Source organism: Gordonia malaquae NBRC 108250 (genome assembly GCF_000344135.1).
Classification (GTDB): domain Bacteria; phylum Actinomycetota; class Actinomycetes; order Mycobacteriales; family Mycobacteriaceae; genus Gordonia; species Gordonia malaquae.
The window spans coordinates 1-57,671 of the sequence record NZ_BAOP01000011.1 but is presented as its reverse complement, the minus strand read 5'-3'; the positions used below and the strand labels follow the sequence as shown (position 1 = coordinate 57,671).

At 67.6% G+C, this 57,671-nt stretch carries 52 protein-coding genes and 2 tRNA genes (1 of these 54 running past the window's edge); 34 read left to right on the top strand and 20 right to left on the bottom strand.

Annotation, left to right across the window (positions count from 1 at the left end; all coding sequences use genetic code 11):
• Window positions 1–729 carry the 5' portion of a THUMP-like domain-containing protein gene (locus GM1_RS08815; protein WP_008378156.1) on the bottom strand. The gene continues 486 nt to the left of window position 1, outside the view, so 729 of the gene's 1,215 nt are visible here — the first part of the coding sequence; its start codon is at window positions 727–729; its stop codon lies off the left edge, out of view.
• Window positions 730–733: 4 nt separating this feature from the next.
• Window positions 734–2,029, bottom strand: a complete 1,296-nt coding sequence (locus GM1_RS08810; protein ID WP_008378154.1) for an outer membrane protein assembly factor BamB family protein — start codon at window positions 2,027–2,029, stop codon at window positions 734–736.
• 123 nt (window positions 2,030–2,152) lie between these two features.
• Between GM1_RS08810 and GM1_RS08805 the strand changes: the two genes are divergently transcribed.
• The gene (locus tag GM1_RS08805; protein ID WP_040519749.1) at window positions 2,153–2,911 is read left to right on the top strand and encodes an acyltransferase; all 759 of its coding nucleotides are present in this window, start codon (window positions 2,153–2,155) and stop codon (window positions 2,909–2,911) included.
• 95 nt (window positions 2,912–3,006) lie between these two features.
• Here the strand turns inward: GM1_RS08805 and GM1_RS08800 are convergent, their stop codons facing one another.
• The 3 genes from GM1_RS08800 to GM1_RS08790 are packed head-to-tail and all read right to left on the bottom strand — an operon-like array spanning window position 3,007 to window position 6,607.
• On the bottom strand, window positions 3,007–4,251 hold the full coding sequence (locus tag GM1_RS08800) for a glycosyltransferase family 4 protein (RefSeq protein WP_040519772.1): 1,245 nt from the start codon (window positions 4,249–4,251) through the stop codon (window positions 3,007–3,009).
• Window positions 4,252–4,277: 26 nt separating this feature from the next.
• A complete protein-coding gene (locus GM1_RS08795) occupies window positions 4,278–5,810 on the bottom strand; it encodes a 1,4-alpha-glucan branching protein domain-containing protein (protein ID WP_008378149.1) in 1,533 nt (510 codons plus the stop codon).
• Window positions 5,811–5,824: 14 nt separating this feature from the next.
• Complete coding sequence (locus GM1_RS08790) at window positions 5,825–6,607, bottom strand: class I SAM-dependent methyltransferase (RefSeq protein WP_008378148.1); 783 nt, start codon at window positions 6,605–6,607, stop codon at window positions 5,825–5,827.
• 160 nt (window positions 6,608–6,767) lie between these two features.
• Here GM1_RS08790 and GM1_RS08785 point away from each other — a divergent pair, with 160 nt between their 5' ends.
• The 10 genes from GM1_RS08785 (at window position 6,768) to GM1_RS08740 (ending at window position 20,390) form a co-directional block, all read left to right on the top strand.
• Window positions 6,768–7,553 carry an electron transfer flavoprotein subunit beta/FixA family protein gene (locus GM1_RS08785; protein ID WP_008378147.1) on the top strand — a complete coding sequence of 262 codons (786 nt, stop codon included), beginning with the start codon at window positions 6,768–6,770 and terminating at the stop codon, window positions 7,551–7,553.
• 45 nt (window positions 7,554–7,598) lie between these two features.
• On the top strand, window positions 7,599–8,555 hold the full coding sequence (locus tag GM1_RS08780; protein WP_008378145.1) for an electron transfer flavoprotein subunit alpha/FixB family protein: 957 nt from the start codon (window positions 7,599–7,601) through the stop codon (window positions 8,553–8,555).
• Between the two features lie 208 nt (window positions 8,556–8,763).
• Complete coding sequence (locus GM1_RS08775) at window positions 8,764–9,585, top strand: GNAT family N-acetyltransferase (RefSeq protein WP_040519748.1); 822 nt, start codon at window positions 8,764–8,766, stop codon at window positions 9,583–9,585.
• 21 nt (window positions 9,586–9,606) lie between these two features.
• A complete protein-coding gene (locus GM1_RS08770; RefSeq protein WP_008378142.1) occupies window positions 9,607–10,479 on the top strand; it encodes a lysophospholipid acyltransferase family protein in 873 nt (290 codons plus the stop codon).
• A gap of 102 nt (window positions 10,480–10,581) precedes the next feature.
• Window positions 10,582–12,057, top strand: coding sequence for an MFS transporter (locus GM1_RS08765; protein WP_008378140.1), 1,476 nt, complete (start codon window positions 10,582–10,584; stop codon window positions 12,055–12,057).
• A gap of 8 nt (window positions 12,058–12,065) precedes the next feature.
• On the top strand, window positions 12,066–15,518 hold the full coding sequence (locus tag GM1_RS08760) for an ATP-binding protein (RefSeq protein WP_040519771.1): 3,453 nt from the start codon (window positions 12,066–12,068) through the stop codon (window positions 15,516–15,518).
• A gap of 103 nt (window positions 15,519–15,621) precedes the next feature.
• Window positions 15,622–17,001: an FAD-binding oxidoreductase gene (locus GM1_RS08755; RefSeq protein ID WP_040519770.1), complete on the top strand. Its 1,380-nt coding sequence runs from the start codon at window positions 15,622–15,624 to the stop codon at window positions 16,999–17,001.
• A gap of 40 nt (window positions 17,002–17,041) precedes the next feature.
• On the top strand, window positions 17,042–18,265 hold the full coding sequence (locus GM1_RS08750; RefSeq protein WP_008378137.1) for a cysteine desulfurase family protein: 1,224 nt from the start codon (window positions 17,042–17,044) through the stop codon (window positions 18,263–18,265).
• Window positions 18,265–19,368: a tRNA 2-thiouridine(34) synthase MnmA gene (mnmA, locus tag GM1_RS08745; protein WP_008378136.1), complete on the top strand. Its 1,104-nt coding sequence runs from the start codon at window positions 18,265–18,267 to the stop codon at window positions 19,366–19,368. Before GM1_RS08750 ends, mnmA begins: the two co-directional genes overlap by 1 nt.
• On the top strand, window positions 19,365–20,390 hold the full coding sequence (locus GM1_RS08740) for a uroporphyrinogen decarboxylase/cobalamine-independent methonine synthase family protein (protein WP_008378135.1): 1,026 nt from the start codon (window positions 19,365–19,367) through the stop codon (window positions 20,388–20,390). The genes mnmA and GM1_RS08740 overlap by 4 nt, the downstream gene beginning before the upstream one ends.
• 96 nt (window positions 20,391–20,486) lie before the next feature.
• On the opposite strand, the gene GM1_RS08735 is transcribed toward GM1_RS08740, so the two are convergent.
• Window positions 20,487–20,873, bottom strand: a complete 387-nt coding sequence (locus GM1_RS08735) for an MmcQ/YjbR family DNA-binding protein (protein ID WP_040519769.1) — start codon at window positions 20,871–20,873, stop codon at window positions 20,487–20,489.
• Between the two features lie 20 nt (window positions 20,874–20,893).
• Window positions 20,894–22,204, bottom strand: coding sequence for a hypothetical protein (locus tag GM1_RS08730; RefSeq protein ID WP_008378133.1), 1,311 nt, complete (start codon window positions 22,202–22,204; stop codon window positions 20,894–20,896).
• Between the two features lie 130 nt (window positions 22,205–22,334).
• Between GM1_RS08730 and ligA the strand changes: the two genes are divergently transcribed.
• Window positions 22,335–24,407: an NAD-dependent DNA ligase LigA gene (gene ligA / locus GM1_RS08725; RefSeq protein ID WP_008378132.1), complete on the top strand. Its 2,073-nt coding sequence runs from the start codon at window positions 22,335–22,337 to the stop codon at window positions 24,405–24,407.
• On the opposite strand, the gene GM1_RS08720 is transcribed toward ligA, so the two are convergent.
• Together GM1_RS08720 and GM1_RS08715 are read right to left on the bottom strand one after the other, a co-directional pair.
• Window positions 24,408–25,067, bottom strand: a complete 660-nt coding sequence (locus tag GM1_RS08720) for an ACT domain-containing protein (protein WP_008378130.1) — start codon at window positions 25,065–25,067, stop codon at window positions 24,408–24,410. It lies immediately after the preceding gene.
• A gap of 5 nt (window positions 25,068–25,072) precedes the next feature.
• Window positions 25,073–25,474 (bottom strand): YbjQ family protein, encoded by a 402-nt coding sequence (locus tag GM1_RS08715; protein ID WP_008378128.1) that lies wholly within the window; start codon window positions 25,472–25,474, stop codon window positions 25,073–25,075.
• Between the two features lie 198 nt (window positions 25,475–25,672).
• On the opposite strand from GM1_RS08715, the gene gatC reads away from it, so the two are divergent.
• Window positions 25,673–25,987, top strand: coding sequence for an Asp-tRNA(Asn)/Glu-tRNA(Gln) amidotransferase subunit GatC (gatC, locus tag GM1_RS08710; RefSeq protein WP_008378127.1), 315 nt, complete (start codon window positions 25,673–25,675; stop codon window positions 25,985–25,987).
• A complete protein-coding gene (gene gatA, locus GM1_RS08705) occupies window positions 25,984–27,483 on the top strand; it encodes an Asp-tRNA(Asn)/Glu-tRNA(Gln) amidotransferase subunit GatA (RefSeq protein WP_008378125.1) in 1,500 nt (499 codons plus the stop codon). Before gatC ends, gatA begins: the two co-directional genes overlap by 4 nt.
• Here gatA and GM1_RS08700 read toward each other — a convergent pair.
• Together GM1_RS08700 and GM1_RS08695 are read right to left on the bottom strand one after the other, a co-directional pair.
• A complete protein-coding gene (locus GM1_RS08700) occupies window positions 27,453–28,646 on the bottom strand; it encodes an alpha/beta-hydrolase family protein (protein ID WP_008378124.1) in 1,194 nt (397 codons plus the stop codon). The two genes, gatA and GM1_RS08700, sit on opposite strands and share 31 nt — an antisense overlap.
• Window positions 28,643–29,251: a hypothetical protein gene (locus GM1_RS08695; RefSeq protein WP_008378123.1), complete on the bottom strand. Its 609-nt coding sequence runs from the start codon at window positions 29,249–29,251 to the stop codon at window positions 28,643–28,645. The genes GM1_RS08700 and GM1_RS08695 overlap by 4 nt, the downstream gene beginning before the upstream one ends.
• Before the next feature lie 166 nt (window positions 29,252–29,417).
• On the opposite strand from GM1_RS08695, the gene GM1_RS08690 reads away from it, so the two are divergent.
• From GM1_RS08690 to GM1_RS08680, 3 genes are all read left to right on the top strand, one after another.
• Complete coding sequence (locus tag GM1_RS08690) at window positions 29,418–30,665, top strand: sensor histidine kinase (protein WP_008378121.1); 1,248 nt, start codon at window positions 29,418–29,420, stop codon at window positions 30,663–30,665.
• Between the two features lie 10 nt (window positions 30,666–30,675).
• Window positions 30,676–31,317: a LuxR C-terminal-related transcriptional regulator gene (locus GM1_RS08685; RefSeq protein WP_008378120.1), complete on the top strand. Its 642-nt coding sequence runs from the start codon at window positions 30,676–30,678 to the stop codon at window positions 31,315–31,317.
• A gap of 94 nt (window positions 31,318–31,411) precedes the next feature.
• Window positions 31,412–32,443 (top strand): 6-phosphofructokinase, encoded by a 1,032-nt coding sequence (locus GM1_RS08680; RefSeq protein WP_008378118.1) that lies wholly within the window; start codon window positions 31,412–31,414, stop codon window positions 32,441–32,443.
• 9 nt (window positions 32,444–32,452) lie between these two features.
• Here the strand turns inward: GM1_RS08680 and GM1_RS23120 are convergent, their stop codons facing one another.
• Window positions 32,453–32,689, bottom strand: coding sequence for a PspC domain-containing protein (locus GM1_RS23120; RefSeq protein WP_052005361.1), 237 nt, complete (start codon window positions 32,687–32,689; stop codon window positions 32,453–32,455).
• 202 nt (window positions 32,690–32,891) lie between these two features.
• Between GM1_RS23120 and gatB the strand changes: the two genes are divergently transcribed.
• Window positions 32,892–34,400, top strand: a complete 1,509-nt coding sequence (gatB, locus tag GM1_RS08670) for an Asp-tRNA(Asn)/Glu-tRNA(Gln) amidotransferase subunit GatB (protein ID WP_008378115.1) — start codon at window positions 32,892–32,894, stop codon at window positions 34,398–34,400.
• 470 nt (window positions 34,401–34,870) lie between these two features.
• Here gatB and GM1_RS08665 read toward each other — a convergent pair whose 3' ends face one another.
• Entirely contained in the window at window positions 34,871–36,007 is a 1,137-nt protein-coding gene (locus tag GM1_RS08665; RefSeq protein WP_052005360.1) for a PQQ-dependent sugar dehydrogenase, read from the bottom strand.
• Between the two features lie 85 nt (window positions 36,008–36,092).
• Between GM1_RS08665 and GM1_RS08660 the strand changes: the two genes are divergently transcribed.
• Window positions 36,093–37,208, top strand: coding sequence for a DoxX family protein (locus GM1_RS08660; RefSeq protein ID WP_008378113.1), 1,116 nt, complete (start codon window positions 36,093–36,095; stop codon window positions 37,206–37,208).
• 72 nt (window positions 37,209–37,280) lie between these two features.
• Here the strand turns inward: GM1_RS08660 and ilvD are convergent, their stop codons facing one another.
• Window positions 37,281–39,125, bottom strand: coding sequence for a dihydroxy-acid dehydratase (gene ilvD, locus GM1_RS08655; protein WP_008378112.1), 1,845 nt, complete (start codon window positions 39,123–39,125; stop codon window positions 37,281–37,283).
• 202 nt (window positions 39,126–39,327) lie between these two features.
• Between ilvD and GM1_RS08650 the strand changes: the two genes are divergently transcribed.
• From GM1_RS08650 to GM1_RS08640, 3 genes are read left to right on the top strand one after another with little or no spacing between them, the layout of a single operon-like run.
• On the top strand, window positions 39,328–39,576 hold the full coding sequence (locus GM1_RS08650; protein WP_008378111.1) for a hypothetical protein: 249 nt from the start codon (window positions 39,328–39,330) through the stop codon (window positions 39,574–39,576).
• Window positions 39,573–40,310: a hypothetical protein gene (locus GM1_RS08645; RefSeq protein WP_008378110.1), complete on the top strand. Its 738-nt coding sequence runs from the start codon at window positions 39,573–39,575 to the stop codon at window positions 40,308–40,310. Before GM1_RS08650 ends, GM1_RS08645 begins: the two co-directional genes overlap by 4 nt.
• A complete protein-coding gene (locus GM1_RS08640) occupies window positions 40,307–40,669 on the top strand; it encodes a GntR family transcriptional regulator (protein ID WP_008378109.1) in 363 nt (120 codons plus the stop codon). Before GM1_RS08645 ends, GM1_RS08640 begins: the two co-directional genes overlap by 4 nt.
• A 27-nt stretch (window positions 40,670–40,696) precedes the next feature.
• On the opposite strand, the gene mgtE is transcribed toward GM1_RS08640, so the two are convergent.
• Window positions 40,697–42,031: a magnesium transporter gene (mgtE, locus tag GM1_RS08635; RefSeq protein ID WP_008378108.1), complete on the bottom strand. Its 1,335-nt coding sequence runs from the start codon at window positions 42,029–42,031 to the stop codon at window positions 40,697–40,699.
• A 47-nt stretch (window positions 42,032–42,078) separates the two neighbouring features.
• Window positions 42,079–42,501, bottom strand: a complete 423-nt coding sequence (locus tag GM1_RS08630; protein WP_008378107.1) for a PH domain-containing protein — start codon at window positions 42,499–42,501, stop codon at window positions 42,079–42,081.
• Window positions 42,502–42,797: 296 nt separating this feature from the next.
• Here GM1_RS08630 and GM1_RS08625 point away from each other — a divergent pair, with 296 nt between their 5' ends.
• The 4 genes from GM1_RS08625 to GM1_RS08610 all read left to right on the top strand — a co-directional run bounded on the left by GM1_RS08625 (window position 42,798) and on the right by GM1_RS08610 (window position 46,817).
• Window positions 42,798–44,684, top strand: a complete 1,887-nt coding sequence (locus GM1_RS08625) for an acetolactate synthase large subunit (protein WP_085950662.1) — start codon at window positions 42,798–42,800, stop codon at window positions 44,682–44,684.
• Window positions 44,681–45,184 (top strand): acetolactate synthase small subunit, encoded by a 504-nt coding sequence (gene ilvN, locus GM1_RS08620; RefSeq protein WP_008378105.1) that lies wholly within the window; start codon window positions 44,681–44,683, stop codon window positions 45,182–45,184. Before GM1_RS08625 ends, ilvN begins: the two co-directional genes overlap by 4 nt.
• Window positions 45,185–45,248: 64 nt before the next feature.
• Window positions 45,249–46,250 (top strand): ketol-acid reductoisomerase, encoded by a 1,002-nt coding sequence (gene ilvC, locus GM1_RS08615; protein WP_174316866.1) that lies wholly within the window; start codon window positions 45,249–45,251, stop codon window positions 46,248–46,250.
• A 126-nt stretch (window positions 46,251–46,376) separates the two neighbouring features.
• Window positions 46,377–46,817 (top strand): SRPBCC family protein, encoded by a 441-nt coding sequence (locus GM1_RS08610; RefSeq protein WP_008378103.1) that lies wholly within the window; start codon window positions 46,377–46,379, stop codon window positions 46,815–46,817.
• Window positions 46,818–46,907: 90 nt separating this feature from the next.
• On the opposite strand, the gene GM1_RS22905 is transcribed toward GM1_RS08610, so the two are convergent.
• On the bottom strand, window positions 46,908–47,237 hold the full coding sequence (locus tag GM1_RS22905) for a hypothetical protein (protein ID WP_008378102.1): 330 nt from the start codon (window positions 47,235–47,237) through the stop codon (window positions 46,908–46,910).
• Window positions 47,238–47,431: 194 nt separating this feature from the next.
• Here GM1_RS22905 and GM1_RS08600 point away from each other — a divergent pair, with 194 nt between their 5' ends.
• Window positions 47,432–47,884, top strand: a complete 453-nt coding sequence (locus GM1_RS08600) for an SRPBCC family protein (protein WP_008378101.1) — start codon at window positions 47,432–47,434, stop codon at window positions 47,882–47,884.
• 223 nt (window positions 47,885–48,107) lie between these two features.
• On the opposite strand, the gene GM1_RS08595 is transcribed toward GM1_RS08600, so the two are convergent.
• A complete protein-coding gene (locus GM1_RS08595; RefSeq protein ID WP_040519747.1) occupies window positions 48,108–48,776 on the bottom strand; it encodes a trypsin-like serine protease in 669 nt (222 codons plus the stop codon).
• Window positions 48,777–49,058: 282 nt separating this feature from the next.
• On the opposite strand from GM1_RS08595, the gene serA reads away from it, so the two are divergent.
• Window positions 49,059–50,654, top strand: a complete 1,596-nt coding sequence (gene serA, locus GM1_RS08590; protein ID WP_008378099.1) for a phosphoglycerate dehydrogenase — start codon at window positions 49,059–49,061, stop codon at window positions 50,652–50,654.
• Window positions 50,651–51,661: a 3-isopropylmalate dehydrogenase gene (locus GM1_RS08585; protein ID WP_008378098.1), complete on the top strand. Its 1,011-nt coding sequence runs from the start codon at window positions 50,651–50,653 to the stop codon at window positions 51,659–51,661. Before serA ends, GM1_RS08585 begins: the two co-directional genes overlap by 4 nt.
• Window positions 51,662–52,352: 691 nt before the next feature.
• On the opposite strand, the gene GM1_RS08580 is transcribed toward GM1_RS08585, so the two are convergent.
• Window positions 52,353–53,570 (bottom strand): MFS transporter, encoded by a 1,218-nt coding sequence (locus GM1_RS08580; protein ID WP_040519764.1) that lies wholly within the window; start codon window positions 53,568–53,570, stop codon window positions 52,353–52,355.
• Window positions 53,571–53,653: 83 nt separating this feature from the next.
• On the opposite strand from GM1_RS08580, the gene GM1_RS08575 reads away from it, so the two are divergent.
• From GM1_RS08575 to GM1_RS08555, 5 genes are all read left to right on the top strand, one after another.
• Entirely contained in the window at window positions 53,654–54,424 is a 771-nt protein-coding gene (locus GM1_RS08575; protein WP_008378096.1) for a fumarylacetoacetate hydrolase family protein, read from the top strand.
• Window positions 54,421–55,254 (top strand): alpha/beta fold hydrolase, encoded by an 834-nt coding sequence (locus GM1_RS08570; RefSeq protein WP_008378095.1) that lies wholly within the window; start codon window positions 54,421–54,423, stop codon window positions 55,252–55,254. The genes GM1_RS08575 and GM1_RS08570 overlap by 4 nt, the downstream gene beginning before the upstream one ends.
• A 44-nt stretch (window positions 55,255–55,298) precedes the next feature.
• The gene (gene gltX, locus GM1_RS08565) at window positions 55,299–56,783 is read left to right on the top strand and encodes a glutamate--tRNA ligase (protein WP_008378094.1); all 1,485 of its coding nucleotides are present in this window, start codon (window positions 55,299–55,301) and stop codon (window positions 56,781–56,783) included.
• Between the two features lie 98 nt (window positions 56,784–56,881).
• Window positions 56,882–56,953: transfer RNA gene (locus GM1_RS08560), tRNA-Gln, on the top strand.
• A 50-nt stretch (window positions 56,954–57,003) separates the two neighbouring features.
• Window positions 57,004–57,076 (top strand) — tRNA-Glu (locus GM1_RS08555).
• 106 nt (window positions 57,077–57,182) lie between these two features.
• On the opposite strand, the gene GM1_RS21885 is transcribed toward GM1_RS08555, so the two are convergent.
• Window positions 57,183–57,671 (bottom strand): hypothetical protein (locus GM1_RS21885; protein WP_008378093.1); only part of this gene is annotated, 489 nt, incomplete at its 5' end.

Here is a 57,671-nt window from a genome sequence, read left to right as displayed (position 1 = left end):
CTCCGTCCAGAGGCAGGCCTCGCGGACACCGCCGTCGAGTGAGGTGACCTGGACGTGGCATTCGATGCCGAACCGGTCGCGGAGCATCCGGTAGTCGAGCCCGGGGGAGCACTTCACGACCAGCGGGCGCCCGGCGTACACGGCGAGGAGCTCCAGGAGAGGCGGGTCCAACTCGTCGAGCCGAAACGTGCGGCCGCGGGCGCTGCGACGGGCGGGATCGGCGATCACGACGTCGGCGTTCGAGGCCGGTGCGAGAGCGTCTGCTCGCATCAGCTGAACGCCGCGGCGATCACCTAGATTGTGTGCCGCCATGGCGAGCCTGACCTCGTCGAGGTCACTTCCGAGCACTCCACCGAGTTCGGTGCGGGCCGAGAGAGCCGACAGTTCGGCGCCGATCGAGCAGGTCACGTCATGGACCACCGCGCCCGGGTGGCGGCCCGCGATGTCGGCGGCGCGGTGAGCCGCCACCGCAGTCGGAGTCGCCTGCTGCAGCGCGGTGTCGCTCAGGAGCAGGCGGTCCGCGTCGTCGAGTTTGCCGACGGCACGTCGACGCGTCCGGACGGTCTCCACCAGTGCGGCCTCGTGCGGGCTGTATCGGCTCCGGAGTTCCGGAAGGTCTTTGAGCAGCGACGCGTCCGTCAGCGGCATCTCAGACGCCGTCGCCAACGCCTTCTCTCCGTACCGCGACGTCAAGAACGCGACGTCGTCCAGGGTGAACGCGAACGCCATCGACTCAGAACGGGCGGTAGAAGAAGAACACGGCGCCGTTGGACGTGCCGACCGCGATGGAGCCCCACGCAGAGACGGCCACACCGGTGGAGAAGCCCTTCGCGCCCGGCAGCGGCAGCGTGCGCTTGGTGGCGCCGTCCGCGGTGCTGAACTCGGTGAGCGCGAGGGACTCGCCGTCGCGCGTCACCGCCCACAGGGTCCCCGCCGACGTCTGTGTGCCGAGCCCGGCGGTCTGCACATCGTCGCGTCGCGCGACCACCTCGACGCGTGTTCCCTTGTCGCGCAGGATCGTCAACGGTGCGCCGAGCGCGCCGGCGGGGACGAGGGTCCCGTCCGGCGACACGGACAGTGTTGCGAAACCGTGGCCGCCGACGTCGTGCGACCACCGGACTGCACCGGTCGCGGCGTCGAGCGCGTACAGCTTGCCGTCCCGGCCGAACGAGTACACCGTCTTGCCGTCCGCGGAGACGGTGGGCGGGCCCATCACACCTCCGCCGATGTCGGCGGTCCACAAGTCGGTGATGGCGCCGTCGGTGTAGGTCATCGCCTTCACCTGGGACGACCGTGCGCCCTTGGGGAAGAAGGTGAGGAACGTGCGGTGGGTTCCGAGGTCGAGTGCGGGCGGCGCGGCGATCGCGCAGGCCGGTCCGCCGACGGTGCAGTCGGCGAGCCCGGCCCGCGCGTCGGCGTTCGTGTCCGGCCGGAGGAGGGCTTCCGGGGCCGCGAGATCGCCGGTCTGCGCGTTCAGCAGCAGAACCTGCCCCTGGGTTGTCGCCACCAGGACTCGACCCGGCGCGGCGAACTTCGCGGACAGCGGCACGCCGTACGTCGGGTAACGCCACCGGATCGCCCCGCCGCCGTTGAACGCGAAGAACATGCCCGCCTCGCCGATGTACGGCTGGCCGATCTGGTCGAAGAGCGGCGTGTTGAGCGGCGACCCTTCGCCGAGCCGTTTGCAGTAGTTCTTTCGGCCGGCACGCTGATCGAACACGTTGAGGTTGCAGCCCGACGCGGTCTTCGCAACGCCCGCGACGTCGCCGCTCCCGTTGATCGCGAGCGGAGCGGTGATCGCGCCGCCGACCTCGCGGTTCCAGATCAATTGGAGATCGTCAGGGACCTGCGAGTATGTGAAGTTCGCGTTGGCTGCGTTGCCGCCGTACATCGGCCAGCCGTAGGGGGCGTTCTGCCGGACGTCGTGATGGCCGTCCGAGCACGCGGTGCCGATCAGGGCGACGACCGCCGCAAGAGCTGCTACGACGAGCAGACGTGAACTGCGTCGTCGGCGGGCTGCGCCGGTCATGTGACTCCTGACGTCGGCCCGTCGACTCGTGTCGTCGGGCGTGGAAGCTTCGCGCACGACTCTATCGCGAAAGGGTCTGCCTGATTCCGCAGGCCGGGAGTGCCTGGATTAGGGTTTGACCTCATGACCACCATGTGGAATGCGTCCTACCGCTCGCGATGGCGCGCCGGCCGGAACCGCGACCCCGAACAGGCTCGCTTCTTGACCCTCGATTCCCTGCGATGGGTGAAGCGGAACAAGGCCTGGACGCCCTGGTACCTGGTGCGCTATTACCGGCTCGCTCGGTTCCGTCTCGCGAACCCGCATATCGTGCTGCGCGGCATGGTGTTCCTCGGCAAGGACGTGGAGATCCACTCGACGCCGCAGCTGGCGCGCATGGAGATCGGTCGATGGGTGCACATCGGCGACGGCAATTCGATCCGCTGCCATGAGGGCAGTCTCCGGATCGGCGACAAGGCCGTCTTCGGCTGCAACAACGTCGTCAACGCCTACCTCGACATCGAGGTCGGCGGCTCGACGTTGGTCGCCGACTGGTGCTACATCTGCGACTTCGACCACGTCACAGACAACATCGACATCCCGATCAAGGATCAGGGCATCGTGAAGGGGCCGGTTCGCATCGGCGCCGACACGTGGGTGGCCGCCAAGGTGACGGTGCTGCGCAACACGATCGTCGGACGAGGCTCGGTCCTCGGCGCGCACGCTGTGGTCCGCGGTGAGATCCCCGACTACTCGATCGCCGTCGGCGCGCCGGCCCGCGCGGTCAAGAACCGCGTGGACATGTGGGAGGCAGGTGCGGAGCAGCGCGCCGAGATCGAGCGTGCGCTTGCCGACATCGAACGCAAGAAGGCTCAAGCGGAAGCCGAGCAGAAGTCGGACTAGCGGTCCGACGGGGCGGTGTGCCGGGAAAGTAACACCGGGGTGCTGGACGAAACGCACCCCGGTGTTACTTTCCTGCCATGTCGTGAGCGGTCCCGTCAGTTCCCCGGATCGCGATCCGGCATGGGGCGTACCGGGATCTGCGGGCGAGGCCGAACGGGCGCGTCGCGGCGCTGTGCCGCCCCGTACACGGCCGCGGTACGCTCGGCGACCACCCGCCAGGTGAACTCTTCCGTGAGCCGTTCCGCCGCCCGCTGCGCACGAGTGGCGGCGATCGACGGGTCGTCGAGTGCGTCGCACACGGCGACGGCGACGGCGACGGGATCGAACGGGGGAAACGTCCAGCCGGTCTCTCCGTCGGTGACGGCCTCGCCGAGCCCGCCAGCGGTCGACGTGACCAGGGGGATGCCGGTGGCGGCTGCTTCCAGTGCGACGATGCCGAACGGTTCGTAGCGGCTCGGCAGGACGATCAGGTCGCAGCGATGCATGAGTCCGATCAGTCCGTCGTGATCCTGTCGACCGGCGAAGGCGACGGCATCGATCACGTCGTGGGTGCGGACGAGCTCGTGCAGCCAGTCGGTCTGCGTTCCCTCGCCCGCGATCGTGAGCCGGGTTCCGGGATGCTGCGCGCGAATCGCGGGCAGGGCGGCGATCAGGTCCTGCACACCTTTCTCGTACTCCAGGCGACCGGCGAACAAGAGTTCCGGGGCACGACGCCGAGGAGTGCGCGCCGCGAACGTCCACGCGCTCACATCGATGCCGTTGTGGATGACGCTGATCGGGGCGAGCGACGGACCGAACAGTTCGGTCACCTCGTCGCGCATCGACGCAGAACAGGTGATGAGGGCGTCCGCTCGGTTGGCGAGCCACGACTCCACCGAATGGACCTGTCGGTTCACGTGCCCGGCCACCCACCCGCTGTGGCGGCCGGCCTCGGTCGCGTGCAATGTTGCGACCAGCGGAACGTCGAAGTGCTCGGCCAAGGCGATCGACGGGTGTGCGACCAACCAGTCGTGTGCATGAACCACGTCGGGGGTCCACCCGTGACCGAGGAGGCGCAGTCCGGCGCGGATGAAACCGTGGCCCATCGCGAGGGTCCAGGCCATCATGTCGACACCGAAGTCGAACTCCGGCTGGTCCTCGGCCACGGCGATCACGCGAACGCCGTTCACCACGGTGTCTGTGGTCGGGTGGGTGAACTCATCGGTGCCCGACGGCTGACGGCAGAGGACCGTCACGTCCACTCCGAGATCAGCGAGAGCTTCGGCCAAGTGATGGACGTGCCTTCCGAGGCCTCCGACGACCACCGGCGGGTACTCCCACGAGACCATCAGGACCTTCACCGGCCGGGTCTGTCGGTGTGCGGCGGTCATCGGTCATCTCCGTCACGGCTGGGCAGGCGGCGGGCGTCGAGCGCGCCGAACATGTTGTCGGCGTTGCGCCAGCCGCGGGCGAGCCGCGTCGCGGCCTCGGCTCGACCGGCGTCGGACGCAGCGCAGATCTCGCGTGTCGCGTGTGCGTGCTTGTACGCGCGGTCCTGGGCGTATCCGGCAGCGGTGTCTTTGGAGACCATGAACGGCCAGTCCGACTGCACGGTCATCAGTGTTTCGCGCAGGATCTGGTCGGCGACCTCGTCCCTCGCATGCGAGGCCGTCGCGAGGCGCTTGTCGAGCGAATCGAGGGCGGTCGCGGTCACTTCTGAATTCAGCTGCACGAGGTGTTGGACCTGTGGGCCCTCCCAGACGCGCCAGTCCTTGCCCGATCCCCACGACGAGTCGGCGAGGTCGACCGGTTCGCCGACGTAGCCGTTGCGACGCGCCGTGTCGAGCGTGCCGACGGTGATGCCGACTTCGGGCAGGCGGCGCAGCAGCCGTTCCAGCCAGATCGGTCCCTCATGCCACCAGTGGCCGTACAACTCGGTGTCGAAGGCGGCGACGACGAGTGCGGGTCGTCCGATGCGCTCGGACTCGGAGATCAATCGGTCGCGGATGCAGCCGATGAAGTCGTCGACGTGGGCGTCGATCGCCGCGTCGACCCGGGAGGGGTCGTAGGGCTTCTTCTCATGGGCGGGCACGGTTTTGCCGGTCACCCGCACAGACTTGAACCCGGTCTCGTGGTCGTAGGTGTGGAAGTCGCGGTAGTCGGCGTGCCCCGGATACCCGGACTTGGGGGACCACACGCGGTAACTGACGGTCAGATCACGTCCGAACGCGACGACGCCTGAATCGCCGACCGGTCGGCCCAGAGCCGTGTCGCCGTGCAGGGTCGGGCCGTCGACCATGAAGTGTCGGACGCCTGCGGCGGCGTACTCGGCCTCCATCCCGGGCGTGTATGCGCACTCCGGTGCCCAGATGCCCGACGGCCGTGTGCCCCAGCGATGTTCGGCGTCGGCGAGGCCCTCGGTGAGGGACAGCCTGCGCAGCCGCTGGTCGAGGAGGGGCTGGAACGGGTGCGCGAGCGGGCCGCCGAGGAGTTCGATGACCCCGGACTCGACGAGGGGCCGGATCTGCGGGCTCCCGCCGTGCCTCCACTGTGTCTCGAAATCTGCGAGAGCGGCTGCAGCGGAACGGAACTCGCGTGTGCCCGCGTCGGCGCGGGCGTCGTCGCGAGACAGCGCGGCTTCCATCGCCCGCAACTGCCAGTCGGCGAGCCATTCGTACATCGAGGCGCCGGCGTAGGGATCGTCGAGCTGCGCGGCCAGGATCGGGGTGACACCGAGGGACAGCTGATCGGTGAGACCGTCGTCGGCCAGGCGGCGCAGCATCGAGAACATCGGGAGATAACAGTCGGCCCACGACTGATACAGCCACTCCTCGCCGACCGGCCAGCGGCCGTGATTGGGCAACCAGGGGAGATGCGAGTGCAGGACGAGGGCGAACTGCCCGGGAACACGGTCGGTCATCGCTGACGTGCGTCCTAGAAGCGTGCGGCGACGGCCAGCAGGTCGAGGCTCGCGTCGATGTCGGCCTCGGACGCGCGGCGGATGTCGAAGTCGGCGATCGTGATCCCCGCGACGTCGGCGACGAGATCGTCGGGCCACGGCTCACCCGCCAGGGCGCGGTCGATCTGCGCGTCGATGATCGACCCGCCCCACTTCTGGTCCAGTTCCACCAAGCGTGCACCGTGGTAGACGCCGAGCATGTCGACGACGTCGAACCCGTCGTCCGACAGGAGTTCGGTCAGCTCGGTGGCCGAGAGCTCCCGCGTGTGGAAGGGATTGAGCGGCGTGTCGCGGCCGGGGGAGAAGGTGATGCGGTTGGGGGTGCTCATCAGCAGTTCGCCGCCGCCGCGCAGCACGCGGAAGCACTCGCGGACGAACTCGCTCTGATCCCACAGGTGCTCGATGACCTGAAAGTTGACGATCATGTCGACGGAGGCGTCGTCGAGCGGCAGGTCGATCAGATTGCCCTGGTGCACAGTCAGTTCCGGGTACACGCGGCGTGTGTGCTCGACGGCCTGCTGGTCGTAGTCGACACACGTGACCGACCGCGCGTCCCGCGCGAGCATGGATGCGCCGTAGCCCTCGCCAGAACCTGCTTCGAGGACGTCCCGGCCAGCGCAGCGGCGGAGGATGTAGTCGTAGGCGACTTCATGACGGCGGAACCAGTAGTTCTCGGCGGGGATTCCCGGGACGGTGCGCTCGCCGGTCAGGGCGAGCTGATCGGCGGGTGATCCAGCCTGCGGTTCGGTCATTTCCATGAGACTAGTGGAACAGGTTCGCGCAATCCGAACCGCGGCGGCCTGAGATATGAGAGACACCACGTTCTCGCAGAGAGGTCAAGCCGCTACAGTGAGAGAGACCCTGGGCCTTACCGGCTGGTAAGTTGCCGAACCCGATGCAGGAGGTCGACGAAGACCCATGACGAATACTGTCGTTCTGATCAAGCAGGTTCCCGATACCTGGTCTGAGCGGAAGCTCGCCGACGGCGACTACACGCTGGACCGTGAGGCTGCCGACGCCGTTCTCGATGAGATCAACGAGCGCGCAGTCGAGGAAGCGCTGCAGATCAAGGAGCGCGACGGCGGCGAGGTGACCGTGCTCTGCGCCGGTCCCGACCGCGCCACCGACGCCATCCGCAAGGCGCTCTCGATGGGTGCCGACAAGGCGATCCACATCAACGACGCGCAGCTGCACGGCAGCGACGCAGTGCAGACCGCCTACGTGATCGCCACCGCACTGGGCACCGTCGAGGGCGTCGAACTGGTCATCGCAGGCAACGAGGCGACCGACGGTCGCTCGGGTGCCGTCCCCGCGATGATCGCCGAGTACTTGGAGCTCCCGCACCTGACGCACCTGCGCAAGCTCGAGGTCGACGGCGAGACCCTCAAGGGCGAGCGTGAGACCGACGAGGGCATCTTCCACGTCGAGGCCTCCCTCCCGGCGATCGTCTCGGTCAACGAGAAGATCAATGAGCCCCGCTTCCCGTCCTTCAAGGGCATCATGGCCGCGAAGAAGAAGGAAGTCCTCGTCCTGACCCTCGCCGACCTGGGCATCGAGCCCGAGGTCGTCGGTCTGGCCAACGCGGGCAGCACCGTTACCGGCGTCACCCCGAAGGCTGAGAAGACCGCGGGCGAGCGCGTCACCGACGAAGGCGACGGCGGCACCAAGGTCGCTGAGTACCTGGTCGGCCAGAAGCTCATCTGATCCCACTCGTTCTGAGCGAATACCAAAGACATTCAGGAGAAAATCATGGCTGAAGTACTCGTGCTCGTTGAGCAGGATGCCGAGGGTGGGCTGAAGAAGGTCACCAGCGAACTCATCACCGCCGCCCGCGCACTGGGCAGCCCGGCCGCAGTCGTCGTCGGCAAGCCCGGCACGGCTGCAGGCGTCACCGGCGGTCTCGCCGAGGCAGGCGCCGAGAAGATCTACGTCGCGGAGTCGGACGACGCCGCCGCATACCTCGTCTCGCCGAAGGTCGACGTCCTGTCGACTCTCGCCGAGCAGGTCGGCGCCGCAGGCGTCCTCGTCGCCGCGACCGCAGAAGGCAAGGAAGTCGCCGGTCGTCTGGCCGTGCGTCTCGGCTCGGGTCTGCTGACCGACGTCATCGAGGTCAAGGAAGGCGGTGCCGGCGTTCACTCGATCTTCGGTGGCGCGTTCACCGTCGACGCACAGGCCGGCGGCGACACCCCGGTCATCTCGGTCCGCCCGGGTGGCGTGGAGGCCGCACCGGCCGCCGGTGCAGGCGAGGTCGTCAACGTTGAGGTTCCGGCGCAGGCCGAGAACGCCGTCAAGATCACCGGCTTCGAAGCCAACGTCGGCGGCGACCGCCCCGAGCTCACCGAGGCGTCGATCGTCGTCTCCGGTGGCCGCGGTGTCGGCTCGGCCGATCAGTTCGCCGTCGTCGAGGCACTCGCCGATTCGCTCGGCGCCGCAGTCGGCGCTTCGCGTGCGGCTGTCGACTCGGGCTACTACCCGGGACAGTTCCAGGTGGGCCAGACGGGCAAGACCGTCTCGCCCCAGCTGTACATCGCCCTGGGCATCTCGGGCGCCATCCAGCACCGTGCAGGCATGCAGACCTCGAAGACCATCGTCGCCGTCAACAAGGACGAGGAAGCACCGATCTTCGAGATCAGCGACTTCGGCATCGTCGGCGACCTCTTCAACGTCGCTCCGCAGCTGACCGAGGAGATCAACAAGCGCAAGTGAGCGCTGTGATCACCCTTCGGTGAGTCGTCACAGAACACCCCGTCGCACTCGGTGCGGCGGGGTGTTCTTGCGTCGCGGGCAAACACGACATCGGTGAGACGTCAGGGTTGCGGGGCGGGAAACGCCGCGTCGAGGAGTTCACGGGGCGTGTGCGAACACGACACGTCGACGTGACCGCGACGCCGCTCCGGTCGCCTTGACTGCAGGCATGACAGTGATTCAGGTTGCAGCGAACAGCGCACGTACTCGCCGGGTGCTCCTGGCGGGTGGCGACTACGAAGTGACGATCACCGAAGACTCGGCCGACGTCGACGCGGCACAGCGTCTGCGTTTCGAGGTCTTCAACAACGAGCCCGGATACTCCGATTCGATCGGTGACGCGGCGTCGGGCCGCGACGCCGACCGATTCGACGACTTCTGCGAGCACCTGCTCGTGCGTCATCTCCCGACCGACAAGCTCGTCGGCTGCGCTCGTGTCCTCCCGCCGCCCCGCGCCATCGCAGCGGGCGGCTGGTACTCGGCGGGCGAGTTCGACCTGGACGAACTCGACCCGATCCGCGGGGAGACCGTCGAGATGGGCCGTGCCGTTGTCGACCCCGATCACCGCAGCGGATCGGTGACGGCGATGCTCTGGGCCGCGCTGCTCGGCTACCTCGAGGAAGGCGCCTACCGGTACATGATGGGCTGCGTGTCCGTGCCGCTCGAATCACCGCTCGGCCGTGGACGTGAGCTCCGAGGCATCCGGGACCTCTCCCGCGACAAATACCGCGGACAGTGGCAGGCGTTCCCGCACATCCGAGTCGAGGTCGACGGCAAGTCCCTCGACGAGCTGGAGCCACCGGAGACCCTCCGCCTGCCCGCACTCCTGAAGGGGTACACCAGGCTCGGCGCCCGAGTCTGCGGTGAACCCGCATTCGACGAGGTCTTCGACGTCGGCGACTTCCTGACAGTCCTCGACCGCCACCAGGGCGAGGCGCGCTACGTCGAACGACTCCGCGGCGCGATGGCCCGGATGAAGAGCGCGGACTAGCGGGCCCGGGGCAGCGACACCATGACGAACACGACCGTGAACCAATGGGTGCCGCACAGCCCGTGCGGCGCGGCATGCGTGCCGGAGACCAAGCGAGTGTCGAGGCTGCGGTCGACGGCCCGGATGACCGGGTTCGCTTTCGCCGCAGTCGTACTGCTGACGGTCGGGCTGATCACCGTGCTCGTTCCGCGACGAGCCCGGCACGGTTACTGGCGGGGGAGCGCGCGCGTCTGCCTCCGGTCGATGGGCGTGCGGCTCACGGTCGAGGATCGACGTCCCGACGAGGCACGTCGAATTCGGGGAGCCCTCATCGTGGCCAACCACGTCTCCTTCCTCGACATCGTCGCGATGGCGTCGGTCGCGCCGGCCCGGTTCGTCGCCAAGCACGAGGTGGCGCAGATGGCGGGCTTCGGGATCGTCGCCAAGGCGTTCGGCGTCCTCTCGCACGTCCGCGGAGATCTCCGACTGCTGCGACCGATGATCGACAAGGTCACCGGGATCCTCGACCGTGGCCGTGCCGTGGCGGTGTTCCCGGAGGGCACCACCTGGTGCGGTGCGGCGTCCGGGCGGTTCCGCCCGGCGTTCTTCCAGGCGGCCGTCGACGCGGGAGTCCCCGTCCTGCCGATGCGGCTGACGTACAGCGAGTCGGGTCGCCCGACGACTATCGCCGGGTTCATCGGCGACGACACGATCGGCGCCACGTTCATGCGCATCGTGACCGCTCCCGAGCTCGTCGTCACGCTCACCGTCTTCGACCTGCAGCTCCCCGCGCCCGACCGCCTCGAGCTCGCGAAATCGGTGCAACGGCTCGTGAACCCGGCCGTCGACCTCTCCGACCGCCTGGTTCCGGTCGATCTCGTCGACACGGCGCGCCCGGCGCCGAGCCCCGTCTGACCCGACCGGGCCGCACGGGAACAACGCGCCAAGTCCGCGACAAGGCGACTCCAAGCCGTCGCGACCACGGTGTCCTCATCGACTACTCGAGAGGACACCCTCATGACCGACACGACTCAGCGGTGGGACGCCCGCCGCCGGATCACCCTCGCCGCAGTTTGTGCGGCCACCGCGATGCTGATGCTCGACATCGCGGTGGTCAACACGGCACTGCCTGCGATATCCCTCGACTTCGCCGCCGACCTCGGGGGACTCAAGTGGGTCATCGACGGCTACACCCTGGCGCTCGCATCGACCGTCCTCAGCGCGGGCGCGTGGGCCGACCGAGTGGGACGTCGACGGGTGTTCACGATCGGCGCGGTCGTCTTCACCGCGTCGTCGGTGTGGTGTGCGAGCGCCGACGGGATGCTGCTGCTGAACCTCGCTCGGGTTGCGCAGGGACTGGGCGCGTCGTTGCTGTTCGCGACCTCGCTGGCGCTCCTGGCGAACGCGTTCCCCGCCGGTCGTGAGCGTGCGACCGCACTCGCCGCATACGGCGCCACCATCGGTGCCGCGTTCGCCGTCGGCCCGCTGCTAGGCGGCGTGCTGACCGAGTGGCTCGACTGGCGCGCCATCTTTCTGATCAATGTGCCGGTCGGTCTGCTCATGCTGATCGGAGTCAGGTGGATCGACGAATCGCGCAGCGCGTCGCCCCGCCGCGGCGACTGGCTCGGTCAGCTGACGGCCATTGTCGCCCTGGCGGCGTTGACCGACGGATTCTTCGAGGCGGCGGAGGACGGATGGTCCGCGCCTCGCACCCTCGTCGTGTTCGCGGTCGCCGGGATCGCGTTCGTGGCCTTCCTGATCGTCGAGGCGTCCGTCGCCGAGCCGATGCTGCCGTTGGGACTGTTCGCGACTCGCGCGTTCGCCGGAGCACAGTGCGCGACGTTCGCGATCTCCGCGTCGATGTTCGCTGTGTTCGTGTACGTCACCCTGTATCTGCAAGGCGTGCTCGGGATGTCGCCCATCGAGGCGGGCCTGGTCTACCTTCCCGGTACCGCGGTGATGCTGATCGTCGCGGGAGCCACCGACAGACTGATGCTTCTCGTGGCGCCGCGGACACTGATCACGACGTCGTTGATCGCGGTGGCCGGTGGACTGGCGTGGATGACGATCGCCACGGTCGACGGGTCCGGGTGGAATCTGGTGCCGGGCTTCCTGCTGTCGTGCATCGGGGCAGGCGTCTTCAACCCGGTGCTGTCGGCCGTCGTGCTGTCCGAGAGCGGCGCAGACGACCTCGGACTCGCCACCGGCGTGAACGACGTGTTCCGACAGTCCGGCATAGCGCTCGGCGTGGCAGCGCTCGGCGCGGTGTTCCCGGCGCAGTCGGCCTTCGTCCCCGACGCCGCGCAGGAGTTCACCGACGCACTGGTCGTCGCGCTCTGGATCAGCTGTGGTGTGGCGGCAGTCGGTGCGCTGGTCGCGGCGGCGACGCTGGGTCGTGCCGTGCTCGGGGTTCCGCCGAGCGAGGAGTCCGGACGATTGACGCGAACCGGATCGGTCGGGGCGCTTCCAGTCGTAGGATCGCCTCGTGGATGAACGAGTCGATGCGTGAGTACCGTGCGCTCGGCCCCCTGACCGTTCTTCGAGACGGCGTACTGGTCGACCTGGGCTCACCCAAGCAGCGGGCGGTCCTCGCGGCGCTGCTGCTCGGTCGTGGGGCCGTGGTGTCACGGGACCGGCTGATGGACGCGGTGTGGGGCGATCAACCGCCGCCCGCGGCGGGCACCAGCCTGCAGGCGTACATCTCCAACCTGCGCAGGCTCCTCCGGGACTCAGGCGGGGAGGCGTCGCCCATCCAACGGGTGAGTCCCGGATACCGCCTGGATCTCGGAGACGACGCGTTCGACGTCGCGGACTTCGAACGGTTAGCTCACACTGCTCAGGACGCTCGCCGCGAGAACAGGTGGGACGATGCGCTGGGCTTGTCGGCGAAGGCGCTCGATCTGTGGCGCGGCGGCCTGCTCGCCGAGTTCGGTGATCTCGAGTGGGTCGCCGTCCCGGCGGCGGCGCTCACCGAGACGTGGCGGGGAGTCGCGGAGATCCATGTGACGGCGCTGCTCGCGAAAGGCGAGATCACCGCGGCACTGGGTGAGATAGCGTCCCTCCGCTCGACTGACGTGCTTCGGGAGCGGGGCGTCTGGCTGCACATGATCGCCCTCTACCGCGCCGGTCGGGCCGCCGAATCACTCGCCGTGTTCGCCGCTCACACGCGGGCGATCGGCGACGAGCTCGGGCTCGACCCGGGTGTCGAGTTGAGCGAGCTCCAAGGCGCGATTCTGCGTCACGACCCGGAGATCGCGGCCTGGCCGCGGCCGCCGCACTGGCCGGGCGCCGAGGAGACGAGGGAGCCTGCCGTCGACGACGCGGCATCGATCGCGATGTCAGACGAGACTCGTCGTGCAGCGCCGGCGCCACTGGTCGGACGGGCAGCGCTGGTCCAGCGGATCGCCGGACTCTACACTGCGGACCGAATCGGAACCCGGTGGCTGGCGCTCGTCGGGCCCGCGGGCATCGGCAAGACCCGCCTCGCACAGGAAGCCGCGCGTCTCGCCGAGGAGCACGGGGAGACCGCGCTCTGGGTCCGATGCCCGGACGCAGAGGGCATCCCCGCGTGGTGGCCGCTGCGCCAGCTGTGCCGTTCCCTCGGCGCCGACCCGGACGACGTCCTCTCCATCCCGGCCGGGGTGGACGCCGACACCGCCCGGTTCGCCGTCTACGAACGGGTTCAGGCGGTGCTGGAGGCGGCGGCGCCGCTCACGGTCGTCGTCGACGACGTGCAGTGGGCCGACGCCATGACGGCGGGCCTGCTCGGGTATCTGGCGTCGGTCATGACGCAGCCTCGGCTCACCGTGCTCCTCACAGTGCGCGAAGAAGAGGCCTGCGCCGCGACCCTGCGCCTTCGCGACGCATTGGTCCGCGCAGGCGGTGACGTCCTCGGGGTGTCGGGCCTGACCGAGAACGAGGTCGCCGATCTGGTGCGGGCCGTCGCCGACGACCTCTCGCCGACCGACGCCGCCGAGATCGCGGTCCGCACGGGCGGAAATCCGCTGTTCGTCACCGAATACGCCCGCCTTCCTGCGAGCGAACGCGCCGGGATGATGCCCGAAGCCGTTCGGTCGGTCCTCGGCAGACGGCTCGACACGCTCGATCCGCCGGTTCGAGAGGTGATCGGGTACGCGTCGCTGCTCGGCGAGGACATCGACGTCTCGTTCCTGGCCAGAGTCATGGACCGCTCGACCGCCGACGTGGCGGACTGCCTCGACGAAGCGGCCGACGAACGGATCGTGGTCTGGGCGTCGTCTGGCGGGCAGCCGGAGTTCGCGCACGGCCTGCTGAGAGAACAGGCTGCTGCATCGCTGGCGCCGTTGCGTCGCTGTCGTATGCATCAGCGGATCGCCGATGTGCTCGGCGACGTCGACGGAGTCGGAGCCACCGAGGCCAGGGCCGGGCATCTGCTGGAGGCGTTGCCGGTGGCCGACGTCGACGCCGTGGTGCGAGCGTGTCGCGCGGCGGCCGAACAGGCGTCGGCGCGATGGGATTCCGAGAGCACCGCCCACTGGTACGAACGCGCGCTCACCACGTACGAGTCGACCGTGGGCGGCGACGCCGATGTCGGGGTGCGCGACGGGCTCCTGGTCGCGATGCTGCGGGCGAATGCGCGCGCCGGGCGCGCCCAGCACGTGCTCGACACCGTGTGCAGCCGGTTGTCCGACGCTGTCGCCGACCGGTCCGGCGACACCGCGGGCCGCGTCGCTCGAACACTGCTGCGAGCCGGCGGCGGATGGCCGTGGATGTCGCCTGCCGAGGAGCCCGGCGAGCTGCACGCAGTTCTCGAACAGGCCGCCGTGACGTTCGAGGGTCGACCCGACGCACTCGTCGGCATTCTCGGCGCCCTCGCGATCGGCAACTGTTACCACCGTGACGCAGAGGTTCCCGCCGGGCTGCTGCGACGAGCCGACGAGGCGGCCGCCGCAGTCGGGGATCCCGATGCGTTCGCCGACGCGGCGCTGGCCCGGCTCATCACCTACTCGGGCGTCGCGTCGCACGCGACCGAGCAGGTGGCGCTCGCGCGACGCATCGCCGAACTGCCGCACGCCGACGCTGACGTCGACGCGGTGATCACCGACTCGGTCATCACCATGGCGGCGTTCACCCTCGGGGACCTCGAATCGACGGTGTCGCACATGAGTCGGGCCATCGTGGGCAGTGAGCGCATGCGACTGCCGGTGCTTCGCGCTCAGCTGAGGTGGATGGAGATGGCGCTGGCGGTGTGGCACGCCGACTTCGACCTGGCGCGCGAGCACTTCCGCGTCGCGATGACGGTGCACCGGCAGACGGAGCTGTACGTCGCCGGGTCGGGCATGCTGGCGTTGATGGCGCTCGCCGGGCAGCAGGGCGTGGGCGAACTCGTCGACGAGGTCCTCGGCACCGACGAGAGCGGCCGGATGGACTGGGCGGCCGCCACGGTCGCTGCCTCGCCCGACAATCAGGTGGCCCGTCTCATGGCGGCGGGTGTCGCGACAGTCGCCTGGACACAGGGCGACGAGGCCACGGTCCGCGAGATGATCGAGATCTGGTCGAACGACGACCACCCGATGTTCTGGACGTCGCTCGCGCAGGCGACGGTGCTCGCCGACCTGGTCGCCGAACTCGGCCTCGTCGACCATGCGGCGGGCTTCCTCGAGTACCTCGCACCGTTCGCCGGGTGCATCGCCACGGTCGGCCAGGTCGGCTGCGTCGGCCCGGTGGACCTGGCGTTGGCACGTCTGCACTACCTGATCGACGACGCGGTGGCGGGGGATGCGGCGCTCGACCGTGCTCGCGAGGTGTGCACGTCTGCCCTCAGCCCGTCCGGGCTGCTCAGATGCCGCCTGGTCGAGGCGTCGAGGATGCCGGGCGGACCCGCGCGCGAGGCCGCACTCGCAGCCGTCGTCGAGGATGCTCGCGGCCTCGGACTGCCGCGCGTCGAGGCGAGCGCCCGCGCGCTGCGCGGGTGACCCGACCGGGTCCAAGCGCACTCCAAGAGTCCGGCAAGCGGTGGCCGACACGCTGTCCTCACAGCACCGGCGACGTGCCGCTGCCGACCCCGAGGAGCCCACCGTGACCACTGAATCAGCCCGCCGCGTCGACCGCGCCGACATCGCAGCTCTGCGGTCGTCGGTCCGCGGCGAGGTCCACCGTCCGACCGATGCCGGCTACGAGACCATCGCCTTCAACGTCGCCGTGTCCAGGCGCCCATGGGCGGTGATCGACGTCCTGGACGCGGCCGACGTCGCGGCCGTGATGGAGTTCGCGGCCGCGAACGGGATGACGGTCGCCGTGCACGCCACCGGACACGGCGCCACCGAGATCGACGGCGACACCCTGCTCGTCCGCACCCGACGCCTCGACGGTCTGCACGTCGACGCGGTCTCCAGGACGGCGCGTGTCGGCGCAGGCCTGCGCTGGCAGGCGGTGATCGATGCGGCTGCGCCTCTCGGTCTGGCGCCGGTCTGCGGTTCGGCTCCCGGTGTCGGCGTCGTCGGGCTGCTGACCGGCGCGGGGATCGGACCGATGGTCCGGGCTCTCGGAAGCTCGGCGGATCACGTGCGCGAGTTCACCGTCGTGACCGGCGACGGCCGTGTCCACCGAGCGGCCCCTGACGAGAACCCCGAGCTGTTCTGGGGGCTTCGCGGTGGCAAGGGAACCCTCGGGGTGGTGGTCGAGACGGTGATCGATCTGCTCCCGCTGCGGGGCTTCTACGGCGGCGCCCTGTACTTCGACGGCGACGACGCCGCTGCCGTGCTGCACGCATGGCGCGTATGGACGCAGACTCTGCCCGACGACGTCGACACGTCTGTCGCGCTCCTGCGGCTGCCCGAGATGCCAGGCGTCCCGCCGATGCTCGCAGGTCGACTGACCGTCGCCGTGCGGTTCGCGAGCCTCGCCGATCCCGACACCGCAGCGGGCGTCCTCGCACCGATGCGGGCGATCGCGCAGCCGGTCCTGGACGCCGTCGCGCCGATGCCCTACGCGGCGATCGGTGCGATCCATGCTGACCCGACCGATCCGGTGCCGGTGTGCGAGGACTCGGCTCTGCTGCGTGAGGTGACCGCCGACACCGTCGTCGCATTGCTCGACGAGGCCGGGCCCACGGTCCCGAGTCCACTGCTGATGGTGGAGATCCGCCTGCTCGGTGGTGCGCTGGCCCACGCCGACGCCGCGCACAGCGCACTCAGCCACCGCGACGCCGCGGCCAACGTTCAGGTGGTCGGAGTGCTCGCACCGCCGATCGCCGACGCTGTTCCGAAGGCGGTGTCGTCCCTGATCTCCGCGCTGGCGCCGTTCAGCGACGGTGCACGGCTGCCGAACTTCACCGCGTCCTCCGATCCGGCGGTGATCGCTCGGTGCTACAACGACGACACACGCGCTTGGCTCGGTGCGCTCGCCCGGCAGTACGACCCGGCGGACGTGCTCGCCGTCGGCCAGGTGGTCCGATGATTTCTTCCCCCTCACCGGGCGCGGCTATCGTGGTGGGGTCATGTCCACGCCCCAGCAGCCTGCCTACCTCGACAACGCAGCGTCCACCGCACTCGTCGCGGAGGCTCGTGCGGCGATGGAGTCGGCCTGGGCGAGGCCGGGCAACTCGTCGTCGCTGCACGGTTCGGGGCGACGGGCCCGCCGCATCCTCGAGGAGTCGCGCGAGTCGATCGCGCGCGACCTGGGAGCTCGGCCCTCCGAGGTGATCTTCACCAGCGGCGGCACCGAGTCGGACAATCTTGCACTCAAAGGCATCTACGCCGCCCGGCGACGCGAGGACGACCGTCGACGCACCGTCGTCGTGTCGGCCGTCGAGCACCATGCGATCCTCGATCCCGCGCAGTGGCTCGCCGATGAAGCCGGCGCGAACCTCGCGGTGCTGCCCGTAGACGAGAACGGGGTGGTCAGCGTCGCCGCGTTGCGTGAGTTGCTCGCATCCGACGCCGACTCGGTCGCGGTCATCTCGGTGATGTGGGCGAACAACGAGGTCGGCACCGTCCAACCCATCGCCGAAGTCGCCAGGCTCGGCGCAGAGTACGGCGTACCGGTGCACTCGGACGCCATCGCCGCCGCGGGGCATCTGCCGATCGACTTCGCCGAGAGCGGACTGTCGGCGCTGAGCATCGCCGGCCACAAGTTCGGCGGACCACAGGGCACGGGTGCGCTCCTTCTGCAGCGAGACGTGGCCTGCACCCCGTTGCTTCACGGCGGCGGCCATGAACGAGACATCCGATCCGGTACGCAGGACGTTCCCGCCGCCGCCGGGATGGCGGCGGCGTTGCGGGCGGCCGTCACGCATCGTGATGCGCACAACGCTCACGTCGTCGCCCTTCGCGACCGTCTGCGCGACGTGCTGGTCGCGGTCGGCGGCGTTCAAGTGAACGGCGCCCTCGGACATCCGGACGCGGCCGATGCGCTGCCGGGGATCGTCCACGTGTCGTTCGACGGCTGCGAAGGCGATTCGCTGCTCATGCTGCTCGACGCCAAGGGCGTGGAGTGCTCAACCGGTTCCGCGTGCACCGCAGGCGTGGCGGCTGCGAGTCACGTGCTCTTGGCGATGGGCCTGGACATGGGCACAGCGCGCGGTTCGTTGCGCTTTTCGCTGGCCCACGACAACAACAACGACGATGTGACCGCGGTCGCCGATGTGATCGGCGACGTGGTCGACAGGGCACGAGCGGCGGGCCTGCTCAGTGCGGGGTCTCGAACGGGAGGGAGACGCTGATGCGTGTACTTGCAGCGATGAGCGGTGGAGTCGACTCGGCGGTCGCCGCTGCACGGGCGGTCGAAGCGGGACACGACGTCGTCGGTGTCCACTTGGCACTGTCGACGGCGCCGGGAGCACTGCGTACCGGATCGCGCGGCTGCTGTTCGCGCGAAGACGCCGACGACGCTCGGCGTGCCGCCGACGTGTTGGGCATCCCGTTCTACGTGTGGGACTTCGCCGACCGGTTCAAGGAAGACGTCATCGACGAGTTCGTCGCGTCGTACGCCGCGGGGGAGACTCCCAATCCCTGCCTCTCGTGCAACGAGAAGATCAAGTTCTCGGCACTGGCCGAGCGGGCGGAGGCGCTCGGCTTCGACGCCCTCGCGACCGGCCACTACGCGCGCTTGGAGAACGGCGAGCTGCGGCGCGCAGTCGACGACGACAAGGATCAGTCGTACGTGCTAGCCGTACTCGACCACGAGCAGCTGTCGCGGGCGATGTTCCCCATCGGCGACACTCCGAAGCCGCAGATCCGTGAAGAGGCGGAGAGACGAGGCCTGTCGGTCGCGAACAAACCCGACTCGCACGACATCTGCTTCATTCCGACGGGCGACACACGCGCATTCCTCGGTGCGCGGATCGGCATCCGCCCCGGTGCGGTGATCGAGAAGTCGACGGGCGAGAAGCTCGCCGACCATGACGGTGTGCACGGATTCACCATCGGGCAGCGCAAGGGACTCGGCATCGAGGGGCCAGGCCCGGACGGAGCGCCACGCTACGTCACTGGAATCGACCCGGAGACCGGCACGGTCACCGTTGGGTCGGCCGCCGACCTCGACGTCTCCTCGATCATCGCCGCGCGTGCGATCTGGACGTCGGGCGTCACTCCGGACGGACCGGTCGAATGCACCGTCCAGGTGCGTGCTCACGGCGGGCTCGCACCAGCGGTCGCGACCCCGATCGAGGTCGACGGCGGACCGGGAGTCCGCATCGACCTGCGGAGCCCGCTACGCGGCGTCGCCCGAGGGCAGGCAGCTGTGCTGTACGCCGCAGACGAGGCGAACGGCGACCTCGTCCTCGGCTGCAGCCGCATCGCCGACACCGTCCAGGTCACTCGGTGACATTCGTCGGCTCGCGGGTGCCGACCGGACTCGGCACCGGGCTCGGGCCGATGCCGGGCGTCGACCCTGCGGAAGCCGTCGCCGTCGTCTCGGGGGAGACCGACTTCGCCTTCGTGCCGGAACTGCCCGCCCGCGGAATCGGCGCCGATCCCGTGGGCCGTGCGGGTGCAGTCCTGATCGACATGCCGTTCGAGATGATCCACGACGCGTACCGGCTCACCTCTCGGCCCGGGTCGGTGACCAGGCGAGCGCGCGACCTGCTGGCCAGGGACCTCGACGCACTCGAGGAGCACTGGGATTCGAACGGTCTGATCGATACTGGGAAGCTCCTCAAAGTGCAGCTGTGCGGACCGTTCACCTACTCGGCACAGGTCGAGCTCCGGAACGGGCACAAGGTGGTCCGTGACCGCGGCGCTCGACTCGACGTCGTCGCGTCGATGACCGACGGCCTCGTCGAGCATGTGAAGGAACTGCGGCGCAGGCTGGGCGCGGAGGTCGTCGTGCAACTCGACGAACAGCAGATCGACGCCGTGTTGAACGGCAGCGTGCAACCGCTCACCAGGCTGGACGCCATCCCGCCCGTGCCGATGTCGCTGATCGTCCAGCGATTCGAGGAGATGGCCGCGGCGATCGGCACGCCGATGATCCTGCACGGCGCGAGCACTCCGCAGTCCGCGTTGGTCAGGATGCTGCCGTCGTACGCGGTCACCGTCGACCTGTCGACTCCGTCGACCGACATCGGGAAGGACCGGATGGCCGAGTTCCTCGACGCGGGCGGCGTGATGCTCGCAGGGGTGGTCCCGACCTCTCGGCCGGCGGTGGAGCCGCGCCCGGAGGAGATCGCTCAGGGCTTGGCTCGTCTCATGGACGAGATCGGGATGAACCGCTCGGTCCTGCGCGACAACGTCGTCGTGACACCGCACAGCGGCCTCGCCGACGCCGCGCCGTCGTGGGCCGCCAGCGCGCTTCGCATCGCGTCGCAGACCGCCGAACTCCTCGCATCAGACCCCGCAGCGCTCTAAGACGCGATGGGCGATCCAGACGGAACGCGCCGCTCGGTCGTCCCCTGCTCGTTGAGCGAGCGAAGCGAGTCGAAGCGAGTCGACGTCCCCGACGGACTATCCGTCCAACAGCGCGATGGCACGTTTGGGTGCGATCTGCCGGAACGCGGCGTCGAGGAGCTCTGCGACCTCCTCCCAGTCACAGTCCAGTGCGAGGTCGATCCCCAGCCAGCCGTACGCGCCGACGTACGCCGGAACGAAGAACCGCTCGTCCTGGACCAGGGCGTCGCGCTCGGCCGGATCCGGGACGAAGAGCAGTGCGTTGTCGTGGACGATCTTCGTCTCGCCCTTTCGAGAGCCGCCGTACATCGCGAACATCTTCCCGCAGCGGAACGTCGGCCGACCGTGCGCGACCTTCTCGGTCGCCTCGGGTAGGGCGAGTGCACGTTCACGAAGGAGCGCGAGGATCGGGTCGGCGTCGTCGAACATGATCGGGTGCGGCATGTGGCCAGCGTATGCGTGGATCACCACCAGGGACCAGGATAGGTTCCGTTCGTGTCCTTCACGAGCTGAAGACGGTCCGGTTCGAGGGTGCCGGAGTGGCTGACGATCGTCCATCCTTCGATTCGACCGACCGGCCTCACGGTCCAGCCCTTCGACACTGTCCGTCCCGTCCGCAGGTCGATGACCGGGTTGTCGGCGCCGTCGTCGACGTAGAGGTAGTGGTCGGCCAGCGCGTTCTTGGCGGGGGACGTCTCCTTCGTCGAGTCGAGCAGGACGGTGCCGGTGGACATGTCGACCACCCAGCTGTTGCCGATCTTGACCACGCTGCCCCACACCCGCGGATCCCCAGGCAGCGCGTCTTTGAACGGTGTGGTGATCTTCTTGCCGCTGACGGTGTCCATCAATACGATCCGGTTGGTCGAACTGACCCGGTAGACGACGAACCGACCGACCGCGGCGTAGACGGACGGATTGTCGGGGAGCGGCGTCGATCCTCGCGGAGTCGTGCGGATCCAGTCCAATCGTCCGATCTTCAGAACAGCGTCGGGCTTGTCGAGGACCACGCGGGTGATGTCGCCGTTCACCGACATGTCCACGCCGTCGATGTCGTTCACGTTGCGGGGCGAGAACGGGAAGACATTGGTGACCGTCGGCTTCATGTGGTCGTCCAAGGTGACGAGCTTGAGGCCACGGCCCGGTGCGACGCGTCCTCCACCGACGTCGATGCCGACTTCGCCCAGGAAGAAGCCTCCGGGAAACGACTTGAAGTCGATGTAGTCCGGCCCGGTTCCGGGCGTGAGGATGCTGGACAGGTCGACGGCGTCGTCGGCTGAACCGCCGCGCACTTTGATCGCGTACACTTCACCGCGGCGTTTCTCGCCGGATCGACCCTGGGCCGAGGCGACTATCGTCGACGCATAGACGACGACGGGATCCTTCGGATCACCGGTGATCACGCATTCGAGGTGTTCGGACTTCTCACCGGCCCGATCGGGTCGGGGCAGCGGGACCGGCAGCCACGTGCCCGACGTCACGTCGAACACTGTGTGATCGGTGTCGGCTCCGCGGCTCCCCGGCACTGGATATCCCGCATTCCCCGGGTTGTTGCACGTGTTCGCGATCGTCTGATTCGTGATCCACGCATCGGACGACAGGTCGACGGTCGTGCTGTCGGCGGTCGTCGTGGTCGGGGCCGTCGAGCTGACGTGGTCGCTCGATGTGGTGGCGGGGACGGGGTCGTCGGGCCCTGTCGATCGGGCCGAACATGACGACACGGCGAGGACTGCAGAGATAGTGACGGTTGCGATCGCTCCGCGCGAGTACGTGAACACCGGGCAAACCTAGTTCGCCTCGGTCGGCGTGGGCAATCAACCGATCGATCGATTGCGACCGAAGTGGAAGCGATCTGTTGTCGTAGGGCTTCGATACCCTGAGTTCGTGACGAAATCGGATAGGCAGGCCGTGGAAGCCGACGTACGCAGGGACAGTGCGAGCGCAGAACGCGAATGGGCCGAACTCGCCGACGAGGTGCGCGGACACCAGTTCCGCTACTACGTGCAGGACGCGCCGACAATCAGCGACGGAGAGTTCGACTCCCTGCTCAAGCGACTGATGGCGCTCGAAGAGGAGCACCCGGAGCTCGCGGTCGCCGACTCGCCGACGAAATTGGTCGGCGGCGGATTCTCCACCGACTTCGCGTCCGTCGACCACCTCGAGCGGATGATGTCCCTCGACAATGTCTTCGACTCCGATGAGATGCGCGGCTGGGTGTCGCGCACCGAAGCGGATGCAGGAGTCGGGATCGACTTCCTCTGCGAACTGAAGATCGACGGAGTCGCGCTCGCCCTGGTGTACGAGAACGGGACGCTGGTCCGTGGTGTCACACGCGGCGACGGCCGCACGGGTGAGGACGTGACGCTCAACGCGCGCACCATCGTCGGGGTGCCGCATCAGCTGTCGTCCGATGTTCGTCCGGTGCCGGAACTGCTCGAGGTCCGCGGCGAGGTGTACTTCCGGCTGGAAGACTTCGCGACCCTCAACGCGTCGTTGGTGGCGGACGGGAAAGCGCCGTTCGCGAATCCCCGCAACTCGGCGGCGGGCTCGCTGCGTCAAAAGAATCCCCAGGTCACGGCTCGACGAAATCTGCGGATGATCTGCCACGGCATCGGCCGGATCGACGGGTGGCGGCCGGAGTCGCTGCACGACGCGTACGTCGCGCTGGCCGAGTGGGGCCTGCCGGTGTCGACGCACACCCGCAAGGTTGTCGGAGCCGATGCGGTCCTCGACACGGTCGCGTACTGGGGTGAGAATCGCCATTCGCCGGAACTCGATCACGAGATCGACGGCCTTGTCGTCAAGGTCGACGATGTGACGCTGCAGCGCAGGCTCGGAGCCACCTCTCGTGCACCGCGGTGGGCGATCGCCTACAAGTACCCACCCGAGGAGGTCACCACCAAACTCCTCGACATCATGGTCGGCGTCGGCCGCACCGGGCGTGTCACCCCGTGGGCGCTGATGGAGCCGGTCACCGTCGCCGGATCGACCGTCGCCCGCGCGACCCTCCACAACGGTTTCGAAGTGCAGCGCAAGGGTGTGCTGATCGGTGACACCATCACGGTCCGCAAGGCGGGCGACGTGATCCCCGAGGTACTCGGGCCGGTCGTCGAACTGCGCGACGGCACCGAACGCGAGTTCGTGATGCCCGTCGAATGCCCAGAGTGCGGCACCACACTTGCGCCCGCCAAAGAAGGCGACAAGGACATCCGTTGCCCCAACCAGCGGACGTGTCCCGGTCAGCTGCGGGAACGGCTGTTCTACCTAGCCGGACGCGGCGCGTTCGACGTCGAAGCACTCGGTTATGAGGGCGCCCAGGCGCTCTTGTCCAGCGGCGTGCTCGTCGACGAGGGTGATCTGTTCTCCCTGACCGAGGACGACCTGCTCCGCACCGACATCTACACGACCAAGGACGGTGCGCTGTCGGCCAACGGGCGGCGGCTCCTCGACAACCTCGACAAGGCCAAAGACGTACCGCTGTGGCGGGTGCTCGTCGCACTGTCTATCCGTCACTGCGGACCCACACCGTCCCGCGCCCTCGCGACCGCGTTCGGCTCGCTCGAAGCGATCGAGAACGCATCGGTGGAGGAACTGGCGCAGGTGGACGGTCTGGGACCGACCCGGGCGGCGAGCGTCCACGACTGGTTCTCCGTCGACTGGCATCACGACATCGTCGCGAAGTGGCGTGCCGCGGGCGTGTCGATGGAGGACGAGGTGGACGAGACCGTCGTGCGGACTCTCGAAGGCAAGACGCTGGTCGTCACCGGTTCGCTCATCGACTTCACGCGTGACGGCGCGAAGGAGGCCATCATCGCGCGCGGCGGCAAGGCGTCGGGATCGGTGTCGAAGAAGACCGACTACGTGATCATCGGCGACGCACCGGGCAGCAAGGCGGCCAAAGCCGAAGACCTCGGCGTGCCGATCCTCGACGAGGACGGGTTCAAGGTGCTGCTCGAGACGGGCGCCCCGCCCATCGAGTGATCAGCGGCCGTGCTCGATGACCGTGCTGATGATCCCGGTGAGGTAACCCAGTCGCGCGACCTCGGACGGCCGGAAGTCGGGCCCGCCGGTCCGGCCGAGGACGAGCGCCTTCGCGCCGTCGCCCAGGGGAGCGGCGGCGAGTGTCGTGTCCATGTCGCGCCAGATCTGGGGCACCCAGTCGAGGTCGCCAGCGAAGCTCGTCGCGGCCTGGAGAGGAAGCCAGTCGGCCTGTTCGAGTGGAGTCTCGGGGGCGCCGGAACTTCCGAAAAGGGTGAGGACGTCGACGCCCGGGCGCGCGACGATCATCGCCCACGAGGCGCGCAGCACCCGCGGCGCGAGGTCGACGAGCACCTGGTAACGGTCCGTCGCGGCCGTCGCGACGACGTCGATCAGTTCCAATTCCTGATGCGTGTCGAGGACGTCGGAGAACGGCCGAAGTGATTCCACGTGCACGTCGTGGACGTTCTCCGCTGCGGTGATCAGGGTGTCGGGCAGTGCGGTGACGGGAAGTTCGACGACGATGTCGTCGACCGCGTATCCGTCACCGCGCTCGATCACTTCGAGTGATTGGATGTCGGCGCCGACCGCACCGAGCTCCACCGCGAGCATGCCGAGGCTGCCTGGGCGGTCGGAGAGGCGCAGGCGCAGCAGGTACGACAACGCGATTACTGCTGCGGAGCAGGATGGCCGGGAGCGACCTGCTGGGCCTGGGGCGCGAACTGCTGCTGCGGCGGCGCCTGGCCGTCGACCGAGCGAACGCCGACCGCGGTGCCGTAGGCGCACACTTCGACACCGCCGCCGCCCGCGTACTCGGTGGTCTCGAAGCGGAAGGCGACGACAGCGTTCGCGCCGCGCCCCTGCGCCTCGGTTGCGAGGCGACTGAGGGCCTCCTGGCGGCATTCGTGCAGAAGCTGCGTGATGCCTTTGAGCTCACCGCCCGCCAGCGACTTCAGTCCTGCTCCGATGTTGGAACCGATATGACGCGAGCGAACGGTGAGGCCGAAGCACTCACCGAACACGTGCTCGATCCGGTAGCCGGGCAGCTCGTTCGTCGTGACGATGATCATGGCCACAGGCTACGTCGCTCGACGTGTGTCGGCCAGTGCAGGGCGCACAATCGTTCATCTGGATGTAGGACATGCCAGATGGGGGTGGAGGCGACTGCGGAGTGGCGACGGCGGTCCCATATCCTGGAGGACATCCATCCATCTGCGTCTACCCGCCTGCGTGCACCCATGTGGGCCGTAGGCGAGAAAGGTCCGGCGATGTCACCCGAACCTGAGTCCGCAATCAGCCGCGACGAGGTCGCGCACCTGGCGCGTCTGTCGCGCTTGGCGCTGACCGACGCCGAGCTCGACCAGTACGCCGGGCAGCTGAACTCGATCCTCACCCACGTCGCTCAGGTCGCCGAAGTCGCGGCCGACGACGTTCCGCCGACGGCGCATCCCGCCGACCTGCAGAACGTGCTCCGACCCGACGTCGTCGTGCCGTCGCTCACGCCCGAACAGGCCCTGTCGGGCGCACCGGCCGTCGAACAGGACAGATTCGCCGTCCCGCAGATCCTCGGGGAGGAACAGTGACCGATACCACCACCCGCGCAGCAGGTGAGATCACCGGGCTGACCGCCGCGGAGCTCGCAGGCAAGATCGCCGCCCGTGAACTGTCGTCCGTAGAGGTGACCCAGGCGCACCTGGATCGCATCGCCGAGATCGACGGCGAGCTCGGCGCGTTCCTGCACGTCGGCGCCGCGGAGGCGCTTGACGCTGCGAAGGCCGCCGACGCCGCGATCGCCGCAGGCGAGGCGCCCAGCGCGCTCGCAGGCGTCCCGATCGCGCTCAAGGACGTGTTCACCACCGTCGACGCTCCGACCACCTGCGGTTCGAAGATCCTCGAGGGCTGGGTGTCGCCGTACGACGCGACGCTCACGCAGCGTCTGCGCGCTGCGGGCATCCCGATCCTCGGCAAGACCAACATGGACGAGTTCGCGATGGGATCGTCCACCGAGAACTCCGCGTACCAGGTGACACGCAACCCGTGGGACGTCGACCGCATCCCCGGCGGCTCCGGTGGCGGCAGCGCGGCGGCGCTCGCGTCGTTCCAGGCGCCCCTGGCGATCGGCACCGACACCGGTGGCTCCATCCGCCAACCGGCTGCTGTCACGGCGACAGTCGGTGTGAAGCCCACGTACGGCACGGTGTCGCGCTACGGACTCGTCGCATGCGCTTCGTCCCTCGATCAGGGCGGACCGTGCGGCCGCACCGTGCTCGACACGGCCCTGCTGCACGAGGTGATCGCCGGGCATGATCCGCGTGACTCCACGTCGATCGACGTCCCGGTGCCCGACGTGGTCGGCGCAGCTCGGGCCGGCGCGACCGGGGATCTGACCGGCGTGCGGATCGGCGTCGTCAAGCAGCTGCAGGGGGAGGGCTACCAGGCCGGCGTCCTCGAGTCGTTCCAGCAGGCGTGTGCCACGCTGACCTCGCTCGGCGCGACCATCGTCGAGGTGGACTGCCCGAACTTCTCGTACGCGCTGGGCGCGTACTACCTGATCCTGCCGTCGGAGGTCTCGAGCAACCTCGCACGCTTCGACGCCATGCGGTACGGCTTGCGCGTCGGCGACGACGGCACACACAGCGCCGACGAGGTCATGGCCCTCACGCGTGCCGCGGGCTTCGGTCCCGAGGTGAAGCGGCGCATCATGATCGGCACCTACGCGCTGAGCTCCGGCTACTACGACGCCTACTACGGCCAAGCGCAGAAGGTCCGCACGCTCATCGCACAGGATTTCGCCAAGGCCTACGCCGACGTCGACGTCCTGATCTCACCGACCACGCCCACCACGGCGTTCAAACTCGGTGAGAAGGTCGACGATCCGCTGGCCATGTACCTGTTCGACCTGTGCACCCTGCCTGTCAACCTGGCCGGAACCGCCGCCATGTCGGTGCCGTCGGGCACCGCGTCCGACGGCGGCGCAGTGCTGCCCGTCGGTCTGCAGATCATGGCGCCCGCGTTGGCGGACGATCGCCTGTACCGCATCGGCGCCGCCTACGAAGCAGCACGCGGCCCGATCGTCTGACACCCGGGAGGGAGTTCGCCGACAGCGAGACCCTGCTCGATCCCGTAGTGGTGCCCGGTGCCGACCGGTCCGTCGAGGGAGACGGCCAGGTCGAGAGCGGTCCCGACGACGGACAGCCCGGGTATCCACGGCAGCTGCTGTCGCGGGGCCCCGATCGTCGTCGTTCCGCCGACGTGGTCGGGGGCTCGCCACGCCAGTGATGCGTCGAAGTCCGCCACCGGGTCGGTGGCGTTCGCCAACACCACACGCGGCTCGCACGCGGGCAGGGACTCGACGGTGCCCGCAGGCGGACCCGACAGCACGGTCCCGTCGATCGCGACCTTGTGGTCGTCGGCCCACGCCCTGGCGGCGTCCGCGCCGATCGCGCCGAGGCTCTGCCCGAACAGGTACACGTCGGGTCGGTCGGGTGAGGCGCTGATCCGGCGATTCAGCGCACGCACGACGGCGATCGCGCTGTCGCTCGCGGCGGCAGGCGACCGCACGTAGGCCTGCCACGACGGGACGTCGGAGTACTGCATCGCAAGGAATGCGACGTCGTCGTCGAAATGCCGGCGGAAGCCTGCGACAGCGCTGGCGTCGACCCAGCCGGACCCGGTCGGGACGATCACCACGACCGCGCCGGTGTGCGGTTTCGTCGCCCAGTCGTCGACGAGTGCCTGCGCCCTCGCGTCGACATCGGCCGTCGGATCGAGCATGGAGTAGCTCAGCGCGGGATCGGCGGGAATGTCGGGGGCTGCGGCCCGAGCGTGCGCTGCGGGGCCCGCGATGAGGGCGGTCAGCAGTGCACCGACCGCCCACACCCGGCCGGGGAGCCAGACCAGCGCCAGGCCGACGGCCAGCGGCACGCCCGCCGCGGCAGCCACCCACAGCACGCCGGGAGCGGGGGCGCCGAAATTCTCGGTGACACGGGTCTGCCACCACAGCGCACCGACCACCGCGGCAGCACCTGCGACTGCCGCCGCCGACACGAGTTCCGACGACGCGGCCCGGCGCCTTCCCAGGCGAGCGCTGACGGCTCCGACACCCATCCCGAGCAGCGTCAGCACGGTGCCGACCGCTGCGGAGACCATCGCCGCGCGGGGAAGCTGACCGGGTGTGAGAGCGAGCGCCCATCCGATCAGGCCGCCGAGAAGCGCGGCGGAGGAGATCCGCGGCGCGCTCATCGTCGACCCGCCAGCGACTCGGTGACACGGAGAGCGGCCGACGCCGCCATGTCGCCTGCGGACTCCGGAACCGGGGCCGACCAGTGTTGCCTCCACGAGTTCGCGTCGAGTCCGACTCCGGCGAGACTCGCCGCGGCATCGCACACCGGGTTGCTGCACGACCGGTGCATGGCGTCGACGAGCATCTCGTCGAGCGCGAGCCGCGCCCACGGTGCGGCGGGCCGGCCGGTCCGATCGCCGTAACGCAGCAGGTCGTATCCGAAGTCGTGGCTTCGGCACAGCGGCTCGAATCGGTCAGGCATCGGGACGGGCGACGAACAGTCGCCCGTGGTGTTGACCGGTTTGCCGTCCTCGACGCCCGGTCGGTAGCCCATCACTGCGGGGAAGTCGGAGGGGAGTGCAGTCAGTGCCTGCTCCGGGTGATCACCGACCAGCGCAGCGATCGCCTTCTCGGCTGGGTTCGTGATCGGCCCGATCGTGGTCGGCGCGCCCGATGCGGCGGCCGCCGCAGCTGTCGTGCCGAGGACCAGGGTGGCGAACACGGCGATCGCGGATGCGGCGACGACACGACGGGCAACAGCGCGGAGAGTGAGGTTCTCGGTCATGGCGTCAACGTTCTCGGGCCCGGGCACCAGGCCGGATCGCCCGCGAAAGCGATTGTGGGGCCCTACGTCTCGGGCAGAGCTCGGCGATCTCTCACCCTCCGGGCGGAGTCGGATCTCCCTCTCGCGGGGGAGGTGCCCGACGCGTTCGCCGATCTACGGTTGACGGGTGAAACGTCTGACCCGTACTCGATCCGCGTTGAACCGCGTGTCGTTCGACGCCGTGCCCGATCCCGCGGTCCGGCACTACCTGAACAACCGGTGGAACTGGTTGGGCATGCTGTTGGCCGTGATCATGACGTCGATCACCTGGCCGACCGTCGCCCAGACTCATCAGATCGCGGCGTACCTGCTTCCCGCGTTCGCGATCGCGGCGTGCGCGCCGCTGGCGTTGATGTTCGCCGGCCCGAAGGCGGTGCGGACCGCATGGGCGATGGTGACGGTGACGGCCTCTGCGACGAGCCTGATCCCGCATTCCGCCGACGTGATCCCGATGCCGGTGTCGATGTTCCTCGTGCTGCTCGCGATGACGTTCGCGGCACTGCTGACACAGAATCTGGACCGGATCCCGGTCCTCACCGTGATCACCGCGGGCGCCTTCTTCGTCGGACTGGGCCCCGACATGCGCATCGGATGGATCTTCGCCCTGGTCGTCGTCGCCATCGGGACATCATTCGTGCGGTATCGAGTGACGTCGCAGAAGGTGATCTCGGAGCAGGTCAGTGCCACCGAACACGCACAGGCGAGAGAGGCGGTGCTCGCCGAGCGGACCCGGATCGCCCGCGAACTCCACGACGTGGTCGCACACCGGATGTCGATGGTCGTCGTGATGTCGCAGACCGCGAAGTACCGGCTGGCGGCCGGCGACCCGGCGGAGACGATCGGCCCCGGCGCCGACGCCGAGTTCACCGCGATCGCCGAGGCGGCGCGTCAGTCACTGGACGAGGTCCGCCAGTTGCTCGGCGTCCTGCGTCCGTCGGATGCCGATGCGAACGACGGCACGGGGTCGGCCGACCTGCGCCCGATGCAGGGAGTGGGCGACCTGCCCGACCTGATCGACTCCGTTCGTGCGGCCGGTGTGACCGTCGACTTCGCCGACCGCGTCGACGAGTGGGGCGATCCGGGGGCCGCGGGCACCGCCGTATACCGCATAGTCCAGGAGTCGCTGACGAATGCGGCCCGTCATGCGCCCGGTTCGGAGGTCGTCGTTCGACTCGATCGGGACGGCGAGTCCGTCGTGGTCTCGACGGTCAACGGACCGAGCGCCGACCCCGACCACACGATCCGTCCCGGCGGCGGTCAGGGCCTGATCGGAATGAATGAAAGGGCGTCGGCCGTCGGCGGAGAACTGTCGTCCGGGGCCACACCCGACGGAGGCTTCGCGGTCACCGCCCGCATCCCGCTCGCGACTCGATAGGCTTTGTCGAGTGTCAGTGACTGTGGTGATCGCCGACGATCAGGCGATGGTCCGTGCCGGTTTCGCCGCGCTCTTGAACGCCGCCCCCGACATCTCGGTGCTCGGAGACGCCGAAGACGGGATCGCGGCAGTCGAGGTCTGCAAGCGGCTTCAGCCCGACATCGTGCTGATGGATGTCCGAATGCCCCGGCGAGACGGTCTCTGGGCTGCGGAGCAGATCATCGCGAGCGGATCGGCGACCAAGGTGTTGATGCTGACCACGTTCGACATCGACGACTACGTGTACTCCGCTCTGCGGATCGGGGCGTCAGGGTTCATGCTCAAGGACGCACCGGCCGACGAACTGGTCCGTGCGGTCCGCGTGGTCGCTGCAGGTGATGCTCTGCTGGCGCCGTCGGTCACGCGGCGGCTCATCGCCGAGGTCACCTCACGGGCGGCGAAGCCGGTGTCGACCGCCGTCGACGTGCTCACTCCACGCGAGCGGGAGGTGCTCGAAACGGTCGCCGACGGAAAGTCGAATGCGGAGATCGCCGTCGACCTGTTCGTCTCCGAACAGACCGTGAAGACGCATGTGAGCAATGTGCTCGCCAAGCTCGGCCTGCGGGATCGAGCCCAAGCTGTGGTCTTCGCGTACGAGAACGGACTCAAGTAGGCCGACCACCCGACCCTGTGCCGCGAAAAGTGTTGTCATTGAACCCATCAGCGGTGCGGACCACGTGCCGCCGCGACACGAGAGGACTTCCGGCATGGGGCGTTTCGGCATCCTGACCTCCGGCGGCGACTGCCCAGGACTCAACGCGGTGATCCGCGGGACCGTTCTCCAGGGAGAGACGCTGCACGATCAGGAGTTCGTCGGGTATCTGCGCGGCTACCGGGGGCTCGTGTACGGCGACGTGATGCCGCTCGATCGCTCCGTGGTCCGCGGCATCTCGTCACAGGGCGGCACGATTCTGGGGACCAGTCGATTCGGCCCGTACACCGAGCCCGACGGCACCCCGGACAACATCAAGGCCCACATGAAGAGGCTGGGCGTCGACGGTGTGATCGCCATCGGCGGCGACGGCACGATGGCCGCGGCGAACCGACTGTATGAGGACGGTATCCCTGTCGTCGGTGTCCCGAAGACCATCGACAACGACCTCGAGGCCACGGACTACACGTTCGGTTTCAACACCGCTGTCGAGATCGCCACCGAAGCCGTCGACCGGCTGCGGACGACCGGCAACTCCCACAAGCGATGCATGGTCCTCGAAGTGATGGGCCGCCACGCGGGATGGATCGCCATGTATGCCGGGACTGCAGGCGGTGCGCACGCGATCCTGATTCCGGAACAGCCGGAAAATCTCGATCAGATCTGCGAGTGGGTGCAGAGCGTCCGACTGCGCGGGCGTTCGCCGATGGTGGTCGTCGCCGAGGGCTTCACTCTGCCGGACATGGACGAGGCGCACTCGCACAAGGGGATGGACGGCTTCAACCGTCCACGCCTCGGCGGAATCGGCGAGATCCTCGCACCGCTCATCGAGGAGAAGACCGGCATCGAGACCCGGGCGACGGTGCTCGGTCACATCCAGCGCGGCGGTGTCCCGTCCGCGTGGGACCGTGTCCTCGGCACCCGTTTCGGCCAGGCAGTGAGCGACATGGTGGCCGATCAGGCGTGGGGTCAGATGGTCGCGCTGCGCGGCATGGACATCGAACGGGTCCCGTTCTCCGAGGCCGTCGGCCACACCAAGAACGTTCCACTCGACCAGTACCGGGGCGCCCGCGCGATCTTCGGCTGAGCGCGGGAGTCAATCCTGCGGGATGATCAGCCAGAGCAGCAGGTACAGCAGGACCTGTGGGCCGGGCAGGATGATCGACGCGACGAACGCTACGCGCACCCACGTCGAGTCGACACCGAAGTAGTCGGCGATGCCGCCTGCGACTCCGCCCATCCATTTGTCGGTTCGTGATCGGCGCAGGCGCTTCGGTCCCGCTTCGGCCTTCGTGAAGTCCGTCGGTCCCTGAGCGGCTCCTCCTGCTCCAATTGCGGCTCCTCCTGCTCCCTGAGCGGTTCCTTCTGCTCCCTGAGCGGAGTCGAAGGGAACGTTCTGATCAGTCATGGCGAGTCCTGTCGCTGGAAGTTCGGTCGGGGCGGACGCCTCGATCCATGTCCTCACGGTATGGATTCCGGGCTGCTTCGGGCATCGGGACAATCCCCGAGATCCACCCCCAGATACGATGGACGGCATGAGTGCGGCTACCCACGAACTGATGGATTACGACGACGTCGTCGCGGCGTTCGACCCGGTCATGGGCATGGAGGTGCACGTCGAGCTCGGCACCGCGACGAAGATGTTCTGCGGCTGCCCGACGACGTTCGGCGGCGACCCCAACGCCCAGGTGTGCCCGTCGTGTCTTGCACTGCCGGGTGCACTTCCGGTCGCGAACGCGACCGCGATCGCGTCGGCCGTCAAGATCGGTCTCGCGTTGAACTGTTCGATCCGCGAATCGAGCGTCTTCGCGCGGAAGAACTACTTCTACCCGGACCAGCCGAAGAACTACCAGATCAGCCAGTACGACGAGCCGATCGCGTACGACGGGTACCTCGACGTCGTGCTGACCGACGGAACCACCTGGCGCGTGGAGATCGAGCGCGCGCATATGGAGGAGGACACCGGGAAGTCGCTGCACATCGGCGGCAGCACCGGTCGTATCCACGGTGCGAGCCACTCGCTGCTCGACTACAACCGCGCGGGTGTGCCGCTCGTCGAGATCGTGACGCGTCCGATCGAGGGTGCGGGGGAGCGTGCACCCGAGGTCGCTCGCGCATACGTGACCGCGTTGCGCGACCTGCTCTCGTCGCTGGACGTGTCCGACGTCCGGATGGACCAGGGTTCGATGCGATGTGACGTCAACCTGTCGCTGATGGCGAAGGACGCGACCGAGTTCGGTACTCGTACCGAGACGAAGAATGTGAACTCCCTGAAGAGCGTCGAGACCGCCGTGCGCTTCGAGATGCAGCGTCAGGCCGTTGTCCTCACCACCGGTGGCGAGGTGATCCAGGAGACCCGTCACTTCCACGAGGCCGACGGCACCACGTCCGCCGGTCGTCGCAAGGAGACCGCAGAAGACTACCGGTACTTCCCGGAGCCCGACCTGCCGCCGGTGATCGCCGACCCGGAATGGGTCGAGTCGATCCGCGCGACGTTGCCGGAACTGCCGTGGATCCGCCGTGCACGTATCCAGGAGGAGTGGGGCGTCTCCGACGAGGTGATGCGCGATCTGGTCAATGTCGGCGCCGTCGACCTGATCATCGCGACCGCGGAAGCCGGTGCGTCGTCCGACGCTGCGCGCAGCTGGTGGGTGTCCTTCCTCGCTCAGCAGGCGAACACGCGGAACACCGAGCTCGCCGACCTGTCGATCACGCCGGCCCAGGTCGCCGAGGTGATCGGCCTCGTCGACGAGGGCAAGCTCACGAACAAACTCGCTCAGCAGGTCGTCACCGCGGTCCTCGACGGTGAGGGCGAGCCCAAGCAGATCGTCGCCGACCGCGGCCTCGAAGTGGTCCGCGACGACTCCGCGCTGCAGAAGGCGGTCGACGAGGCGCTCGCCGCCAACCCCGACATCGCCGACAAGATCCGCAGCGGCAAGGTTCAGGCTGCGGGCAAGATCGTCGGCGACGTCATGAAGGCCACCCGCGGCCAGGCGGATCCGGCACGCGTCAAGGAACTGGTCCTCGCCGCTTGCGGTGCCTGACCGAACGGACGTAGAACGGGCTAGGGCACCCTATCCACCCACGAGGCGCTAGACGTCAGCCGAGGATCCCGGAGTCAATGCAGCTGCCCGACTGACGATCCCGTGCCTGTTCGCTGCCTTCGGCGACGAACGCTGCATTCGGCGACTGAGATCGACGCTTCGTTGACAGGCGCGGCCTTTGTGGAGGCCGCGTCTGTCAACGAGCGTCGCGGCGAGTGGTTTCTGCTGGTCGTCCGGGCTTGTGATCGCGTTGGGAGCGACTGAAACGATGCTGTGACCAGATGGAACGGTGCACGGAACACTCAACCGGCCGCCCTCGATTCCCCAGCATCGTTGACATCGACCGGCAGCTCCTTATCCGAACGGCATTGCCCCTAGAACGCTCTGGAGCCGCACTAGGGTGTGAATCGGTGTCACCAGGTGACACCGATTCACACCCTAAGGTTCAGATCGCCGTCACACGACGGTAGCTAGGTGCGGTCTTCGGCAGGCGGCTTCGGCATGTTGATGGCCACACGGTCGTCGGTGCCGACCGGCTTAGTGCCGGGAGCGGTCTTGTTCACGGTGGCGAGCTGGTAGGCCCCGCCGAACGTGGTGAGACGGCCGACGGCACCGTAGGTCTTCGACGTGTCCTCGGACGACGGTTCGCTGACGCTCGGGCTGGCGCTGGTCGGCTTGCCGAACATGTCGATGCGCTTCTTGGAGGCGACGGAGACGGCGATCCAGTCCGTGCCCGTCGCGCATCCGGTGACACCGGGTCGGCCAGGCCATGTCCACAGAGTCTTCAACGACTTTTGGCTCACCAGGGACAGTCGATCTCCGGCCGCACCGCTGTCGGCGACGAACAGCCGGCCGCCCGTCGCGTCTCTGCAGAGAGCGACGTTCGAACCGAGCCCGGACGCTTCGACCTCCGGGCGTGCCCCCGGCCGGTTCGGATCGATTGTCAGGATCTTCCCCGCCAACGACGACGGGTTCCTCGCGTCTGACGGACTGCCGGCGTCGCCGGTCGCGATCGTCAGTTCGGTGGGTGAGGTGAACGCGATGGACCCGAGATTGCCGGTCGGACCCTTCGGGATGCCGGTCAGAATCGGTTTGACCGAACCCGTCGGCGCGATCCGCACCACTCGGTTGTCCGATGGGGTGGTGATCAGGGCGAAGATCATCTGATCCTGCATCCATGTCGGCGACATCTCGAAATCGATCAGTCCGCCGTCGCCTGACGCGTCGACGTCGACCGTGGCGATGGCACGCTGCGGACCGAACCGCTTGGACAGGATGATCTTGCCGGTGGTCCGCTCGGCCACGTACGTCGTCTGCCCCTGAGCGTCGGCAGGACGGAGTCCGGACGTCGATGCCAGACACGTCGCTATGACCGAGGGATTCGGGTCGATGCACGGGCCCGTCGGCGGCGGCCCCTCGTCGGTCGGCCTGCTCGGAGCGGGAGGTGCGTCCGGCCGGTACACCCCGGTCGGCACCGAACTGAACGTGCCTTCGTCGGCCGTCGTCTCTTGATCGGCGAAACTCGCGCATCCGGACGCCGACGTCCCGACGACGAGTGCGACGGCCACGGCTGCGGTGCGCCGCGAGAGAAGAGAGGGCAGCGGCATGCCGTCCACCCTAAACGATCGTTACCAAATCGTCGGGTGCCGCTCAGCCGGTACTCAACCACCTGCGCATACCCTCGGATGTGTGATGAGTTCCAATGACAGCGATTCGACGCCGAGCGGTGGCCCGACGCCGCGCCGGCCACGTCGACCGCAGCCAGACCGTGACAACTTCTTCGAACAGCACGGCAGGCGACCTGCGCCGGAACCGAAGCCCTTCGACGACGACGCGGTCGAGGCTCCGAGTGTCATCGACGCGCCCGACACCGACGCGGTCGACGACGCTGCTGAGACCGGTCTCATCGAGAAGGCGGCGTCGCCGGCCGACGACACGGACACCACGGTCATCGAGAAGGTGACAGACGACGTGGACGCGCCCACCGAGGCCACGACACGACTTCCGCTCAGTGACGTGGAGGTGACCTCCTCCGATGAACCGGTCCAGACCGAACCGTTCGTCGACGTCGACGACGAGGTGCGACCACGTCCCGAACGGCACACGGCCGAACATCTGACTCAGGATCCGCTGCCGTACATCGAGCCGATGCCCACCACTCCCATCGAGGTGCCGGAGTACCAGACCGAGCCGTTCGAGCCGGAGCCCGATGCCGATGTGGCGCCGGTTGTCGTCGCCGAGCCGGCTCCGACACGCCGTGGCACCCTCGACCTCGGCCTGTTGATCCTTCGCCTCGCCGTTGGCGGAATCTTCACGGTCCACGGACTGCAGAAGCTGACGGGCTGGATGAACGGTCCCGGGCCCGACGGGTTCTCGACCTTTCTCCAGAATGTTCCCGACCCGAGCATCGGCTTCGACCCGGAGGCGACCAAGTGGCTCGCCCTCGTCGGAGGAGTCAGTGAGACCGCGGGCGGGATCCTGCTCATCCTCGGGTTGTTGACCCCCATCGCAGGGTCGGCGGTGCTCGGCAGCATCCTCGTAGCCATGACGTACAAGGCGACACTCGCGGGCGGTGTGTGGTTCTTCGCAAGTGACGGAGGCGGCAGCGGCCTCGAATTCGAGATCATGCTCGCCGCGGCGGCAGCGGCCCTCATCCTCACGGGGCCGGGCGTGTACGCCTTCGACCGTCGATGGGGTTGGGCTCGACGTCCGGCCTGGGGTTCGGCGGCCTGGCTGGTGATCGGCATCGGCGCCGCCATCGCAGTCTGGATCGTCTTCAACGGAACCAACCCGTTGGTCAAGAACTGATCTGCTCCCGGAGCCGAGAAGAGGCCCTCCAGCGATTCGCTGGAGGGCCTCTTCTCGAATGTTCGCCCCGTCTCAGTCGACCGAGCGGACGGCGCCCTTGTCGGCGGACGTCGCCAGCTTGGCGTACGCACGCAGCGCCTGAGTGACCGGGCGCTGGCGGTCCTTCGGCTGCCACGGACGCTCGGAGGCCTCCATCTTGGCGCGCCGCTCGGCGAGAGTCTCGTCGTCGAGGAGCACTTTGAGCGTGCGGGTCTTGACGTCGATGAGGATCTCGTCGCCGTTCTCGACCAGCCCGATGTCGCCACCGGCAGCAGCCTCGGGGGAGGCGTGGCCGATGACCAGGCCCGACGACCCGCCGGAGAAGCGGCCGTCGGTGACCAGACCGCATTTCTTGCCCATGCCGGTGCCCTTCATGAAGGCGGTCGGGTGCAGCATCTCCTGCATGCCGGGTCCACCCGCAGGCCCTTCGTAGCGGATCACGAGGACTTCGCCGGCCTGCAGTTCCTTCGACAGGATCGCGTGGACCGCGTCCTCCTGGCTTTCGACGACGCGCGCCGGGCCCTGGAAGTGCCACAGCGCCTCATCGACGCCCGCCGTCTTGAGGATCGCGCCGTCCTGCGCGATGTTGCCGTGGAGCACGGCAAGACCGCCTTCGACGGTATACGCGTGCTCCTTGTCACGGATGCAGCCGTCGGCCGCGTCGGTGTCGAGCGATTCCCAGCGGTTGGACGTCGAGAACGGCTCGGTCGTGCGGACTCCGCCGGGCGCGGCGTGGAACAGTTCGATGGCGGTGTCGGTCGCGGTGCCGCTTCGGATGTCCCAGTCGGCGAGGTACGCCTCGAGCGAGGACGCGTGGACCGGATGGACGTTTCGGTTCAGCAAGCCCGCACGGTTGAGCTCACCGAGGATCGCGGGGATTCCGCCTGCCCGGTGAACGTGCTCCATGTAGTAGTTGGGCGAGTTGGGTGCGACCTTCGCCAGACACGGGACGTTGCGTGAGATGCGGTCGATGTCGTGCAGGTCGAACGACACCTCGCCCTCCTGGGCGGCCGCCAGGATGTGCAGGACGGTGTTGGTCGATCCGCCCATCGCGACGTCGAGCGCCATGGCGTTCTCGAATGCCTCCCGGGTGGCGACCGAGCGGGGGAGGACCGACTCGTCGTCGTCCTTGTAGTACTTCGTGGCGATGTCGACGATAAGTTCACCTGCACGCGTGAACAGGTCACGACGTGCGGTCTGCGTCGCCAGCGTCGAGCCGTTGCCGGGCAGCGAGAGGCCGAGGGCTTCGGTGAGGCAGTTCATCGAGTTGGCGGTGAACATGCCCGAACAGGATCCACAGGTCGGGCATGCCGATCGCTCAACCTCGAGGAGTTCCTGATCGTTGACGTTGCTGTCGGCGGACGCGACGATCGCGTCGATCAGGTCGGTGCCGGGGCGGACCACTCCGTTGATGACGACCGAGGTTCCGGCTTCCATCGGACCGCCGGAGACGAACACCGTCGGGATGTTCAGACGCATCGCCGCGTTGAGCATGCCGGGTGTGATCTTGTCGCAGTTCGAGATGCAGACGAGGGCGTCGGCGGTGTGCGCGTTGACCATGTACTCGACGGAGTCGGCGATGATCTCGCGGCTCGGGAGGGAGTACAGCATCCCGCCGTGTCCCATCGCGATGCCGTCGTCGACCGCGATCGTGTGGAACTCTTTCGCCACGCCGCCTGCGGCGACGATGGCCTCGGCGACGATCTCGCCGACGTTCTTGAGGTGCACGTGACCGGGCACGAACTGCGTGTACGAGTTGGCGATGGCGACGATCGGCTTACCGAAGTCGTCGTCGGTCATTCCGGTGGCACGCCACAGGGCGCGTGCGCCGGCTGCTTCGCGGCCGACCGTGGTGGTCCGAGACCGAAGGGCTGGCATGAGTTCCTCGCTACGAATCGCTGATTAGTTGTCCCTGCCCCTGCCGGGCTGACGGCCGGGGACTGTCCTTCTACTTTACGCGCGTGGCCTGCTGGTTATTCCTGCCGTGCTCAACGGCGAGGACTTGTGTCAAGTGTTTGACACATTCGGATCGATATTGGACACTTTGTATCAATGTATTGATACGCATGGTCGGTGCTGAATGCCCGACCGATGCATCGGATGTGAGGAATCAACTGCGAAGGTTCTCATCGCACTGGTCGCGATGGTGCTGGGAGGCATCGTCGCCGTGACGATGTCTGTCGCCCTACCGTCGGGGACGACGATCGACGACTCTCGGATCGGTCAGGTTCGTCGCGGACTGCTCGTTTGGCGGGCCGGCGGACTCGTCGTCGCGGGCGTGGCGGCAGCGGTTGCGCTGTGGTTCGGACTGGGGGCGCCGACGGTGTGATTGGCACGTACTTCAACGGGTCCGGCTGGTTCGGGTACACCAGCAGCGACCTGCGGGTGCTGGTCTGTGTCGTCCCGGCGATCTTCATCGTCGTGCAGCTGATCGCCATCGCGGTGGCTGAGTGGCGTGCGTACCGTCCGGTCGACGCACTGGTGACCGTGACGCTTTCGCCCCGTCGTGCCGCCGACTATCTGCCTTCCCGGCTCGTGGCGGTGACCGGCGTCGCCGCGGTGTCGGTGATCGGCATCTCGGTCGTGACAGTGCTCAACACCGGGACTGTCGCGCCGGGTCTCGGCGTCACCTGCCGTGATGGGACCGTCCTGGCTCGGGCGTCGTGGAGCCGCGAGGAGCTGATGGTTCTGACGGGCGGGATTCTGGCCGGTGCCGTGGCGTTCATGTTGGCGGTCCGGTCGATAGTCGATCGTGGTCGGCCGGACTCCGACGCCATGTCGACTGCTGCGGACGACCTCGTCCGACGTTCGTCCGCCACCTCTGCCGCAGGGCTGTTCGCCTGCCTCGTCGCGGTGACCGGAGCGGCAGTCGCGCTGGTGACAGGCGCTGCGGTGCGGCACCTCGCCGGGACGGGGTGCGGCAGCGGCTGGTGGACGGTGTCCGGGTGGGTGCTCTACATGTCCACCGCGGTATGGATCGTGTTGTTCGTGTGGGGCGCAGCCGCCGCCGCGAACAGGACGCGGCGTGGCGTCAAGCGAGCACCGCAGGGAGTTCGGGCATGAGTATCGTGCTCACCGTCGATGGCAACGACCCGACGCCGCCGTACGAACAGATCCGCGCACAGTTGGCTGGCGCGATCGGTTCCGGAGTCTTCGCGATGGGAGAGCGACTGCCGACGGTCCGTCAGTTGGCGAATGATCTGGGTGTGGCGCCAGGCACCGTGGCGCGCGCCTATCGGGAACTCGAACAGCAGCAATTGATTGCGTCGCGGAGGGGCAGTGGGACCAGGGTCAGCGCCCCGCCCCGAGCCCGCGACGACGTACTCGCAGACGTCGCTGCTGTGTACGTCGGATCGTGTCGTGAGGTCGGAGCGAGTGATGCCGAGATCCGTGCGGCGCTGGACGCCGCGCTCGCGCGCTGACGGTCGCGATCACTCACGATCGTCCCTTCAGATCCCGAGGACGGTCTTCGCGATCGTGAAGTAGATGAGCAGGCCGGTGGCGTCGCAGAACGTTGAGATGAACGGTGTGGAGAACACTGCGGGGTCGACGCGGATGGTCTTCGCCACCAGGGGCATGATGCCGCCGACGGTCGCCGCGACGACACAGATCGACACGATCGTCGTGCCGATCACGACGCCGATCTCGGTGTCGTAGGCGATCGACGCCACGGCGAAACCGACGAGTCCGAGCGCCGCGCCCATCGTCACGCCGACCCGGGCCTCCTTCGCCGCCACGCGCGCGACATCGCGTGCACGGACCTCGTCCATGGCCAACGCTCTGGTCACCGTGGTCGCGGCCTGCGATCCGGTGTTGCCGCCGATACCGGTCAGCAGTGGGATGAACAGCGCGAGGGCGACTTTCTGCTCCAGCGTCCCCTCGAAGACCTCCAGGACATTGACGGTCAGGATCGCCGAGACCGCAAGGACGAACAGCCAGACCACTCGGGCTCGGGTGATCGTGAAGACCGACGACTGCAGATACGGGGTCTTCAGCATCTCGTGGGCGCCTGCACGCGCAGCGTCCTCGTCCCGGGCGGCGGCCACGACGTCGGCGGCGTCGTCCAGGGTCAGCATCCCGACCAGGCGGTCTTCACTGTCGACCACGGGCATCGCGGGGAGGCTGAGATCGACGCATCGTCGTGCGGCCACCTCGGCCGCCGCCGTCGCCAGGCTGTACACGGGAGTGCGGCGGTGGTCTTCGACGGGTGCCGCGGGATCGCTCAGGAGCAGATCGCGGAGACTCACGACGCCGAGCAGGCAACGTTCGTGATCGACGACGGGGATCGTGTAGATGGTCTCGGCGTCGTGCCCGCGGGCGATGACGCGCGTCAGCGCGACCTCCACCGAGTCGTCGCCGTAGACGTGGACGAACTCCGGGCTCATCCGCCGCCCGACCGAGTTCCGGCCGTATCCGAGGACAACCGCTGTCGATTCGCGCTCCGCGTCCGACAGGTTGCGGACCAGACGTTTCGCGACCGTCGCGGGCAGTTCGTCGAGGAGTTCCGCGCGGTCGTCGGGATCGAGGTTGTCGAACGCTTCCGCCACCTCCGACGTTCCGAGCGTCTCGATGAGACGGGCCTGCGTATTCGACGACATGTCGTCGAACACCGCTACCGCATCGTCCTTGGGGAGCAGACGGAAGGCGATGGTGCCGCGTCGAGTGTCGAGCCCGTCGAGCACAGACGCCGCTTCTTGAGGAGCCATCTGCGCGAGTTCGTGGGCGGCGTCGGTGAGACGACCGGCATCCACGAGATCTTCGATGTCGCGGGTGGTCACGGACATGGCAGACCTCGCTTGGCGTCGGTGAGTTGTGGGCGCGCCGCCCTGAGTCAGGAGTCGTCGGACGCGGCCCGTCGGGCATCGCGCTCGGCGGCGAACGGATCGGGGATCCGACCGTCGCTCGCAGCGGACAGGACAGGCATGTCGGCGAATCCGACAGCGGGGAGTCGGACCTCGCGCCCGTCGGTTGTCACCGCTCGCACCGATCCCCACTTGGGGAACCGGAGGCCCGCGACGTCGTCCCAGGAGAGAGTGGTCGTCCCGAACGTGCCGACGGCGACGATGCCGTCGGAATCGACGTGGGTGCGCAGGTGGTGGATCCACCACGCGAGTGCGAATGGGATCACGGCGCCGAATGCGAACCACACGGATCCGCCGATCAGGATCACCACCACGAAGACGGCGACGGGGACGACCGCGTACGCGAGTCGCGAGATCTTGAAGTCGAAGGACGAGTCGGTCACGGCGACCATTGTTCCACGTCGCCCAATAGCGGACCGGAGCCGGTCGCGGGCGGATTTGACTACATCTGTGGCACTGCTCTACGTTATTCGTGTGATGGATCAGAAGATTCTCGTAGTAGTACTCGGTCGGCGCGTCAACGCCTGATCGGTCACTTCGTAGACCCTTCCGAAACACCAACGACGCGCCCCTCGACCAGCACCCGCTGTCGGGGGTTTTTTCTTGTCAGGAACCGGTGACCATCGCGTCGCCGACCTGGGCGAGAGTGTCGGACACATTACTGGCACACGAGGATGAGGAACGTGCAGTGAGTAATCCAACAGCACACGGTTCGCCGCGGCCGCAGTCGCCGTCGACGGAATCCATGCGATCGGGCGGCGCAAGCGTCGCACCCGAGCGTGTCACCGGCGCACAGTCGGTGGTTCGCACGCTCGAAGAGCTCGGCGTCGAAGTGGTCTTCGGCATTCCGGGCGGCGCGGTCCTCCCGGTGTACGACCCGCTCCTCGACTCGACCAAGGTCCGCCACGTCCTGGTCCGCCACGAGCAGGGCGCAGGTCACGCAGCCACCGGGTACGCCCAGGTCGCGGGCAAGGCCGGCGTCATGATGGCGACGTCGGGCCCGGGTGCGACGAACCTCGTCACCCCGCTCGCCGATGCGCAGATGGACTCGGTCCCCGTTGTCGCGATCACCGGCCAGGTCGGTCGCGCACTCATCGGCACCGACGGCTTCCAGGAAGCTGACATCTCCGGGATCACGATGCCGATCACCAAGCACAACTTCCTGGTGAGCTCGGCGGCGGACATCCCGCGCACGATCGCCGAGGCGTTCTACATCGCCGAAAGCGGCCGCCCCGGCGCAGTGCTCGTTGACATCCCCAAGGACATCCTGCAGGCGCAGACCACCTTCTCGTGGCCGCCGCAGTTCGACCTGCCCGGCTACCGTCCGGTCACGCGTCCGCACGGCAAGCAGATCCGTGAGGCCGCACGCCTCATCCAGCAGGCGTCCAAGCCTGTCCTGTATGTCGGCGGCGGTGTCATCAAGGCAGAGGCGTCGGCCGAGCTGATGGAGCTCGCCGAGCTGACGGGCATCCCGGTCGTCACCACGCTGATGGCGCGCGGTGCGTTCCCGGACAGCCACACCCAGCACATGGGCATGCCCGGCATGCACGGCACCGTCGGCGCAGTTGCGGCCCTGCAGCGCAGCGACCTGCTGATCACACTCGGCGCCCGCTTCGACGACCGCGTGACCGGCCAGCTCGATTCGTTCGCACCCGACGCGAAGGTCATCCACGCCGACATCGACCCTGCGGAGATCGGCAAGAACCGCGACGTCGACGTGCCGATCGTCGGTGACGCGCAGGCTGTCATCGTCGACCTGATCGAGGCGCTGCGCGCCGAGCGCGCCACCGGTGGGACCAGCCCCGACCTGACCGCGTGGTGGGTGTACCTCGACGACATCCGGGCACGCTTCCCGCTCAGCTACGACGGTCAGTCCGACGGTTCGCTGTCGCCCGAGTTCGTCATCTCCGAACTCGGCAAGGCCGCGGGCCCCGACGCCGTGTACGTCGCGGGTGTCGGTCAGCACCAGATGTGGGCCGCGCAGTTCGTCAAGTACGAGAAGCCGCGCACCTGGCTCAATTCGGGTGGACTCGGCACCATGGGCTACTCGATCCCCGCTGCGATGGGCGCCAAGGCCGCCGCACCGGAGAAGGAAGTCTGGGCCATCGACGGCGACGGCTGCTTCCAGATGACCAACCAGGAGCTCGCGACCTGCGCCATCGAAGGCATCCCGATCAAGGTCGCCCTGATCAACAACGGCAACCTCGGCATGGTCCGCCAGTGGCAGACGCTGTTCTACGACCAGCGTTACTCGAACACCGACCTGGCGACGCACTCGCGGATGATCCCCGACTTCGTCAAGCTCGGCGAGGCGCTCGGTTGTGTCGCGATCCGCGTCGAGCGTGAAGAGGACGTCGCACCTGCGATCGCCAAGGCGCGCGAGATCAACGACCGTCCCGTCCTCATCGACTTCATCGTCGGCAAGGACGCACAGGTCTGGCCGATGGTCGCTGCAGGCACCGGCAACGACGAGATCATGGCGGCCCGGGACATCCGCCCGCTGTTCGACGACGACGAGTCCGCTGCAGGCCCCGTCGAGATCCACGAAGTCATGAACGGGAAGGATTCGCTGTGAGCACCACCCATACGCTGAGCGTTCTGGTCGAGGACCGTCCGGGCGTGCTCGCACGCGTCTCCGGTCTCTTCTCGCGTCGCGGCTTCAACATCGAGTCGTTGGCCGTCGGCCCGACCGAACTCAAGGGCATCTCGCGCATGACCATCATGGTCACCGTCGACGACTTCCCCCTCGAACAAGTGACGAAGCAGCTCAACAAGCTGATCAACGTCATCAAGATCGTCGAGCAGGAACCGACGAACTCGGTCTCCCGCGAACTGATGATGATCAAGGTCCGCACCGATGCCACCAACCGAGGTGAGATCATCGACGTGGTCAATCTGTTCCGCGCCAAGGTCATCGACGTGTCACCGGAATCGGTCACCGTCGAGGCCACCGGAACGTCCGAGAAGCTCGAAGCGCTCCTGAGGATGCTGGACCCGTACGGCATCCGCGAGATCGCTCAGTCGGGCGGCGTGACCCTCGGACGTGGACCCAAGAGCATGTCCGCGAACCGCTAGCGCGACAATTACAAGCAACACCTCCTAATAACCATCTTTGAAGGGAATCACTGTGGCAGTCGAGATGTTCTACGACGACGACGCAGATCTGTCGATCATCCAGGGCCGCAAGGTCGCCGTCATCGGTTACGGCAGCCAGGGCCACGCCCACTCGCTGTCGCTCCGCGACTCGGGCGTCGACGTCGTCCTCGGTCTCCGTGAGGGCTCCGCCTCGCGCGTCAAGGCAGAGGAGCAGGGCCTGAAGGTCCTCACCGCCGCCGAGGCCTCTGCATGGGCCGACGTCATCATGGTGCTCGCACCCGACACCAGCCAGGCGTCGATCTTCACCAACGACATCGAGCCCAACCTCAAGGACGGCGACGCGCTGTTCTTCGGCCACGGCCTGAACGTCCACTTCGACCTGATCAAGCCTCCGGCGAACGTCACCGTCGCCATGGTCGCGCCGAAGGGCCCCGGCCACCTCGTGCGTCGTCAGTTCGTCGACGGCAAGGGCGTGCCCTGCCTGATCGCCGTCGACCAGGACCCGAAGGGTGAGGGCCAGGCCCTCGCGCTGAGCTACGCCTCCGCCATCGGCGGCGGTCGCGCCGGCATCATCAAGACCACCTTCAAAGAAGAGACCGAGACCGACCTCTTCGGCGAGCAGGCCGTGCTCTGCGGCGGCACCGAAGAACTGGTCAAGACCGGTTTCGAGGTCATGGTCGAGGCCGGTTACGCGCCGGAGATGGCCTACTTCGAGGTCCTGCACGAGCTCAAGCTCATCGTCGACCTCATGTACGAGGGCGGCATCGCCCGCATGAACTACTCGGTGTCGGACACCGCTGAGTTCGGCGGCTACCTGTCGGGCCCGCGCGTCATCGACGCAGACACCAAGGAGCGCATGAAGGCGATCCTGGCCGACATCCAGTCGGGTGAGTTCACCCGTCGCCTCGTCGCCAACGTCGAGAACGGCAACACCGAGCTCGAGGGTCTGCGCAAGGCGAACGCCGAGCACCCGATCGAGGTCACCGGCAAGAAGCTCCGCGATCTGATGAGCTGGGTCGACCGCCCGATCACCGAGACCGCCTGAGTCTGATCGTCCAGCACGGCCCCGCATCCTCCATGGATGCGGGGCCGTCTGCTGTTCGGGGTCTCGCTGATCGCCTCGACGAGCGACGTTACGATGACTCGTCACCTACTCAATGAGGGAAGTGTTATGAGCGAAGTCCGGCACGAAGCAGTCACCACCGCACCCCGCGAGAAGCTGTTCGCATACGTCGACGACTACAAGAACGTCCCCGAGTACATGCTCGGCGTCACCAGCTTCGAACCGACCACCGACGTCGTCCAGGGCAAGGGCTCAGTGTTCGCCGCCGCCTTGAAGGTGGGGCCGAAGGAGCTCAAGTCGACCGTCGAATGCACCGAGTGGGTCGAGAACGAGCTGATCAAGCTGGAATCGGTGAAGGGATTCGGGGCAAACACCGAGTGGGCCTTCCGAGACGGTGACGAGCCCGGCACCACCGTGCTGAGCGTCGTGTTCGACTTCACGCTTCCCGGCGGCCTCGCAGGCAAGGTGCTCGGCGGCCTCATCGGTCCGTTCGCCGACCAGGCGATCAAACACATCGAATCCAAGATCCGGACTGCCGTCGAGGCGTGATCCGCGCCCATCATGGGGCAAACGAGGTATTCGACGACAAACGAGGCATGCATGTATGCCTCGTTTGTCGTCGAATACCTCGTTAGAAGGCTAGATCTCCCCGTTGGCGCGAGCGGCGTGCTTGATACGCGACAGCTCGCTCATGTTCTGTATCAACGAGATCCAGTTGTAGATCAAGAGCGACAGCACGCCCCACCAGCCGAAGACGAGGCAATGGGTCTGCGCTTTCCAGAACGCAGAGCGGATCTCAGGGTACGTCCCCGTCGTCTGCACCGGCGTCGTCTGCGCGACGATCAGCATGCCCGTCTGCTTGCGGAACACAGCGGTGTACACGGCCGGAGCAGGGGAGTAGGGCGCAGCGGTGCCACATGGACGCGGATTCGCCGGTGGATAGCCGTAGGGCTGCTGTGGATGGCTCATCGAAGTGCCGTTCTCTCGTCGGACTGCACGCATGGACGGTCTGACGGTAGTCGACCCCGCATGGAGCGGTCCGTTCGCTGAACGACAAAGAACCCAACGTGGACCGTGCCATCGGTCCATGGCATTGTGGTCTACGCAACATCGGGCACAGTCGTGTGCCTGATGGCCGGACCGCAGATGACAGGGAGACAAACATGCCGGGCGTGCGCCAGACGGTGACCACACACAGTCCACGTGAGCAGGTGTTCGCGTACGTCGACGACTACCGCAACGTTCCCGACTGGATGTTCGGCGTCACCCGCTTCACACCCGTCACCGACCAGACCTGCGGCCTCGGCGCCACGTACCAGGCGACGATGAAGATCGGCCCGAAGAACCTCGATTCGACCCTGCGCGTCACCGAATGGGAAGAGGGCCGAGTCGTCGTGCTCACCTCCATTGCAGGCTTCGACGTCCAGACTGGCTGGCGATTCGCGGACGGCGACGACGGAACGACAGTGGTCGACGTCAACTTCGACTACGAACTCCCCGGCGGAATCGCAGGACGCGTCTTGGGCGCGCTCATCGAACCCGTGGTGGGGCAAGCGGTGAAGCAGACGGAATCGGCGCTTCGGTCTGCGGTTGAAGGCGTTCCTTCTTCGTCTTAGGGTTCCTGCTGTACGTGGGCGGCATGGGGCGGACGGTCGCCTCGTCGGCAGTCCTCGCGGGCTCGCCTAGCGGCTCGCTCGCTGCGGAGGGCTCCTCGGCGACCGTCCGCCCCATGCCTTCGCTCTAATGGCATCGCTGGTCGATGATTCTCATCGACGTGTTGATCGAAAAGAGCGGCGGCCCCGAGGGGGCCGCCGCTCTTTAGCTGCTCTTGCTGTTTGGTCAGGCGAGGCGGAAGTTGCCGTAGCCCTGGCGCGCGAGACGGTTCAGGATCGTCTTGGAGCTCGTGCCCGTCTCCGGTCCGGCGCAGGACCGGAAGTAGTAGGCGTTGACCATGCCGACCAGGCGGTTGCCGACGACGACCGGGCTGCCGGAATCGCCTTCGATGACGCACATCTGGCTGAAGTGGCTCTGATTGTCTGAGAACCACGTGACACCGCAGGTCTTGCCCGTGGTGCGCCCGGTCTTGCAGACCACGGTCGGGAACGCGATCGGACGGGTGTCGATCGAACGGATCGTCACGCCGCCGACAGTGCGGACAGGTGCGACCTTCGCCGCATCGAGACGGATGATCGCGACGTCGACGTCCGACGCGCTGTAGACGATCGTGCCGATCTGACCGCGCTGCTGGTAACGCTCGGAGAACACTCGCTGGCCGGGACGGCCGCAGTGACCTGCGGTGACGGCGATCAACTCACCCTTGTGCGAGCCGGACGTGGGACGACCGACAGCGGTCACGGTGCACGCCGCGGCCGTGTTCCCGCCCTTGAGGACGAGGATTCCCGAGCCGCCGCCCAGCGGGACTCGAGGTGCGGCGTCGGCGCTGCCGATACCGATCAGAGACGACACCAGTGCCGCCACGACGGCGAGAACCACCATCAGCTTCTTCATGTTCACTCCACTCGCGTTCTGTTGTAAGACCCCCACGGACGCGCCGCAGACCATCCCACTTTATGCGTACCGTGCCCTGAACCCCAGGCCACAAACGGTTCAGAGGTCGGTCGTGACTGAATCGATACGCGGTCTGCAATGTACCGGTGCTGCGTGTCGGCCACCACAATCGCAGATGGGCGGGTATGAGCCCACGGTCGCAGGGCTCTAGAATCGACAATGCTGAATCGACCCGCGACATCTTCTCGACGGTGTCCGCAACCTGAGAATCTGGAGAACACTGTGACCGATGCCGGCCGCCCAGTCGTCCTGATCGCCGACAAGCTCGCCCCCTCGACCGTGGAAGCACTCGGCGGCGACGTCGAGGTCCGCTGGGTCGACGGCCCGGACCGCCCCAAGCTCCTCGAGGCCGTTGTCGATGCCGACGCCATCCTCGTCCGGTCGGCGACCACCGTCGACGCCGAGGTGCTCGACGCGGGCAAGAAGCTGAAGATCATCGCCCGCGCAGGCGTCGGACTCGACAACGTCGACGTGCCGGCCGCCACCGCACGGGGCGTCATGGTCGTCAACGCTCCGACCTCCAACATCCACTCGGCAGCAGAGCACGCCGTCGCGCTGCTCATGTCGGCCGCACGTCAGGTGCCCGCCGCCGACGCGACCCTGCGTGAGCACACCTGGAAGCGCTCGTCGTTCTCCGGCGTCGAACTCTTCGACAAGACCGTCGGCGTCGTCGGCCTCGGCCGCATCGGCCAGCTCGCCGCGGCTCGCCTCGCCGCATTCGAGACGCACATCATCGCGTACGACCCCTACGTCTCGGCTGCCCGCGCCGCACAGCTCGGCATCGAACTGGTCACCCTCGACGAACTCCTCGAGCGCGCCGACTTCATCACCATCCACCTGCCGAAGACAAAGGAGACCGCAGGTCTCATCGGCGCCGAGCAGTTGGCGAAGGTGAAGAAGGACGTCATCATCGTCAACGCCGCGCGTGGCGGACTGATCGACGAGCAGGCCCTCGCCGACGCCATCACCGAAGGCCGCGTCCGCGGCGCGGGCCTCGACGTCTTCGACACCGAGCCCTGCACCGACTCGCCGCTGTTCGAACTGCCGCAGGTCGTCGTCACCCCTCACCTCGGCGCATCGACCGCCGAAGCGCAGGACCGTGCCGGCACCGACGTCGCCAAGAGCGTCCAGCTCGCTCTCGCGGGTCACTTCGTCCCCGACGCCGTCAACATCACCGGCGGACCCGTCGACGATGAGGTCGCACCCTGGCTCGAATTGTCCCGCAAGCTCGGCGTCCTCGCGGGCGTCGTCGCGGGCGGCATGCCCACCAACCTGACCGTCGAGGTGCGCGGCGAACTCGCCGCCAGCCCCGTCGACGTGCTCGGCCTCTCGGCCGTCCGCGGCCTCTTCTCGGCCGTGGTCGACGAGCCGGTCACCTTCGTCAACGCTCCGGCAGTCGCCAGCGAGCGCGGTGTGAGCCACGAGGTCGTCACGGAGTCGGAGAGCCCCAACCACCGCAGCCAGATCGACGTCAAGGCCGTGTTCGCCGACGGCAGCACCGTCAACGTCGCGGGCACCCTGACCGGTCCGCGTCAGGTCCAGAAGATCGTCAACGTCAACGGCCGCAACCTCGATCTCCGCGCTGAAGGCCGCAACCTGCTGGTCAGCTACGCCGATCAGCCGGGCTCGCTCGGCAAGATCGGCTCGCTGCTCGGCGACGGCGGTGTCGACATCGTCGCCGCCGCACTCGCACAGGACGCGGACGGCGAGGGCGCCACCATGCTCCTGCGCGTGGACCGCGAGCTTGACGACGCGCTCCTCGCCTCGATCGGCGACGCCGTCTCCGCGACCCTCATCAAGCAGGTGGACCTCTCGTGAAACTGGCAGTCATCGGCGGCGACGGAATCGGCCCCGAGGTCACCGCACAGGGTCTGAAGGTGCTGCGCAAGCTGCACCCCGATGTGGAGACCACCGAGTACGACTTCGGTGCACGGCGCTACCACGCGACCGGCGAACTCCTGACCGACGAGGACGTCGCGTCGCTCCGTGAGCACGACGCGATCCTCCTCGGCGCGATCGGCGACCCGTCGGTCCCGTCCGGCGTCCTCGAACGCGGATTCTTGCTGAAGCTGCGCTTCATCCTGGATCACCACGTGAACCTGCGCCCGTCGATCCTCTTCGACGGTGTGAAGTCTCCGCTGGCAGGCGACCCGAAGATCGACTTCATCGTCGTCCGCGAAGGCACCGAGGGCCCGTACACCGGCAACGGCGGCGCGATCCGCGTCGGCACACCGCACGAGGTCGCCACCGAGGTCAGCGTCAACACGCGCTTCGGCATCGAGCGTGTCATCCGTGACGCGTACGTCCGCGCTCAGGCGCGCAGCAAGAAGCTCACGTTGGTTCACAAGAACAACGTGCTGCAGTTCGCCGGCGGCATGTGGACCCGCGCCGTGGAGGAGATCGGCAAGGAGTTCCCCGACGTCGTCACCGACTACCTGCACATCGACGCGGCGACCATCTTCATGGTCACCGATCCGGGCCGCTTCGACGTGATCGTCACCGACAACCTGTTCGGCGACATCATCACCGACCTCGCGGCCGCAGTGTCCGGCGGCATCGGTCTCGCCGCGTCGGGCAACATCGACGCGACGCGCACCAGCCCATCGATGTTCGAGCCGGTCCACGGCAGTGCCCCCGACATCGCGGGCCAGAACATCGCCGACCCGACAGCGGCCATCCTCTCGGTCGCACTGCTGCTGCGTCACCTCGGCGACGACGAGGGCGCTGCCCGCGTCGAGAAGGCCGTCGCGTCCGACGTCGCCTCGCGCGGCGAGAACCGCGGTTCCACCACCGAGGTGGGCGACCGTATCCTCGCGCTCGTCTGATCTGCACTACCGAAAGGACCGCACCGGCTTGATGTCGGTGCGGTCCTTTTGTGTTGGCGAAACCTCTCCCGGTGATCGAGCCTCGCGCCCTCACCGCCCGGTGATCGAGCCGTGACGAGCCCCTGGGCGAGGAGGCGTGTCGAGATCCCCTGAGGCGAACGTTGTCGCGGGCCGGGTCGTCGTCAACGACGCTGAGGACGCGACGCGATGCCCGCCGCCTCCTGCGTATCACTCGCGTGCTGAGACGCGGGAACGACGCGACTCACCTGCCTCATCTTGCTTCTACCTGCTTCAACTTGTCCTACCTGCCTGAGCTCAGGCAGGTAGGACGAAATGAGGCAGGTGAGTGCGAGATGAGGCAGGTAGCTCTGCTCGGTGGGGCGCCTAGTTCTCCTGCAGGCCCGGCCGGACTGTCAGTTCTATCTGTCATCGTGCGCGTATGGAAGTGAATTTCCGAGATGATGCGGGCATTTTGACGATCGCGATGGGTGCCCGTCTGCTCTGGCGTCAGCAGATGCGAGAAAGACGCGATATCCCACCGTCGAAACAGCCTGAGCTCAGGCTGTCCAGTGATGTTGAGGCGCGTTTTCGGCGTTGAGGCAGGGGAGCCTACTCGGCGAGACGCGCCGGCACGGCGCAGGTCAAGTCCCTCCCGCTGTCCGAGAATCTTTGAACCTGAGTCCAGGCCAACCTAAGCCTTCTCGACGCCTACCGGCTCCTCGCGGCCGCGCACGGCGTCGCGGGGCACCAGCCCGATGGCGACCAGCGGCGCGACGGCGGCCACGGCGAAGGCGGCGGGGTAGCCGGCCGCCTCGATGACCCCGCCGAACAGGGGAGTGGTCGCGGCGGTGGTGACGTACTGGGCCGTGTTCTGGACGCCGAGGCCGCGGCCGCTCCACGACGGGCCTGCGAACTCGGCGATCGCGGTGAACGCGAGACCGTTGTCGGCGACGGTGCTGATCGAGGCGATCACCATCACGGCGGCCGCGACGGGGCTGCCGATCCAGTCGGTCAGCGCCAGCAGCGCGGTCGACGCACCCGCGGCGACGGCGATGTACCGGACCGGCCGCATCCGTGATCCCATCACGTCCGAAAGTCTGCCCGCGGCGATGCGCCCGAATGCGCCCGTGACCTGGGTCGCGGTGACCAGGGCTCCCGCTCCGAACGCCGACCAGCCGTGACCGACGATCAACCACGCGGGCACAAACGTCCAGAGCATCGACTGGGGGATCACCAACAGCACACTGACGGCGTGGACACGCTGTAGGAAACTGGACCCGCGGTACGGGTTGCCTGTCGGGACCGACGTCCCCGCCGACGGTGCGGGCGGGTCGACGACTGCTGCGGCCACCGCGATCAGGCCGATCACGGTCACCGCGACAGGCACGGTCAGGGCCGCCGCCAGTCCCCAGCGGTCCGCGAGCGCCGGCATCGTCAGAGCGCACACACCGATGCCGAGCGGCTGGGCCATCTGACGAACCCCCATCGCCGTGCCTCGCTGATCGGCGGGGAACCATCCGACCACGATCCGTCCGCTCGCGCCGTTCGCGGCGCCGGCGCCCAAACCGCCGATCAGCAACGGGATCACCAGCGCGGTGAATCCTCCGCCGGTCTCGGCGACGACGAACGCCGCCACGGTGCCGGCCAGTGTGACAGTCAACGACACCAGGAGGACACGTCGCTCTCCGAACCGGTCGAGTGCGGCTCCCCAGGCGATGATCGTCAACGTCAGCCCGATGGTGGGCACTGCGGCCAAGGTGGCTGCGTCGGTCAGCGACATCCCATGGTCGCGGTGGAGCACGGGGATCACATAGGCGACGCCCGCGGTGGCGCAGGTGGTTGTCATGGCCGCGACGAGGGAGCAGACGAGCATCGTCCACCGCCTGGTCGCCGACATGGTCTGAGTCATCTGCACACCTCACTGAATCTCAAATAGTGGAACTATCGTTTCATATTCTAGAACACGATGGGGCGTGCGTTAACCTTCGGGGTATGAAACTGGGTCGTGTCGCAAGTCCGGACGGAGTCGCATTCGTCTCCGTCGAAGGTGAAGAGGGCCAGGAGATCGCCCGTGAGATCGCGGAGCATCCCTTCGGCGATCCGACGTTCACCGGCCGCACGTGGAAGCTCGCCGACACGCGACCCCTGGCGCCGATCCTGGCCACCAAGATCATCGCGATCGGCAAGAACTACGCCGCTCATGCAGCCGAGATGGGTTCGGAGGCTCCCGCCGATCCGGTGATCTTCTCCAAGCCGAACACGTCGATCATCGGCCCGGGCGCTGCGATCGTCCGGCCGCCGTCGTCCGAGCGCGTGGACTTCGAGGGTGAGCTGGCGATCGTGATCGGCCGCCCGTGCAAGGACGTTCCCGCCGCGAAGGCGAAAGACGTGATCCTCGGATACACCGTCGCCAACGACGTGACCGCTCGCGACCAGCAGGCGTACGACGGTCAGTGGACTCGGGCCAAGGGATACGACACCTTCTGCCCGCTCGGTCCGTGGATCGTGACCGACTTCGATCCGTCCGACGTCGTGATCCGTACCGAACTCGACGGCGAGGTCAAGCAATCGAGCCGCACCTCGCTGATGCTGCATTCGGTAGGCGAGATCGTCGAATGGGTGTCTCGTGTGATGACCCTGCTCCCCGGTGACGTGATTCTGACCGGGACACCCGAGGGAATCGGCCCGATGGTCGCGGGCCAGACGGTGTCGGTGACCGTCGAAGGCATCGGCACGCTGAGCAACCCGGTGATCGACAAGTGACCCGACCCGGCCGCATCGCTCCAGTTCAGGTCCGCAATGGCGATGTGGTGTTGTCGTGCACCGCGGTGGGCGACGGTCCGCTCGTCGTGATGGTGATGGGCACCGGCAGTCCCGGGCGGGTGTGGCACGCGAATCAACAGCCCGCTCTGCTCAAGGCGGGCTACCGGGTGGTGACCTTCGACAACCGCGGCATCGCACCGTCGAGCGAATGCGCGAACGGTTTCACGATGGCGGACATGGTGGCCGACACCGCTGCCGTGATCGAGCACTTCGGTGCGCCTGCATTCGTGGTCGGAACCTCGCTTGGCGCGCGCATCACACAGGAGCTCGCGCTGGCGAGGCCGGAACTCGTCAGGGCCGCCGTGATGCTCGGCACTTACGGTCGTACGACGCCGCTTCTCACGGCGTACAACGAGGGCGAGCGGGCGCTGCTCGACGCCGGGCGTGAACTGCCTGCGCCGTTCTTCGCTGCGATCACCGCGCACATGAACCTGTCGCCCGCGACGTTGGCCGACGACAGGTCCGCACGCGACTGGCTCGACATCATCGGGTTCGGCGGGCAGTCGTCCACGCCGGGTGTCCGCGCTCAACTCGACCTGCCCGAACGGGATCAGAACCGCCTGGCCGCGTACCGGTCCATCACGCGGCCCACGCTGGTGGTCGGGTTCGCCGACGATCGCACTCTCCCGGTGCACCTCGCCCGCGAAGTGGCCGATGCGATCCCCGGATCGCGGTACGAGGAGGTCGCGGACGCCGGGCACTTCGGCTACCTAGAACGACCGGAGGCCGTCAACGGACTCCTGATCGGATACCTCGACTCTCAGCGCTGACTCCGGACGCGAGCTCACGGCGTCGATGACATAGGCTGACCTGCATGACTACCGGTGAAAACGTTCGCGTCCGATTCTGTCCGTCACCCACCGGAACCCCGCACGTCGGGCTCGCTCGGACGGCACTGTTCAACTTCGCGCAGGCTCGCCACACGGGCGGCACGTTCGTGTTCCGCATCGAGGACACCGACGCCGCACGCGACAGTCAGGAGTCGTACGACGCGATCCTCGACGCACTCCGTTGGCTCGGCCTGGAGTGGGACGAGGGCCCCGAGGTGGGCGGCCCGTACGCGCCGTACCGGCAGTCCGAGCGCAAGCAGTTGCATCTCGACGTCGTCGCTGCGCTCCTCGCGGCGGGGGAGGCGTACGAGGCGTACTCGACACCCGAGGAGGTCGAGGCGCGTCACCTCGCGGCGGGCCGCAACCCCAAGCTCGGGTACGACAATTTCGATCGTGACCTGACCGATGAGCAGCGTGAAGCGTTCCGTGCGGAGGGACGCAGTCCGGTTGTCCGTCTGCGGATGCCTGATGCAGACCTCACGTGGGACGACCTGGTGCGCGGCACCACCACGATCAAAGCCGGCACCGTGCCCGACTTCGCGCTCACTCGCGCGAACGGCGACCCGCTGTACACCCTGGTCAATCCGGTGGACGACGCGCTGATGAAGATCACGCACGTCCTTCGCGGCGAGGACCTGCTCTCGTCGACGCCGCGTCAGATCGCCCTGTACCAGGCGCTTATGCGCCTCGGGGTGGCCGACGCCGTGCCGGAGTTCGCACACCTCCCCTTCGTGATGGGCGAGGGCAACAAGAAGCTGTCCAAGCGTGATCCGGAGTCGAACCTCTTCCACCATCGCGACCGTGGATTCATCCCCGAGGGGCTGCTCAACTACCTGGCGCTGCTCGGTTGGGGATTCTCGAGCGACGAGGACATCTTCACCCTTGACGAGATGATCGGCGCCTTCGATGTGCGCAACGTCAACTCGAACCCGGCGCGCTTCGACCAGAAGAAAGCCGATTCGATCAACGCCGAGCACATCCGCCGGCTGGAGCCCGCGGACTTCGCGGCGCGTCTGCGCGCGTTCCTGACCGCTTCCGGCCGTCTGAGCGAGCCGGTGGACGACGCACAGTTCGCCGTCGTCGCCGATCTGGTGCAGACCCGCATTCAGGTGCTCGGCGACGCGTGGGACCTCATCAAGTTCCTGTACGTGGACGACGCCGACTTCGCGTACGACGAGAAGGCTGCGGCCAAGAACCTCGGCGCGGACGCAGTGCCGATTCTCGACGCCACGATCGCCGTGTGCGAATCGGTGGAGGCGTGGGACACCGCGTCGTTGGAGGAGGGCCTCAAGGCGGCGCTCATCGACGGTCTGGAGCTGAAGCCGCGCAAGGCCTTCGGTCCGGTCCGCGTGGGTGTCACCGGCGCGGCAGTGAGCCCTCCGTTGTACGAGTCGATGGAGCTGCTGGGACGCGAGAAGACGCTCGCTCGCCTGTCGCTCGCCTGTGAGATCGCGGAAAAGGCGGTCTGACCTGCCGATTTGTGGTTTGGGGTGGAGTTGTTGGTAATGTACTCCACGGCCCGAGAGGAGCCAGGCGGTTTCGCCCGGCGAGGCTCGGATCAAACCCTTGGGGTATGGTGTAATTGGCAACACAGCGGTTTCTGGTACCGCCATTCTAGGTTCGAGTCCTGGTACCCCAGCGATGTACACGGGTAAAAGCGTGTGTATCATAACTGAACAAGTGTTCTAGGGCCCCGTCGTCTAGCGGCCTAGGACGCCGCCCTCTCAAGGCGGTAGCGCGGGTTCGAATCCCGTCGGGGCTACAAAACGATGATGGCCCTCGGTCGCGTGAGCGACCGAGGGCCATCGTCGTTTTTGTGGGGTTAAAGGCCAAAATGTGTGTACGGACCGGGCGCGTCGCTGGGTGATTCAGGTGCTTCTGCCGCCCCAGCCGTGTTGGATGCCGTTCCCGTCCTCCCAGCTGAAGTCCGTACCGTAACCGCCGGGGCCGATCTGCTCGTCCTCAAGCGGTGTGCGCTTGGGCCGGGCCGACTGCGGGTTGTAGTGCTCGGTGCGAACCAGGCTCCAGGGGTCTCGCGGCTGGGCTGTGAGGCTGTTCAGCTTCCATTCGGCGGCTCGTCGGGCGTGGTCGGCGGGTAGTCCTCGGTGAGTACGGAAGAGGTCTTTGATGGCCTTGTTTGGTCCGCCTTCTAACGGCGAGGTGGTTCGGGGCAGTCGATGGTCGTCGTCGGTCAGGCGGGGGTCGATCCAGGTGAACAGATGTTCATCGGCGATCAGGCGCCGGAACAGGCCGCGGGTCTTGCGGAGGTCGCGGTGGGTGTACCACCAGGTGCTGGTGTCGGAGACTCCGGTGGGCCGAATGGTGTGGGTGCGGGCGTAGGTCCGGTGACGGAGGAA

What these genes read in the sequence shown, in the direction of transcription:
- GM1_RS08810 (WP_008378154.1), bottom strand. Translation starts at nt 2,029, where the DNA reads ATGACCGGCGCAGCCCGCCGACGACGCAGTTCACGTCTGCTCGTCGTA.
- GM1_RS08805 (WP_040519749.1), top strand. Translation starts at nt 2,153, where the DNA reads ATGACCACCATGTGGAATGCGTCCTACCGCTCGCGATGGCGCGCCGGC.
- GM1_RS08795 (WP_008378149.1), bottom strand. Translation starts at nt 5,810, where the DNA reads ATGACCGACCGTGTTCCCGGGCAGTTCGCCCTCGTCCTGCACTCGCAT.
- GM1_RS08790 (WP_008378148.1), bottom strand. Translation starts at nt 6,607, where the DNA reads ATGGAAATGACCGAACCGCAGGCTGGATCACCCGCCGATCAGCTCGCC.
- GM1_RS08785 (WP_008378147.1), top strand. Translation starts at nt 6,768, where the DNA reads ATGACGAATACTGTCGTTCTGATCAAGCAGGTTCCCGATACCTGGTCT.
- GM1_RS08780 (WP_008378145.1), top strand. Translation starts at nt 7,599, where the DNA reads ATGGCTGAAGTACTCGTGCTCGTTGAGCAGGATGCCGAGGGTGGGCTG.
- GM1_RS08775 (WP_040519748.1), top strand. Translation starts at nt 8,764, where the DNA reads ATGACAGTGATTCAGGTTGCAGCGAACAGCGCACGTACTCGCCGGGTG.
- GM1_RS08770 (WP_008378142.1), top strand. Translation starts at nt 9,607, where the DNA reads ATGACGAACACGACCGTGAACCAATGGGTGCCGCACAGCCCGTGCGGC.
- GM1_RS08765 (WP_008378140.1), top strand. Translation starts at nt 10,582, where the DNA reads ATGACCGACACGACTCAGCGGTGGGACGCCCGCCGCCGGATCACCCTC.
- GM1_RS08760 (WP_040519771.1), top strand. Translation starts at nt 12,066, where the DNA reads ATGCGTGAGTACCGTGCGCTCGGCCCCCTGACCGTTCTTCGAGACGGC.
- GM1_RS08750 (WP_008378137.1), top strand. Translation starts at nt 17,042, where the DNA reads ATGTCCACGCCCCAGCAGCCTGCCTACCTCGACAACGCAGCGTCCACC.
- mnmA (WP_008378136.1), top strand. Translation starts at nt 18,265, where the DNA reads ATGCGTGTACTTGCAGCGATGAGCGGTGGAGTCGACTCGGCGGTCGCC.
- GM1_RS08735 (WP_040519769.1), bottom strand. Translation starts at nt 20,873, where the DNA reads ATGCCGCACCCGATCATGTTCGACGACGCCGACCCGATCCTCGCGCTC.
- GM1_RS08715 (WP_008378128.1), bottom strand. Translation starts at nt 25,474, where the DNA reads ATGATCATCGTCACGACGAACGAGCTGCCCGGCTACCGGATCGAGCAC.
- gatC (WP_008378127.1), top strand. Translation starts at nt 25,673, where the DNA reads ATGTCACCCGAACCTGAGTCCGCAATCAGCCGCGACGAGGTCGCGCAC.
- GM1_RS08700 (WP_008378124.1), bottom strand. Translation starts at nt 28,646, where the DNA reads ATGAGCGCGCCGCGGATCTCCTCCGCCGCGCTTCTCGGCGGCCTGATC.
- GM1_RS08695 (WP_008378123.1), bottom strand. Translation starts at nt 29,251, where the DNA reads ATGACCGAGAACCTCACTCTCCGCGCTGTTGCCCGTCGTGTCGTCGCC.
- GM1_RS08680 (WP_008378118.1), top strand. Translation starts at nt 31,412, where the DNA reads ATGGGGCGTTTCGGCATCCTGACCTCCGGCGGCGACTGCCCAGGACTC.
- gatB (WP_008378115.1), top strand. Translation starts at nt 32,892, where the DNA reads ATGAGTGCGGCTACCCACGAACTGATGGATTACGACGACGTCGTCGCG.
- GM1_RS08665 (WP_052005360.1), bottom strand. Translation starts at nt 36,007, where the DNA reads ATGCCGCTGCCCTCTCTTCTCTCGCGGCGCACCGCAGCCGTGGCCGTC.
- GM1_RS08660 (WP_008378113.1), top strand. Translation starts at nt 36,093, where the DNA reads ATGAGTTCCAATGACAGCGATTCGACGCCGAGCGGTGGCCCGACGCCG.
- ilvD (WP_008378112.1), bottom strand. Translation starts at nt 39,125, where the DNA reads ATGCCAGCCCTTCGGTCTCGGACCACCACGGTCGGCCGCGAAGCAGCC.
- GM1_RS08650 (WP_008378111.1), top strand. Translation starts at nt 39,328, where the DNA reads ATGCCCGACCGATGCATCGGATGTGAGGAATCAACTGCGAAGGTTCTC.
- GM1_RS08640 (WP_008378109.1), top strand. Translation starts at nt 40,307, where the DNA reads ATGAGTATCGTGCTCACCGTCGATGGCAACGACCCGACGCCGCCGTAC.
- mgtE (WP_008378108.1), bottom strand. Translation starts at nt 42,031, where the DNA reads ATGTCCGTGACCACCCGCGACATCGAAGATCTCGTGGATGCCGGTCGT.
- GM1_RS08630 (WP_008378107.1), bottom strand. Translation starts at nt 42,501, where the DNA reads ATGGTCGCCGTGACCGACTCGTCCTTCGACTTCAAGATCTCGCGACTC.
- ilvC (WP_174316866.1), top strand. Translation starts at nt 45,249, where the DNA reads ATGTTCTACGACGACGACGCAGATCTGTCGATCATCCAGGGCCGCAAG.
- GM1_RS08610 (WP_008378103.1), top strand. Translation starts at nt 46,377, where the DNA reads ATGAGCGAAGTCCGGCACGAAGCAGTCACCACCGCACCCCGCGAGAAG.
- GM1_RS22905 (WP_008378102.1), bottom strand. Translation starts at nt 47,237, where the DNA reads ATGAGCCATCCACAGCAGCCCTACGGCTATCCACCGGCGAATCCGCGT.
- GM1_RS08600 (WP_008378101.1), top strand. Translation starts at nt 47,432, where the DNA reads ATGCCGGGCGTGCGCCAGACGGTGACCACACACAGTCCACGTGAGCAG.
- GM1_RS08595 (WP_040519747.1), bottom strand. Translation starts at nt 48,776, where the DNA reads ATGAAGAAGCTGATGGTGGTTCTCGCCGTCGTGGCGGCACTGGTGTCG.
- GM1_RS08580 (WP_040519764.1), bottom strand. Translation starts at nt 53,570, where the DNA reads ATGACTCAGACCATGTCGGCGACCAGGCGGTGGACGATGCTCGTCTGC.
- GM1_RS08575 (WP_008378096.1), top strand. Translation starts at nt 53,654, where the DNA reads ATGAAACTGGGTCGTGTCGCAAGTCCGGACGGAGTCGCATTCGTCTCC.
- gltX (WP_008378094.1), top strand. Translation starts at nt 55,299, where the DNA reads ATGACTACCGGTGAAAACGTTCGCGTCCGATTCTGTCCGTCACCCACC.